Origin of the sequence: Cedecea sp. P7760, from assembly GCF_013386425.1 — a bacterium.
Classification (GTDB): Bacteria; Pseudomonadota; Gammaproteobacteria; order Enterobacterales; family Enterobacteriaceae; genus Cedecea; species Cedecea selenatireducens.
In genome coordinates, this window is sequence record NZ_JACARU010000058.1 from 1 (window position 1) to 54,849 (window position 54,849).

Genomic DNA, 54,849 nt, shown 5'->3' on the forward strand with positions numbered 1-54,849 from the left:
ATCTCTACTTAGCCTTGACATAAAATGTAGGGGCTCAATGCTAATGTCTATTTGTAGCTCATTAGGAATGTCCAGGCTATAGTTTTCAGACCTGTATGTCTAGTCAACGACTCGCTTTTTCCTGATGAGGAGTTTTCTATGGCCATACATGACGCCGGGATGTTCACCGTGAAAGAAATTAACCGCCTCAAAATCCTTCAGGACGTCATCGATCGCAACCTGCGTCCTGGCCAGGCTGCGGAGATGCTCGGTATCACACCAAGGCATTGCAGCCGTCTGCTCAAACGTTATCGTCAGTCCGGACCGCTGGGCATGAACAACCAGAGTCGCGGTCGCACCGGAAACCGCCTGTTGCCCGCATCACTGACTCAGCTGGCGCTGAATATCATCCGGGAACGCTACCCCGATTTTGGACCGACGCTGGCACGGGAAAAGCTCGAGGAAGTTCATGGCCTGGCCCTGGGCAAGGAAACCATCAGACGCCTCATGATAAAAACCGGGCTCTGGCTTCCCCGTAAGCAACGCACGCCAAAAATTCAGCAGCCACGCTATCGCCGGGCTTGCTGCGGCGAACTGATACAGATTGATGGTTGCGACCATCACTGGTTCGAGAACCGTGCGCCTGCCTGTACTGCCCTAGTCTACGTTGATGATGCGACGAGCCGCCTGATGCAGCTTCGCTTTGTTAAATCGGAATCGACTTTCACCTATTTTGAAGCCACACGGGGCTAAGAAGTAGAGTTCTATCTAGTCTATCGAAAAATCTATTGTTATGTGTAAGTATGCGAGAGAGTATGTTTGGGAATGTTGAAGAAACATTCACTCATGAAATGAAAAAACTAGAGGCAAGGATAGAGAAAGGCATTAGCCGACGAACCGCAAAATTAACGGGGTCAGGACATGAAGTTTAACTCATTGATAATTTTAATTTTAACTACCTTCCCATGCTTCGCTGTCACGGAGTCGGAATTTATGAAAATGGATAAATGGCGGCTGTTTGATAAATCAACAGATGGGAGTGAAATATATATAAAAGGAGGCGTTATTGATGGGGGTATTACTTCTATCTGGTATAAATTCACATCAAAATCGTTAAATGTATGCAGTAATGGGAATGTGCTCATGACAATAGATGAAAAATTAATATGTGATTCCCAAAAGAAAACAAAAACTCAATCAGAAATAGCACGGGTATTTTACAAATGTAAGGAAAGAAAAATGAAGTTTTCAGACCGCACACTGTTTAATTATTTCGGTGAGGCTATTTATAGTAACGGTTCAGAAGGGAGATGGAAAACAATAATTCCTGATACGTTTGCGGAAGATTTATATTATAAGGTTTGCAAGAATTAAGGATGTGCATAATGACGTTATGCTAAAGAGGCCGTCGTGAGAGAGATTTTCGCAGCGGCCTCTCCAATATATGGACATTTCTAAAGAGTTGCTGATTAGACATTACCACTGAGCTTTGGTATTATAAATCGATGGGTTAAAATTGTTCTATTTAGCGTTAATCACTAGAGCGCGGTTTACCATTTCCTTGATGATCTTCCTGTCGGGCAACCTGCACTATCATAATCTAGGATATAGAATGGGCTTACACCGAACGTAACTATAGCAAGAATCGTACATGCGGCACGTCGTGGAATTGTCGATTGGTGCATGCTAATTTTTGAATTGTTCAAACGGTGAACACTACAGAAGATTCCATTTTTTACTTCATAATCAAGAGCAATATTTAGGTATTTTTCAAACAAAAAATCATCAAGATTACTATCTAATATTACAAGCATTTTAAGTGCGTATTGATAATCAGAGACAGATATTGCCACCATTATTTCCTCTCAGAAACTATGAAGTAGAAAGAATAAATAACCAAAGATAATAGTGGACGATACTAATACTACACAATTCAAAATGTACCAGATCAAGGTTTGGAACTTAAGTCGCCGGATCATTTCAGGTCCGTCATGGCTTGTAAATGAGCCTCTACCTTCACTGTTCAACTTATCAGCATTTTTAAATTGCTGATAAGTTGAACCAGCACGAAAAGTAAGCCATGCCATACCTAACATTATGAATCCAAATAAATAAAATGCTTTTTCTAAGTAAAAGTCTACCGCTGATACAACACCCAGATTATCCATTTAGTTACTCTCAATATTAGTGATTTTATAGTTGGCTAACTGTCTGAAAGCCCTAATCATGGTCATTACAATCCAACCAGTTAACAGGTTCACCAAGATACCGTGTCAATGCTGCTTTAGCGTATTGTGGCTTAGTGTAAAATCGAGGGAACCAGCCATCGTAATTTTGCGTCCCATTGCGCCGGTATTCAGGTTCGACAGATAGTCGACACCCCTGACCGTGAGGCGAAATGATAAAGGTGACCCCGTCAATCGAATCAGAACTCAACCGGATACTTATCATGGCTCATCCTCATCTATACTAAGTCACTCATGGCTATGCACCGAAATATTACGTGATGTAAACTCATAATTCTAGATCTTCAGGCCACAAAAAGTAGTTTTCTCCTTTTTTATAACGATTGGGCTTGGCTTCTGCCCCTGCCGCTATGCCTGCATCGGTCAATATGTATTTTCCTTCTACGTCCATGAGATACCCAACGTCGATTAATCTTTTATATAGAGATAACAAATCAGTTTTAAGATTTTTTGCTAGATTTGTCGAAGTGAGTTTTGAACTCGTATTTAAATCAGTAAAAAATCCATTTTGATTTTTTGATGGTTCTTCATGAAAGGTTGAGGAGAAGTCGGATGACTCTTTATTGGTTTCTTCACTTTCTTTTGATTCAATTTTTTCTTTTTCTGTTGTTTGGGGGTGGATATTATCCGTGCTGATTCTGATTAATCGCTGAGCTTCATTTAAAGATGAGGTGTATGCATCCTTCTCCTGCTCTTTAATAATTAAGACTCCTATTTCATGATTATTAATCTGACTAAAATCATAAAGGTTAAGACTGGAAACAATGCATTGATTTTCATTGGCATATAATTTTGCATGTAGGTTTTGACAAAAACTAAGGCGTACAAAAGGCAGGTTTGTTAACCATTCATATTGTTTAGAGTTTAGTTCCGATTTTCCATAAACAATTCTGATGTCAACTTTTAGTCTATTTTTATCTTCGATCAGCTCTTTAATGCGATTACTAAGCTTAAGGTATGGGCTAATGAGAATTAACCTTTCCTCAGCTTCAGTGATGGTTTTTTCAAGTTGATAATTCAAACCAGTGGTGTTGAGTACTTGTACCATGTATACCTCATTTTAATTTTTAATGATGCCTTGATAACGGCAAGGTTTTTTAGAACTATGCAACCTTCTTTTCAAAACCCAGCATCCGAGGATTCTGAAGAACAAAGTCTCTGACGCCCGATATACATGCTTTGATGATTATATCAAAGTGCGGCTGCGCCTCCGATACCAAATTTCCCGTATTATCCAGTAGCAGTATGACCCCTAGCGATTTTACAAGCTGGTACTCAACTGTCGACCGCTCTACGGCGATCTGAAGCATGTAAATAGTTTCTCCGGATACATTTCCGTCTATTCCCGTCACCGTTGCTGTGCAAGCAGCCTGCTGAACTGGGGAATGAGGTGAATAATAGTCATACCAGTAATCGGTCTTCACCGTTTCTTTCCTCGGTTGCAGGTTTTTTACGGGCCATTTCACCCAGACGGAAGACAAATTTTCAGAAACAAGTGAATACCGTAATGCCTTAAGAGGGTCATCAAATTCACCCCGGGACCATGTCGCATCATATTCAGTTTGAAAGGTCAATGGATCTATTACTGCAATAAAATCGAACTGGTCTTTATTAATTTTAGAGGCTCGCTCATTCATAAAGAAAAGGCCAAGCCTGAAACCTTTATCACTTCTCCAGCTGGCACCGGCTGGCTGATAATACGAATTGATAAATGGGCGGAGTTGCTGGCCTGTATGCAGAAAGATAAATGAAGGTGCCAGGGTTTTATTCCCATTCTTGACCGGATTAACATAGAGACGTTCGCCTGCGCTGAGCAACTCTATAATCGCCTTTGAAATAACAACAGCAGCTGAAGGTATGCAGGCGTTGCCGCCCTCCTCCATCGAATGCACCAAATCCCCATCCGGGCCCGTAGTAACGAGTCGCAGACACGTTGGGCAGCGGTGAGTCTGCCCGGTGCAAACAGGCCACGTAAGACGTCCATCATCATCAAGCGCAATTTTCAGTAAAGGATGTTGGATTGTCATCGCTGTCACTCCCTGCTTTTCGTTTTTTGAGGCTTTGTGTTTTGCTGGCGCCACTCCCAGGGTGCAACGGGATTAGGATCGACCCAGAGGCCTTTAACGGCTTTCTGAGCTGAAGCTTCGAATTTTAGATAGTTTGGAACAATGGCATTTCCATCAAACCGGTATACCCATGCATAGCCGCTGTCTACCATCGAAGCGTTTATGTCATAGCCATCAAGCCAAATGGTCCCCAACATCCTGCCGTAAATATCGGGTCCGTGGTCTATAACCGTAATATTCTGTGAAGCAATCGCGGAACTCAGCGCTTGCTTGGCCTTTTGTCCGAAGGCCTGCTTACTTTCGGGGGCATCAATACCGTACAAGCGGATTTTGAAGCTTGTATTCTGGTCATCGAGCGCTGTAATGGTGTCACCATCGATGATTTTAACTACTTTTGCTTCAAATGACGGTTGGCCAGCCAGTGAAACAGCCGGGAAAAGGACGATTAATGTCGGCAAAAGTAACTTTTTCAACAGACTCATACGTTCTCCCTGAATTAGTCGGTTTGTAGTAACTAATATGTCGCGTAATTTAACGGGCTTAGTGTATCAATTAGAGAACCATCAATTATTCGTTAACGTGGAAATTTGAATAAATAAAAAATGGATTTAAGGAGGTGAAAATAAGAGGCTTAAGCGAAAAATTGAATTTTCTCCACGTGTTAGTCTTAGGCTCTAAATTATCAATATTTCCTGGAGCCAGGATGAACAACGAGAGAACTGAGCCTGCAATAAAGGCGTTGCCTAATGATGAGTCACCGGCCTCTATCCATAAATTACTGGTTCAAGTAGCCAGCGTATATGACGTTAAGGATCTGGTTGAGAGACTTAATGACGCAACCGGCAGCGATTGGTCGAGAGCATCGCTTATTCGCCAGGTCAAAGGTGCAGTTAATGAATGCCGACTCACTCAGGAAGAATATCGTTATCTTCGTTCGATGCTGCCCTCACGGCCAGCGGACTATGACCAGAAATTTTTCCGCTTTATTGACTTGTTTGCTGGGATCGGTGGCCTTCGCAAAGGTTTTGACGCGATCGGTGGGAAATGTGTGTTCACCAGCGAATGGAATCAGTTTTCCCGTCGAACATACAGTGCAAACTGGTACTGCGAAGAGTCGGACCACCAATTCAACTCAGATATCCGTGACATTACACTCAGCAATCTACCCGAAGTGTCGGAGGACCAGGCCTATGCTTCTATTGATGCTTCCATCCCTGACCATGATGTTTTGCTCGCCGGTTTCCCATGCCAGCCATTCAGTATTGCCGGTGTCAGCAAAAAGAACTCTTTGGGCAGAAAGCACGGATTTGAATGCGACACTCAGGGAACGCTTTTTTTTGATGTTGCCAGGATCATCCGAGCCAAACAGCCTGCCATATTCGTTCTTGAGAACGTAAAAAATCTGAAAAGCCACGATAAGGGTAATACGTTCCGCGTCATCATGAATGCACTTGATGAACTCGGCTACGATGTTGCAGACTGCGATGCTCACGGCCCAAAAGATCCCAAAATTATTGACGGTAAGAACTTTCGTCCACAGCACCGGGAACGTATCGTGCTGGTCGGCTTTCGGCGAGATCTAAAGCTTAAGGATGGGTTTTCGTTAAGTGAAGTATCGGCTTTTTATCCTGCACGACGACCGACCCTTGGGGAACTGCTGGACGCTGAGGTTGATAGCCGATATATCCTTTCTCCAAAGCTCTGGGAATACCTTTATAACTACGCTAAAAAGCACCAGGCAAAAGGCAATGGATTTGGATATGGACTGGTAAATTCGTCTGATAAATCTGCGGTTTGTAGGACGCTTAGCGCACGGTATTATCGTGATGGGTCTGAAATTTTGCTAGACCGAGGATGGGATTTTAGCATAGGCGAAGAGGACTTTAATGACCCTGAAAATATTGCTAGGCGCCCACGTCGTTTGACCCCGCGAGAATGTGCCCGCCTTATGGGGTTTGAGCAACCTGGAAAAGTTACTTTTCGCATACCTGTCTCTGATACTCAGGCATACCGTCAGTTCGGCAATTCCGTCATCGTTGACGTGTTTGCAGCCGTCGCCTGTTTACTGCGTAGTCGTATTGAGCGAGCTGTTGAAGCTCGGATCAGGGGCGAATTTGAAGCGGCATCTTAATGATTGATCTGTGTGATCTTCGCGCTAACGCAATGGTTTATTTCCAAAGTATTTTAACTTAGACGTTGAAAAACCAGGGCAGGAACAAAAGCCAGCTTCAATCAACGCCTTCCACAGGAGGTAACGATGACATATTTCGACTCAGCCGAAGATCTGACTATTTCAAAACAGAGAGCTCTTCAAGAGCTTTCAAAACATGGTGTTGCCGCCAGCGACATCAAAGATTTTTTTTCCGAGTTGGGTGAGAAGGAAGAGTACAACGCGCAGGATGTATTGAAATGGCTGGGCTATTAGTTTTTTTTAAATTTCAGGAGGTCCCATGGGCCAGAAGTTTGCAGTAATTATTGCTTACGATGACGAACCAAACGCGAAACGTTACTCGGCTGAATTTCAGACTAAGGACGAGTATGTTAAGGGATGGCAGTCGGCCCTGAAGAAGGCGCACCACACGTCTGGGCAGAAAACTGTGATCAGCTGCGGATGTCGCGGCAAAGGAACAAAGCGGCTCTACGTCCGAGCACTACCAAACAGTGATACCTTCATCCTGATTAAGGCTGCAAATACCGGCACTGAGCATGATACATCGTGCGTGTTTTTTGACCTCGATGCCAGGCATACGGGGTTAAAGGGATATGCCAGTAATGTTGTGCGCATCAACAATGAAGGGACCATGTCAATCCGCCTCGGCATAGGCATGACGGAGAAAGATCCGCCGGAAAAGTCAGAGGTTCCTCCCCTGCCCCAAATTCAGCGACCTGAAGGCGGACAAGCTTCAATGACCTTGTCCGGACTTCTGAGTCTTTTGTGGACTGAAGCCGGTCTCAATGTCTGGTATCCGAATATGGCTGGGAAGCGTAATGATTCACTGGTTCGCTACAGACTGATGGAAGCCGCGAAACTGATAAAGTCGGGTAGAGCCTGTATTGGCGACCATCTATTTATTGGTTTGGCGGACCCCAAAAGCAAAGTGGCCAGTGAGCAGGTTCAGCTGCTTTCGTCGGCGGAACTGAGCGACAAGCGATTATTACTGTTGTCAATACTGCCGCGTTATGACGCAGAAAAGCATGAGAAACCGCTGAAGTTTCTACCAATGCGTAACTTTGGCGGTTTGCCTCTTACCTTCTTTAACTCTGAAGGGCACTGGGATAGCGTGAAACGGCGATTCCCACTGGAATATGCTGCCTGGAAAAATGGGGGCAAAGTTGTTGTTTTTGCTCTTACCTCTCCCGTATCGGTGACCAGTCGAGGGCTCTCTGCACGAGCTCATCAGATAGTGCTTATGCTGGTGAGTGATAACTGGATACCTCTGGACTCCTCCTATGAAGCGATTGTGTCCCGTAAACTGGATGCTGAACACCGGCACTATGCGAAGCCTATGCGGTATGACGCCAGTGCGAGCGATGTTTTCCCCGATTTTTATTTACTGGATACACGAAGTGATAAGCCGTTCCCGTTGGAAGTTTTCGGGATGGCGACACCTGCCTATCTTGCGCGAAAGGAACTTAAGAAGGCGTATTACAACAAGGAATATGGAGCCTATGGATGGTGGCACTGGGATGCTACGGAGAAGACGGATGACCAGGAACTCCCACAATTCCCGGAAGCTAAACGATACAATTCACCCGAATAACAACCTTAAAATGGGGTTAAAAATGGCGTACATCCTTTCGATGAGCGAGCAGGTTAAACTGAAAGCGTTTTTGGCGGCAGTGCTCGATGACTACAAGCTGGGAGCTATTTCGCAACAGCAAGCTGTTGGCGGGATCACTAGCCTGGTTGATGCTCTTGAGATCAGTGATTCGGGAAAAATCAGCCAAATGCTGACGGAAGGACGTAAACTTCTCCGGACGGGATAAAGAGCCTGCGGACGCCAGGAATTTAAGGCTAATGCAAATTCCTGGCGGGAGCAGTTATGTCGTCTTTTTGTTTCGCGGTTTTGATGCCCCAAGGGTTTTAGGTTTGATGGCAACTACGCCGGTCATTGCTTCGGTAAGCTGCTTGATTGTTCCTCGTAATGACTCTGCAATGGTTTTTTCCGCATTGAGTGTCGCTTCCATTGATATCATCTGATTCCTGAGCTGCTGAAGCTCTTCTGTATGAGCTGTTTGCACCTTTTGGGAAACCAGGTTCTCATCAGTTAAGCGTTGTGCTTCAGCTCGGAGTTGCTCATTCTCCCCTTTAGCTGTTGAGAGCTCCGACCGCACGGCCGTCAGGGCCGTGTCCTTTTCGGCTAAAGATGAGCTCAATTCAGAGGTATGGGATTGTGCTGAAGAAAGGTCCTGTTCAAGCTGACTGACACTGGACTTTAAATCAGACACGGTCCGTTGTAAGTTTTCATTCTGGCTGTTGAGGGCGGTCAGCTCTACCTGCTGCGCTTTATTTTCATCATTCAGCTGCTTCTGATACTCCTGCTGGGAGGCCAGTTCCTGTTTGCGCTCACTCAGTTGCTGGTTTAGTGTCCCTACTGTCTGCTGTAAAAGCTGGATCTCATTTTGGGCATGCTGTAATTCACTTTGAGTTCCCGCCAGAGTTTCTTCTGCTTCCTGAAGTGAATCTCCTAATTTACTGGAGAGTTCACGCTGCTGCTCCAGCTGGTTAATCAGGTTAACTTTTTCGTTATTCAGGACTGTAGCCTGTTCTTTCGACTGTGACAGTTCTTCCAGAATTTCAGCATTCCGCTGCCGTAACTGAGTAATTTCTGCCTTCGCAATTTTCACGCTATCACTCTGGATAGCCGTATAGCTTAAGCGGAAGTACCAGGTGATAAACGCAGTAAAATCACTGAATGCATCTTTAATCTGGTCAGGGATTTCAATCGCGCGTGCTTCCTCGGGCACCTCGTCCACGTATTGCTTGTAGGCCGCCAGCATCTCCTGAGCCCGGGCAAAAGACCCCCCCATTTTATCCCGCAGCCAGTGGGCTTTGAAAAACTGGTCGAGGTTTTCGGTGCTGATGCTCTTATCGAGGCAGATTTGTTCAATCTCGGTGAAATATTTAACCTTAGCTATTGACGAGTAAGGGGAATTCTTCAGTAACTCGGGGCTTAGAGGGGGCGTTTTTGGAGTATCTTCACTTAAACTGGACGCTGTCTGTCCATCCCCGTTCATCAAATTTACATTGTCAGTCATCATTCTTATCCTTTGGCCGGGATCTGGTTGGCAAAATAAATGCTAATCAGGTCATTCAGTGCGTTATGCAGGCTTTCACACTCAACTGAGATATGGACGTTACCATTTTCGAACAATCGGCACTTCCAGCCCTGCGGGTCGGTAATGTCACCCGTAAAATCGGTTTTCCGTAAGACAGCAAGCCGATCGTACATGTTCATTCCACTGCCGACAGGCGGTGTTGCTGCATTGGAGCAGATGCAAACGATATTCTCAAAGTCGTTTAAATAGAAGAGATTATCCTGAGAAAAGCCATTATATCTCAGCATGTTCGAGTCGGGAAAAATGCCGCGTAGTACCAGTTTTTTTGGCATCACAAATTGCTGGGCATTAGTTTTATACCGGCGATCAAGCTGGCATAGCAGATCAACAAACCCTTCAGCAAGCGTAATGCTGCGCATGGCAACTGCCTGGCGCAATGTACTGCGGATTACGGTTAATGACGCAATTGGCGGTGCGTTCCGGAGAGACTCACGGAACTCCGCCCGCTGGTTGTGATTCCAGAATCGGTCAATACCCGTTTCTTCAAAAAGATTGTTCCATGTCTTACGGTCTATTTGCTGTCGCCCTTCCTCGATGCTTGCGGCTAGGGACGCAGGAAGGCCAAAAGCATTAGGGGCCATAATTTTGCTGTTAAACAGTGAAAACCCGCAAATTGCTGAGGCTTCGGCAATCAGCGTCATGCCGTCCAGAAATTTTTGCATAGCGGCATCACGACTACTGGCGAGTTGTTCGGTACGGGTACTCAACTTCAGTTCCGGCTGCGAATTCATGCTCATTTCACGATCCTTTTCCCACTGTTTTTGCTGAGAGATTTTCACTGGCCTATCCACCTCTCTCGTTAAAAAAATTCTCGTAGCGTCATATATAGTAAAGCCTTTACTAGTGACTAGTGATGAAAAAGATTAGCACACAGATGTCGGGCGACCAACAACCCGCAACCCGTTAAGTGGCGATCGCATCCCCTGAATGCACAACCATTACGTTATATGACTGATTAATAAGGTTTTTAGCCGCAATTACACTATGGGGGGGCTATTTGAACGATGGGATTTACCGATAATTAAATCCCATAGTACATAAAGTGAGCTAAAAAAGGCCGGTAAACGTGACGCCGTCACCTCGCGAGGGTTTCTTGTGGTAACTAGTTATTAGTAAAGGCATGACTAAATGTATAATGGGATAGTTGTTCGGGCCTCTTCTTTGGTCGTTATCACGGATGAGGGGCTGTTACGACAGATAGGCAGTGATTGCACACATTGGGCTAAGGGCAACAAAATGACGGCGTCGCGAATTACACACCTAATAACGTCCTGTACCAAAGGTAAGCACTTCCAGTGCGGCTCCCGTGCGGAACTGAGCATCCGGGCCGGAGAGACACCTGAAGAGGCTATGGCCAGTTGGGCAGCGACCATAAGACGGTCGCAAAGTGCATCACCGGTACCCGCTCTATCGCTCTATACTGGGAATCACTGGTCAACGGCAAAAGAGATTTTACGGACGACGGAAAACCTGGAGTTGTGGGTGATCTCTGCCGGGTTGGGTTTTTTGAATAGTCGGGACCTCGTCGACGCATATGAAGCCACCTTTCATGATTTACCGTTCAGTCACCGCCAGTGGTGGCGAGAATTAACAAATACATTCGGCAATGAAAGGACGGTGAAATCTATTGAGACATTGATGGAAGCAAGGCCTTTCGATGATTACGTCATCGCTGCCTCCCCCGTTTATATCTCGGCGGCGGAACATGATATCCTGGCAGGGGCAAGCAAATTAAATAATCACATTGCTCAGTTGACGATTGTAACGTCTGGGGCATATTCTGGAAGTCTGGAACCATATTTAATTCGTAGTGAATCCCGTATGATGCACCAACTATCTAGCAACATGGTTTGTCTTAACATCAAACTCGCACAATATATTATTGGAAGTCGTCGCATTAGTTTTAAATCATAAGACGAGCACAAGTAAAAATTAGTATCTTACGCACACGAAATCTTACGCACTTAGCTGGCTCAAAATAATAAAAGAGTGTACTATCGTGTAGTATTCGTTTAATTTAAAAACTCTAAGTGAGGCCATATGTCCGAAGCACTCAAATCATTAAACAACATTCGTACTCTTCGTGCGCAGGGCCGTGAACTGCCATTAGAGGTACTTGAAGAACTGCTGGAAAAATTGAGCGTTGTCGTAGACGAACGCCGTCAGGAAGAAACTTCCAAACAAGCTGAACTGGAAGCGCGTCAGGAAAAACTCGATTCCCTGCGTAAATTAATGCTTGAAGATGGAATTGATCCTGAAGAACTTCTGAGCTCTTTCTCTGCTAAATCCAGCGCACCAAAAAAAGCTCGTGATCCGCGTCCGGCGAAATATTCCTTTACCGATGAAAATGGTGAAACGAAAACCTGGACTGGTCAAGGGCGCACCCCTAAAGCGCTGGCTGAACAGCTCGCGGCCGGTAAGTCCCTGGATGATTTCCTCATCTAAGTAAAAGAACATCACAGATAGGTCACTTTAAAAGCCACTTTTTAGTGGCTTTTCTTTTGGTACAACAAAATATTTCGGGAAATTATACTTTCGAACTCCCTTCCTGAATTATTTCAATACTGTTCCTTTTAAGCGCCTCTGTCAGCGCAACAACAGCCCAATCCGGGCAACTTCTTGAACTTGGCTTGTCAGGGTCATTTACCCATGACCTTACCGTTCTGACTGAGCAGGGGCGGCGTGTGTATTCACAAATCAGGTATGCGGCTCTTGCTTGAGTCAACCCGTTTTCGTCCAGCATCGCCAGAAATGCAGCCCTGTTATCTGACACTGTTCAATCCGTCCCTTTTGAAGGTGATACTAACCTGCCCCTCTGCCGGAACCTCCATTAGTTCACGAATTTTTTTATTAATAGTAATTTCGGCTGTACTCACAAATGCAGGAATTCCTTTAATTAAAAGATTGAGTGTACAGGCAATGACCGTAACGAAAACACATATATTTGCAACTGAATGAATGGCCTCAGCAATTGTCTCTGAGGACGCATTACGAAGTTCAGTAACAAACTGGGTTGTCTCGCCTGGGTGAGTAAAAAAATAGAGCATAGAAAATGCAATAATAACTGCAATGCTCTGAGCGAAATAAACCCATAGCTTTATAATGAATTTCCAGATAAAGCCCACGTAACTGAATACAGCAGAGATGCGTATGCGCCAATCTTTTTTAACTGACTTAACGATTTCTTCATATTGTGATATTGGCATTGAGCCGACTTCAATATTATTTACGCTGATTACTGCAACGCCATCCTGCATGTTCATTTCTCCGGTTGATTAACGGATAGGCACATGTGCCTATTGAGGGCAAGGTTTTATGCTTCTTTCCGGGCATTCGGCAAAACACCAAGTTACAGTCTGAGATTTGTTACTTATCTTCCTTATAGAAGTCAGGGCCTAAAGCTTCAAGATAAACTTTTGGTGTTTGGGTTGGTTTGCCGTAAGCCCAGCCAAGAAGTGAAAAGTCTTTTATGTACTTATGCTTTTTGGATACAGATGTACCTCCAGCATAAGTAATGTTAACACCTGAGTATTTAACCGTCCCATCGAACTCAATTGCCCAGTTATTTGAAAGGGTGATGCCATCAAGTCGGAGCATTTGGTTACGGGTAAGATGACTTTTGATGATTGATTCGGAAGTCCGTTGATACCATTCTGCAAACTTAGGAGAACCATCGTCACCTTTTTTATACGTAGATAAAGTTTTATCTAGGCTAGCTTTGGCGTTACGATTATATCGTTCTTTAATCTTTTCGATGTTCGATTTAGACACAGTGCAAGTATAATTCACTCCTTTCTGAATTCCGTCCCAGTCGAAAGATTTCCACTCCCCCTTTTCACAGTCCTGACGAGAGGACATAACCACTGATAGTGGTCGTTCATCTCTGAACTCGCTATAGACTTGAGATTTAACCTTATCAATGTATTCATCAGCGAAAGCAAGATCGGCACCAAGAATCATAGTAACCAAACTCAGGAACTTAATAGCGTTTTTCATTTTTTTTTCCTTATAAACTGTATCAGGAGCTATTATATTATGCAGTAACTCAAAAAGCGGGCAAGCGGTGTGTTCATTGAGCGATGAGCTATTCTATGTGAAATAGCGAATCACTAAAATGATGACTGCCCCTAACAATGCCACGAACGCGAGCAATTTTAAAATATGTGCTGAAAGCGTATCAGTAAACATCACCCCAACGCCGGTGATAATAAACGCAATTGCAGCCAACCACATACTCGCGGTGGAAACTATGGGGTTCGTAACCCCAAGAATATCACCGAGACTAGTGCCAAATGCGAACATAAAAGCAACCAGTACTGGCCTAATCCACTTTTCGTTACGAGCATAATAAGAGTTATTGATAACTGCCATCATTTTTACCTCTAAGCTATGTGAATTTCTTAGTTCTTGTGAATGTACGAAGGCTAACATATTGTCCATCCCTCAGATTGAGGGGCTACAGCGTTTCTGTGTCCGAAACCGAGCGATTACGTACATCATGTAGGCTGCGTGTACGAAAGTAAGCAAAACGATTAACGGACAACCGGATCGTTCCGTACATCCCTTACGGTCAGGGGGCTTCGCTCAATGGAACGAAATCACCCGTTAAGCTCAAAACGCTTAACGTAGGATAATTTCCGAATTCCAAACTGACCCCTAAAGAGATGAAAGCGATGTACATCATAACATCAGCCAAGTCGGTGACTAATAGGTTGCATGACCTCATCATCAGTGTGAGATGTGCCCCACAGTCGTCTTACCCGTATCAACCTCCCTTGGTAGTTTGATCGGTCATATTGAAAGTCTGTTTGCGCTCTGTTGTAGGGGAAAAACAATCACGCTTTTTGCTTTCGCGCATCAAATGCACAACGCCTTTGCTGGCGCGCCCCAGATCAAACACAACGACCTGTCCAACCTCTATGCCCTGCCCAACCAGCTCCGGATCAATCATCATGACCTGGCCTAAATGCTCTGACTTTTGCTCAGTTCTAAACATAGTAACCCTCTCTTATTAAAAGCTAACGTTTATGGTGTAACTGAACTGGCGACTGCCATGAGTCAACAGCGTCAGATACATCATGAAGTTGCATGTCCTCATCCAACTAGTGCTTGTTAACTACAAAACATCGTGCCCGACATTAACAATGTGCAGCCATCAGTATCACGTATTTGACAATTGTGCCCTGGCAAGGCCGCCCGCGAATTTCGAGTAAACAGGAAGAAAATAAAAAGAAAACAAAGAGTTATAGCCTGATGTATACGCGCCGATCGGGAATCAGGCGAAGCCTGACCGCACGGAAGGGTCTGGCAGGGGGCATTAGGGATGAGGACATGCAATTGTGTTATCACGTCCGCACCAGCTGTCGTGGAAATCATCCCCGGCCGGTTAACCCGGTTTCGGATGTTCACCAGTTTTCCGGGTAGCAAGGCCAGCTCATCCAGACATCGAGCACCTCGGTATCACTGACCGCCGCAGCGTAAATCCCGGCACCCGGGAAGAAATAGACAGGCAGGCTGGCGGCGGGTGACGTGCTGTCATCCGTCAGGGAGCCGACAACCTCATGCGGCCCCCGGAGTAAATCACCCAGGTAGTCATCCGGCCTGATGCCGTTGCGGGATGCAGCCATCTCCACAAACTCCGCCAGCGGATGGCGGGTCGGATAACCCCTGAACACTTCATACGATGGCGAAACACATTCGCCGCTGGTGGACCGCCCCCAGTACCCGGCCAGTTGTTCCGGACCGAGTCCACAGGCATGTTGGGTGACCTGTGCTTTAAACTGTTCGAACGTATTCATTCCTGAAGTCCCTGTAGGGTATATTTGGCAAACCTCCCTGCCAGCGTCACTACCGGCAGGACACCGCATTGTCAGACGCGACCACCGGCTATGAACCGGCAAGACGTCAGTCGCCCGCCAGCCCGGGTGAGGTGGAATACAGTTTACCAGTTCCGGCCGACTGACTTTGCCGCCAGGAGACGCTAATTACACTATTATTGAATCTTTGCATCTTCGATGACCAATATCGCCCCGACGCTGAACGCTACTGGAATGCATCTCTTGCCACGATTGAAAGGATCAAACACACCTACCGCGCAAAAATCCGGAACTCCTGATCCAGTCTTTCGGCCATAACAGCCCAACGCTAATGTATGTCCATTAGCGTTGGGCTGTTATGATGGCTGTGCCAGTTTATATTACCGGACTGATCATGATAGGTACTCTGAGACCATGTAAGAAATGAACAACCCATTACTGCTTAAGGCGAGCAAGTAGATTTTGTTTACGTTTCCATGCCCGCCAGGCCCGTAACTCACCAGCCCCCTTCAGAGCAATGAGAAATTTGTTGGTCCTTCAGTTGTTGCCACCTTACTGTCTTCGCAGGCCGTCAGGCAGACACTTTTAAGTCGGTGGTTGTAGAGGCCAATACGGGCGATTTCCTGGAGATAATCCCGTTCCTCCATCGTTAGCGACTGCCCTTCCTGTGATTTTGTGATCATGTCCTGCCAGTTCAGCAATTTCTCGTAATTCACATGCTCACTGGTGTCGAGACAATGCAGACGGAAGTAACGTATATACAGCGGAAATTCATCAGTCTGGGCTATATTGGATGCTCTGACGGTGAGCCGACACAAACAAACGATGGTGTCCTGCTGCATTCTTATCAGCGTATTCATGCTCTGGGGTAAGATGTCCGGCAGCTTCATGTAGCAGTCGGAAAGACGCTGGAGAAGTGGTCCTGCTTCCGCAGGCTCACGGCCCTGATAAACCTTCAGGGGTTCAGTCCCCAGTTCCTGCATCATGGGATGATACAACCACTCTCGTGACTCCGTCTCATCAATGATAATTTTCTCGATACGTTCGCTGTAGGTTCCATCTCGCCTGCCAAGTTGTACCTGACTGATTTCGTATTCTATATCCGGCAGATCGATACGTAATGCTGCTACCATTTCCGAGGGATGGAGATGGTCGAACGTCAGCTTCCCGGCCACGCTGCGATCGGTATCAAGAAACACGGCGACACAGAGGTCGTTAACCTTCACAAACAGATCTGCCGTGGCGCCGAACATGCTTCCGCTGCCGCTTACCTCATCAAGTGGCACCTTCCCGCCTTCATAACCGGCCAGAAGATGCGGGAAACCGAGAAGATGTCTTTCCCGGACAACTTCAATAATTTTTCCCCGAATCGCCTCCATCAAGCCGTCACAATCACCGAAGAGGTCCGTGGTGTGGCTATAGTGCCAGAGTTTGACCTCACCCTGCCTGGCGATCAAATCCGTACGACACCCGGGGCAGATACAGTTGCATGCACTCCCTCTGCTTACTTCCGTGATGTCCAGATACCGCCCAGTTTCGCGATGGAGTCCGAAAGGAATCCCATAGGTATAGCTCTTTCGCATGTTATTTCCCCCGCAGCATACAGACATTCACTATATCGGACGAAAGCAGTATGACATTTCGATAAGAGGTCTTTTTTCATGAGTTTTTAAGTTGCTTTTATTACTGTGGCAGGGGCAAATGGATAAAGCGATGGCAATTCTATGCTGGTAAAAAGTTACTTTTCCGGTTGCCCGTCCCTCCACCAGCAGTGAGACTTATTAATACGGACGGAACCGGAATTAGTGAGCATTCCAACAGTGGGCTCACTTTCAGGACGAAAGCTGATTTAATATAAATACTGGACCCTACATTCAATGCAGTTTGTGTTGATCAATATAACCCATCATAAATTGCATAAGTTCCGGGTCACTCCGGGCAGAAAAAAGTACAGTCACTACGTTTTTCATCGCACTTGTCGCATTGCTGGCGTCAATAGCATTCTTGTCATTTATAATTGCATTATTCCCAATTTTATTAATCTGATTAATTACTTCATCCTCACTGATGCTTGTACTCCGGATTGAATCAAAAATCGGGTAGGCCTGCGCCGCATATTCAGTGAAGCGGACAGCATCAAGGCTCGATGCCAACGCCGCCTTTTCCTGTCGGGAATATACCGCCAAAGCGGTCTGACTCAGCAACTCCGAAGGCGTCTCGCAGGCCGCAGTACTGGTGTTCCCCTGGATCATGCCCATTCTGAAAAAATTCGAGACAACCTTGTTTATTTCATCATTCATTATCTGGCTGAAACCAACTTTTGGGTCTGAGGTAGTGAAATTTGCCCTGTAGTTCTCAAGCGCCAGAGAGGCAACCTCTGCGTTGCCCGTCTGAGTTGCGTTACAGGCGTAACGGTAACCTTCATCCAGTTTTTGACTGAACTCGTTTAGGCTCGCCGCGTTTAAATAAAAGGAGATGAATGGAAGAGTTAAAATTAATAAAGGTTTAATTTCCATGCGTTTTACCACAACAGAGCAAGTAAAGCATTTTAAGTGAAGTTATTACTTTTCTGATTAAACTAATTCCCAGAGGTGGTAATAAATAATTTAATAAATTTATATGTTCAACAGACGATTTCATAAACCTCTTTTTGTTAAACGTCGGCTGTATAATGGTTCCCGGGATTTTCATTTTACTGACGAACCAGGGTCCATACACTGGCGGGGACTTTATCGTAGAGTTTTTTCATTGTCAGTTCAGCTTTTCGATGGTCATATGCCCCGGAAATTTCTAGTGAAACTATACCAACATTCTTTTCACAGAGTCGTTCAAATACTTTTTCCAGTGTGTCAAATGAAGAGCACTTACGAAATTTCATCAAATACGCCTGTTTAGTTTCGGACATGGTCAACCTTAAGTTATTTTCAGCAAAAGTACAGTATCCCAATCTTATGTGGATTTGTTCCGGGAATCTAATTTTTTTTGCAACTATTTGACGTATAACTCCGGCTCGTTGCTGAACTGGCGGGCCCCCTTTTTTTGTTGCCCGGAACCTGTTCATAAGCAGGTACCGCAATGCTAAAATGGCTGTAAATAAAAACAGTGTATTCAGGTGGACACAATGAATAGCCAGCCAGTAACCAGACGGTTTGCAGACAACGATCTCCATCAACAATTGTCTACGGTTAAAGTTAATGACAAGCAACTGATGCGCCTCATCCGCTATTTTTCTCACCTGAAATACCATACGGCTAAGACGTATCTCCATTGGCTGCGTTCCTGGAATGAGTGGTATCAGGCAAATGCAGGAAAGGAGGTGAACGAAGATTGGCCCGCCAGCTCTCTCCCGGTGACTGAAACTCCACTGCTGGCCTATTTAGACCATCTTCAGAAGTCACTGTCACGAAGCAGTATTAAAGGGTGCCTGCATGCCCTGAACAGTATCCAAAGGAAAGCACTCGATCAGCCTGGGATCATCACATCTGAAGTGGGTTATATTCTTGCGGCCCTCGAACAGGCTGAAGCCCGAAAGCAGAAAGTTACCCGCCAGGCTACGCCATTCATGGTGACGGATCTAAAGGCATTGATTAAAGCACACAGTACGACGCAGTCGGTGCGCAAACTCCGCGACCTTTGCCTAATTTGGACAGGGTTTGAAACACTGCTTCGCTCAGCGGAGATCAGGCGAATTCGGATGGAAGACCTTGTGCTGGATGAAAAGACCGGCAGCTTTACCTTGACGGTATACCGGACAAAATCCACTGTCAGTACCCTGCTCACCTATCATCTGACCCCTAACCTCACAGCCACACTGAGAAGGCTGATGGGTATGGTCGGAAGGGATCAATACAGCCATCCGAAGGACTATCTCTTTCAGGCCGTTAACTTTCAGGATAACGGATATATGCCACCTGAATGGGGTTTACGAAGCCAGGGTAACGAAATCAATGCGCTGCTGAGAAACCATAACATGCCCTATCTGCCTACCCGAACCCCGCTCGGGGGAAATGGCGAACCCATTCCCGTCGAGGATGAGGGTATGCTTAGTAAGAACACGCTACTCCGGGCCTTTGAAGCGCTTTGGGAAGAGCTTCATCCGCAGGAAACGGGCACCCGATGCTGGACCGGTCACAGCGTCCGCGTAGGCGGTGCCATCGAACTTGCTCATGCCGGGTATACGCTCTTGCAGATCATGGAGATGGGTAACTGGAGCAACGCGGAGATGGTTTCACGCTATATCCGTAACATTGAAGCTGGTAAAAAAGCGATGACGCAATTCATGCGCGGAGCGCTGGATGAGTAGCGCCCATGCGGGCGCTGCTGAGGGTTATTTCTTACGGAAAGGATTAAACCGGTTCAGATCCTGAAGGGCGTCTTTCGGCGGCAGCATACCTGTGCGTTTCATTTTATAAACGCCGTTAAGCTTCATAGTTTGCACACCCAAGTTTAACAGTGCCACCAGCTTAAGCGTATACAGAAACGTGAATGCCGGGGCCATCTGGATAAAAATAAACAACAAACCGGCACACATCACCCTCAGCCACGCCGCATATTCCATGCTCAGCGGTCGCTTAAAATAATGGATTTCCAGTAATCCCACCGCCTTGTTACTGATCCACACCGCTGCCAGTGAGAGTAACAACACGATGCACACCATAATGCCCAGTTCCATGATCCTCACTCCCCGTCGTTTTTATATTTTGTGTTTCTGATTTGCCTGCTTTGGTTTTGTTTTTCGCCTTCTTTTTGGGTTTGATATGGTGGAACAGGAAACAATCCACCAGCACCCAGCCATTGGCATACCGGGCCAACAGCAATTTCTGCCCCGGATAATGAGCATGAAAAAGCATTTTCACATCGGCGGTATTCATGATCTGTTGCTTACGCTTCAGCTCCTCCTCAGGCATCTCATATTCCTGAATAAATGGTGATGACAACCGCTGGCGAAGCATACGAATAGCGCTGGCATTTTCATCGTGTTTAGCCAGACGGCCAAAACGCACAAGCGCCTTATGAGACACCTGGACAGGTCCCAGATGGGAATCAACCAGTTCATACTGCCAGAAATATCGCAGATCCACTTTCACCCAGCTGATACTGTCTTCCTGTGCAGCTTTCATTATGGTTCCCGACATCGGGACCATTGTCAGTTTGGTCAGACGCATGTGAATATAATCAGCCAGGGTCCTGAGGGACTCCGGTACATTATTGTTCAACAGAAGCTGCTGAAGCCCCGGGGTCGACGTCTGCCAGCTCAGGTTGCGGCCGTCAGGTAAAAATTCAAAGTTTTGATCCGCTGGCGCCGATTTCGCATTGTTTTCCTTCCTCATGAGAAAGTAATGGCCACACAGTAACTCGGACCGTACCTGATCCTCTCCCGGGTCATGTCGGGCTTTACTGAGATCCACCGTCAATACAACACGGTTAATAGCGTCCTCGTGGTATTTTTTCACCCAGACACAGACACGATAAAGTCTCTCATCGAGCTTCTGGCTGGTAGTGGAGATCCATTGCATGCTTTTCTCCTCAGACCTTACTCATAATGAAAATGCCAAGATCCGCACCGGGTACAAGCTCCGTGTAGCTATGGTTGATCCTTCGTGCATTTGACGGTGCGTCATCCGACGCAGGCACCCAGTTCTGAAGACCTTTAAATGCTGGCTTTTGTCCAACAGCGAAAATGGGCAGTGAGGCTTTCACCACCTTGTAATCCGTCTCGGCGTATTTGCTACTTCCACGCTCCGTGCCTTCAGGACGGTATGAGAACAGATGCGCGATCGGAACCGGGAAGGTATTGGTCCGACAAAGACGTAACGCATCCCCGTCTTGTAGGACCTTTCTTTCAAGTAATGCCTTCGCCCTATCGATGTTCGCAACCACTGTCAGGTCAGTGGTCGCTGGCGATTTGACCGCTGCCGTACGACGCTTATCCAGCATCGCGATGAGCTCACTGGCGTTGGTTTTTACCTGGTTCCGGTTTAGTCGCCAGCAAAAAGTAACTTTTTTAAGCCGTGCCTCCACAAACATAATTTTGCGAGTAGACGCCACTGTCACAAGGCCGGGAAGTTTACGGTGAACTTCCTCAAAGCGGATGTGTTTCTCATCATTTACCCTTTTCATAGCTGAGGCAAAGTCAGTTTTGGCGTCGTTGATATCGCGAATAATTCTGCTCAGCAGTTCGGCACCCTCAGGAACAATAATCAGCCCCGGATATTTGGTCGTTACTTTCGTTGAATTCCTGCTGAGTACATCGATGTCATCGATACAAAAATCCTGAAATACACGGATAATGTCATCTACAGAGGCATCAGAAATAGTACTCACCTCAATTGGGGTAACCTCTTTCAGCCGCTCTTCGTGGCGCGTGACGGCCCCCACAGTCATCAGTTCCGCCATCACCGGCTGATGGTTATTCAGAAAGGCTCTGAGCTGTTCAATTCGCTCCAGAATCCGATCACGGTAGAAAGGTAAATTTTCACTGGACATTCATCACTCCGGTTTCAATAAAACAGCGCAACACCGTTACATCCTCAACCACTTCTGAAGATGCGATACGCAGCCGGTAGCTGTACTTTTCCAACACCTTCCGCAGTTCATCGGAATTGCCTGTTGTATAAAGGGGCAGAGGTTCAGCCTGCTGGCCGTCATGCCTGAAACAACGATTAAGGTCGGACAAAAGGCCAAAACTGACAGGCCTGTGTTGCAGATTGATACGCTGCCAGTCCAGCGGTACACCGAACTTCACCCACCAGCCCAGTCCAATAAGTTCATTTCGTATACTCTGCACATTACCCAAATCCGATACTGTAACATCCGGGATAACGCCATTACCTTCCACCAGCAAATGCATCACGCTCTTAAAATCAGGCTGACGACACTTTCTGGCTTGCTTCAGAATGGTTCGGATCGAACGCAAACACTGACGAGAATGCAAATTACGACGTTCAGCCGAACTAAGCCATCTGTTGATGAGTTCATTCGAATACGCCACCGGGCATTCCCCGAGGCCTGACCTTCCGTTTTCACGGACATACAACAGACAGGAGGTAGCTGCACTCACTACAGCGTCATATTTTTCATTCATGTTTACCCCCGTTAATATCAGAAATCTGGTTATCCGGAGTCAGGAACAAAGGCTGATAATGCAAGCGCCACGGATAATGTACCGTTAGGCCATCCGTGCCAATACGGTTCAGCCTGTAGCGGCCGTTCATTCGATCAACAGACCAAATGCCGGGAACTACAGGACGGCTCCACCGACAAACCGGTAAACCTCCGAGCTGAAGGGTATTCACCAGCCCTTTATCAATCTCGGTCACGCGTACCTTCAACAAGAAGCATAACCAGGGAGAGCACCAGATAAACAGCCAGACGGGCGCTAGGACAAACTTGTTTAGCAAATGCCCTGTCATCAACATCGCAGATAACAGCATAAAACTGATGATCAACCAAAAAACCATCCATCCTAACCAGGCTCGTGTCTCACAAAGTTTCCATTCCAACAGGTAAAGTCGCTTTTTCATCCAGAGCCCCCGGAACTCAGTGAATGACTGAGGTGTGCTGCATCAAAATAGGTGTGCGTGGCAAGATCTCGTTTCGCCACAGCTCTTGCGCTGACGTCCATCCATGGAGAATTCCGTTGCCACAGTGTGAATTGAACGCCATTACCTCATCATTTAGCTGATAGACAAGCCTGTCTGGCATCTCAAGGTACTCAGGCAGAGAAAGCAGTACGCCGTGGATCATTTCGCCAGTCAGCCTGGATAACGTCTCTTCTTCGTCGAGATTTACTGTTGGCATTGCAGATAGTGGGATAGAGAAACAGCAGAGATCCATACCCACAGCGTCATAACCAACATCAAAACCATCATCATTAAGCACAAATCGAAAGATAGCCTCAGGTGCCTGACCCAACTCGGGCATCGGTGCTTCAGGCACCTCTGTGCCGGTAAAATATTTTTCGGTCCAGTTGCTAAAGGGACTGGTAAACATCCAACAGAGCAGCGACAACGCAATGTCCGTTTTGAGTACTCGTTTCGTGCCAGACGCTCCAAAAGGATGAAGATTGCTTTTCATGATTTACCTGTAGATTGCTTTATTTACAGCTATTTAAACACATTCCGGATTTTCCCCAATAGGTTGCAAAACGCTAAAATTCGCAGATGCTGGTCCCCTTCTGTTTTAGTCGATGCTCAAGATAGATGCTGGCCAGATCGAGAGGATGATTTTCTTCGAGGCATGCCCGAACGAGATCTTCAGTTGATACAGATTCCAGTCCCCGGGTTTCAAGAATTTCTTTCGCCGTCGTCAGCGCCCGGGAGGCACTTCGACTTAACTGAATTTTCACCTGAGAACTGCTTTCACACAGGGTGTCAGCTGGTACGGTCTGTGAATCGGTATTGTACATAGGGGTATCACTCCATATCAGGGATCGAATGAAAATTGACTGCAAGAGACGTCTCTGGTTCACCGTTTTCCACAGTGCTTAGCCAGGTTCGGGCAGGAAGTTGTTGCTCACAGAGAAGCAGGTAACCTTCGCCCATAAGATGCTTTTGTCCCAATGCATGCAGTAGATCCCCTGAATATGGACCCAGAGCAGTTTGGGTATAAAACAACGCGCCTGCGGGTATTTTTTTAGACAACATGCTCATTAATACGATCTTCTCGTCCTCATTTTCGGGTAAAACGAGGATTATCCTGAACCCCTTGTTAACGTGTGATTGCAGACCTGCAACCAGCGACCGAAACCTGAGCGCATAAATGACCATCCTGAATCGGGTCATTAACAGTGTTGTAGCAGCAAAAATAACGACGACTGAGCCGAATTTTGACCGGTAAAACCACCAGTTCAGGCCACCGGCCACAATCAAAACAACCAGAAGCACAATGCTTCCGTAAAAAAATGCAGCCGGGAAACGGGTTCTTTTTCCTTCGAGGAGCGCCGACGCCATTATTACGCCCGTGATGCAGTACACAACCCAGTCATAGAACGATTCAGTCATCATTAGGTGCTTGTGTCTCGTATTGTTATAAAATCGGACGCCTGCCTTTATAAAGCCCTCAGCAATCGTGTCCCATACAGCCATAGACTTCGCTAAAATTGTCGCAACTGTCTGTTGTCACAAAGAGTTCCCCACGGCCTAAACGACGCTGTAGATCGGCCTTTACTTCAGCTGCCGGTTTGAGAAAAAGATACTCCAGCTGTGAGTCACTTCCCGAAGAAAGCAGCAACTCAATACTGAAATCAACATGCCGATAAGAGAACTGGCTTTGGTCGTGGGAAAAGACCGAGTTCACAGGGATATTGCTCAGACTTATGGTGGCAGGCATAGTCACTCCTTTGTTTTAAACAGTATACAAATCTCTATCGTTCCATTTTTCGGATAAGAGACCTATTTTCGCGAAACTAAAACAAAGTAAGTAAATTTTATTTATGCAGTCTCCAGCATGTAGACTGATTGCGGCCGGAAACGGAAACACGTGTCAAAAAATTGAAACTAACCGGAGCAGGAAAGGAAGCAGCAGAAAGAGTGTCATTTTGGATTGGAGTTGATGCGGAAGGTAACGGATGGTTTATGAAGAGCTGTGACCGGAGAGCAATGCAGTTAATCATATCGGTCAATGAGTACGTTGAAATATAGCGGATTAAAGAACAGATTTGAGGAATAAAAAAAGGGTAATGACTCCAACTTATTGATAGTGTTTTATGTTCAGATAATGCCCGATGACTTTGTCATGCAGCTCCACCGATTTTGAGAGCGACAGCGACTTCCGTCCCAGCCGTGCCAGGTGCTGCCTCAGATTCAGGTTATGCCGCTCAATTCGCTGCGTATATCGCTTGCTGATTACGTGCAGCTTTCCCTTCAGGCGGGATTCATACAGCGGCCAGCCATCCGTCATCCATATCACCACGTCAAAGGGTGACAGCAGGCTCATAAGACGCCCCAGCGTCGCCATAGTGCGTTCACCGAATACGTGCGCAACAACCGTCTTCCGGAGCCTGTCATACGCGTAAAACAGCCAGTGCTGGCGCGATTTAGCCCCGACATAGCCCCACTGTTCGTCCATTTCCGCGCAGACGATGACGTCACTGCCCGGCTGTATGCGCGAGGTTACCGACTGCGGCCTGAGTTTTTTAAATGGCGGAAAATCGTGTTGAGGCCAACGCCCATAATGCGGGCGGTTGCCCGGCATCCAACGCCATTCATGGCCATATCAATGATTTTCTGGTGCGTACCGGGTTGAGAAGCGGTGTAAGTGAACTGCAGTTGCCATGTTTTACGGCAGTGAGAGCAGAGATAGCGCTGATGTCCGGCAGTGCTTTTGCCGTTACGCACCACCCCGTCAGTAGCTGAACAGGAGGGACAGCTGATAGAAACAGAAGCCACTGGAGCACCTCAAAAACACCATCATACACTAAATCAGTAAGTTGGCAGCATCACCAAAAAAAGGCACGGATAACCGTGCCTTCTTGGGAGTATAAAAAACTGAAGATATAAAACTATCTTCAGCACTCATGCCGCAACGGAGACTTTAACCTCTGTAGCGGGGATGAGTTTACGTAATGTGGAGAATACTTCATAAATTAGATCCTGACGGTCATGGATTTTAACCCGGCCACCAGTCAATTCAGATACATTCACCCCTTGGTAAAGTTCATTAACGACTTCACCATCTTGATCAAGGACTCGAACATGAGCAACCATATGAAAGTAAGATTTTGCAGCATAACTTTCATAAATATCAATAATCGATTCATTATTACGACGTAAAACTACTTTGCCGGACGGCAGCGTTGTTTCATCCATATAACAATCGGTTAATTGATCGTCGAAATCGTCCTCTTGAAGTGAAATATGCAGACTCAGTTCGTCGGTAATTCGACGTGAATATGAATACTCACTAAATGTATAAGCGGCCATGCTTATATCACTGAAAGTGCGATAAGCATCATGAAGACCGGATGTTATTTCATCTGATACATAGTTGATAAGCCCAATAAAATGCGTATTCCAGAATTGTTCCAGTGCAAAACGGGCGATTAAAACCTGTCCATCAACTTCCATCAGTTTTTTGTATTCTTCACGATCATAGCCACCAGGTTGTGTGCTATCCGCAGAAAGACTTAGGATATCACAACAGACATCATCGTATTCAAAGCGGCTAGTCGCGTAGTGTTTACCAGAGATATCCAGATACTGACCGGAAACTTGGTCGAAGACCTCAAGGAAGTAAACCAGGCGCTTCTTGAGGGTATTAGCATCCAGTCCATCCAGTTGAGTAGCATTAAGCGTTTCCGCATAATGGTCCACAGACTGTCTTAATTCACTGGCTGATATACTGCAAGAAAAAGAAACCTCGTCGCCCTGGCAGTGAGAGACATTGATATGAATCTCTGTCTCATCAAAATCAATGCCAATGTCTGCCAGTACTGCACGAACGTAGTTTTGATTATCAGTATAATTAGTCATTTTCACTTCCTCAGGAAAATTGAAAGGAAGTGCCCCATAGGGGAGCAACTTCCCCAGTGGGTGGATAAAAATATGTTTTTCTAAATCATTCTATCCTGCCAGTTAAACAGGAAAGTGAACGCAATCATTTAGTCGAACAAAGTTACTTTTTACGATGAGGTGAGAATGAGGACCGGTTAAACACCGTCCCGAAACTCTTCAATCGCTTCATGGATCAACGCTGCTCTGTCACAGATTTGTACTCGGCCACAAGGTCCCACAGAAGAGAAGGTTCCGTGCGAGGATTCACACTTAACACTCCCATCACTGCCAGTGAAACGAACGTTCATCATAACCGGCACATCGTGTCCGGAACTTACGCAGGTATAAAGACGAATGAGTTTTTCATCATCGCAATACGCCCCCGTCGTGCCTTCAGACTCATTGAAACCAATGTAAAGATCAGGCATGCAAGCCGGGTATTCATCAGTGTTCAGCTCAAGATGCAACATCAGTTCATGATTTACACGACGGTGATATTGATATTGACCTAAACTATGAAATGAATTTTTAACAGACTTGATAACCTGAAGAGAATTAAATAGACACTCTGTTATTTTTTTCTCAAACTCATAGATAAAGTCGCCAAAATCAGAATGGAAAAATTGCTTCAGTGCATACCGGGCAATAAGAACTTTCCCGTCAACACTCATTCTATTCTGATAAATTTCCTTTCTGAGACCTTTCTGAAATTCATCATATTCAGGCAACGATTCTGAGGCCGCCAATATTGATGTTGCTATATCGAAAAATTTCATAGTGCTATGCGCATTATGATAACCACGAATTGTTATTTTCTGAAACCCAGACTTTTCATATACTTTAAAAAGGTATTTGATTTTATTCCGGAGAACTTCGGTTTCAGAATACGGCGCTTTATGTTTTATCAACTCTTCGATATATGAATCAAGATAGAATAACAAATCATCAGTCGCCACTTCTGCTTTGAATGAGAGTTGTTCAAAGAAATTAGACTTATCAAACAGTTTAATATCCTGTTGAATTACTGTCAGACCAAGTTGTTTTTTAAGCATGGCGCTAACAAAATTTATATCATCGTTTTCATTAAACATATCTACTTCCTCTTGAAAGAATAAAGGAAGCATCCCCTAAAGGGATTGAGCTTCCCTTAGGGTTATTTATTAATTACATGTAAAGCAGATCATCCGAATGCTCTGGAGCATACGAATTGATTTGCTTAAGCGAGTTATTTATAGCCTTTCTGTACAGCGATGAAGAATGCGATTGAACCATTTTGTACTCAGTGACGAGAAGAGGTGAAGTAAAGCAACCTAGATTCGCGTCGAGAGTTAAAGGGCCATCGTTGCAAGATTCAATAACAGCGTAAATGCGCCGCTTCATCACCCTACCCGACAGGTAACGATTAACATGGTTCAGGAACTTGTCAGCCCCAGAAATACTACTCACATCCCAGTTGGCAGAAATTATCTGGTCTGCAACTGAAACGGGTACCGGTTCAACTACTATCTGAGTATTGATTTGATGGTCAACACTGAAGAACCTGGTTAACACTTGTGGAACTGAACTTTCCGCAACCTTTTCTGTAACTGCGAAAATAAGCGGAAGAACCTGAGATAAGCGTGACCGTAACTGGCCATGAAGATGGCTGATGAAATTGTGACCGTTTTCAACCATACCAAGGATTAAATCCTTGTCTGCATTGCTGGAACGATAATAGACATAGTCCAGTTTTTCACGGTTCACACCTTCATTCAGCCAGTCTGGCTCAACATCAACAAGACGCAGGTGAGCTGCTGACACTGAAACCTCAAACTGCAAGGTTTCAAGAGTGACCGGCCCAGCCTTCAACAACGCAGCTCCTGAGCAATATTGTGCAACAGGATGGTTATCCACGTCAGGGCCCCATAAAGGCTCCCAGTCGCGCAGATAACGCATTAAATGCGGTTTTAAAGTCCGGACTGGAATATCAACCTTCACAACAAGACTCTGAATGACTCCGGTTTCCAGATTGACACTTTGGATCGCAGCACCTTCAAAACCCATCTTCACCAGCATCGCTTCAATTAATTTATAAATAGCTTTCATTTTATTGCCCTCGGTTAAGAGGGAATTCTCCCCAAGGGAAGAGTTCCCTCAGGGATTAGATAAGTTGAAAATAATTTTTAATACCCGTAACGAATAGCGTGTTGTCTTTCTTGAAGGTAGGCTTCGTATTCATCTTTTCCGGATGCGAAGCACTCTTTAACAAAGACACCGCAAAACATTTTAAGATCATCTCTGGCATGCATTTCTTTATCTGACATGACTTTAGCATAATCAGACGTGTCGATATCCGCTAAGCGCCAACCGTACTTCATGTAAACACGATTACTGTGGGCAAAGCCTTTAAGATAGCGGCGTGCATTTTTGATGATCTGACGACTACCAGACATGTCGGATGACAAAAAGTCAGGTGCGATCATCGTTTCCAGAATATCAACTGGCAACCCCTTACAAAATATTTGAACATTATAACTATTGTAACAGTCATGATATTTAAAGTCCTTTATAAGACGGTCAGGTTGGTCAGTTGTTATCTTATTTAAAACATCAAGTGCTAAACGAATACCTTCCTTCATAGTTTCATGTAATTCTACATTCACAAATGAAAAGAAGGGACTCAGTCCTTCTTTGTACGTGAGATAGTCTTCACCAAAACGTCCATGTCGAGTTAAATGCAGCAATCGTTGCTTGTTATATTCACTATCAGTCACGTCGTAACTACCACCGCGCTGTAGAGTGAATCCTTCCTTGACAGTAACCGGGAATCTAATATGGTCAATAAAGAAAGACCGATTCTGCTTATTTTTCACTACATCTAACTGACGTTTAACACAATCCGTAATGTTCTGGTCTTCGAACCCAGGGAACGGGATATCTAAAAATATTGAACTGTATGCGTTAGCATACGAATGAAGAAAATCAAATGAAACATCGGCGTCACAGCGTATACCAGTAAATTTACCGTCACAACCAGTTAAGCAGATAACATTGCTGACCTTCACAGCGTGATTGCGTGACATCAGAAATGCATTAATGATTTTCTCGATAATTTTCATGTAATCCTCTCGTTATAAAAAGGGATTACGCCCATCAGGGGAGTAATCCCCAGATGGGTAGTGTTAATCAGAAATCAGAAAGACCTAAATCTTTATTTCGCCCTGATATCGTGGAAGATATAAGACGATTTACTCGTTTCTGTATACTGTATTCAGACGTCTCACTTATAAAAAGTGGTAATGACTTACCAAGAGACTGTCCATTTCGATAATAGTGACAGACTATATAACCATGTCTCCACCCTGTACTGATATAAGACTTAACACATTTGATAAAACCCGAAGCTGCCGCTTCTGTTCGTAAAGAGGTAAATGATTTCAGATACCGGTCCATTGAACATAGTGCAATAGCTTTAAGAGTTACCTCCAGCATTTCATTCCCGTACTTCACTCTCTTAATTAACTGATCTTCATTACGGTGCAAGAATGCATTCCGCAGTCCGGCAATCAGTATTAAAACTTCTCTGAGTAAAGTACAGAGTCTATTACGCACATATCTCATGAAGTCATCAAAATATAAAAGCCAGAAACAAGCAGCCTGGCTAATCAAGAGATCATGGGAACAAGCTAGCATCTTAGCCAGCTCGATATCTTCGGAACGAAGAGAAAAGTTACTTTCCTCAAACCGTTGTTGCTTTGAATTACACGTATAGAGTTCTATCCATACAGAGATAAATTCAAGCGATTCCATGTCTTCGCAGAGCAATTCAGCACTGCTGATACACTGCTGAAGTTCAAGGCCGATATCATACGATACCGGACAATCTTTCAGAGTCTCGACATAGTCAGGGACGAACCGCGATAAATGCGTTGTTTTCAGGTACAGGCTGAGATGCACTTGTGTCAAAGGATTTACAAGAGACTGTACAGGCATCTCAGTAATGGAAACCGGTACAACACCATCCTTTATCAGAACTGCATTGACAAGATCTGTAGCTAATTTCATAAGGCCTCCAGGTTAAATGCTGAGGGCCCCCCCGATGGGATTGGCCATCAGGGATGTAGTTAAAATATGTGATATGTTTATGCGCAAAGAGCTATGACATTGTCGATATAACTGACAAGAGATGGTCGCTCATCCTTTACTGCAAAATGACGAAGTCCATCCAGATTATATGCCGGTAGAAAATCGGCATAACCACGGGTACGAAGATCATCAACCACAAGTTTTAAATAATCAAATCTTCCAAGAGAACCTCTCAATGGGGGCCTTCCCGGTTTGGACAAAACTTCTAAAGCTTGTTGCCACGTGATATCTTCCGCTTTTCCTGTAGCAAGATTAAAATGCACATAAATGAATGCTTTATAATCTCCACGACAGGTAAGATAGTAATTCGGAAAAAAATATTTATCACAGCGTAACAAACATGTACCTGAAGGGCGAATTACATACAACAGGTTTTTGTCCTTATCTATTATGCTGTGTTTTAAAATCGTAAGGTCAACTTCACTATCATGAAGATAATAGCATGATGATGGTTGCTCAACGATACGAGATGAAATCACAGCAGCAAACTTATTAAATAAGTCTTGATTTTCAGTTTTCATAACAATGCTCTCTTATATTAAACGATGAGCATCACCCTAACGGTAATACTCCCGTCAGGGGTTTTGAGTTATATGGATATACCACGTCATACAACCGACCGTAGCCAGATGTACCGCACATTTATTTAACTGAGCAAGCATCTCAGCCGTAAAAAAAACCTGAATAACAGGTGATTTTCACGAAGGAAATCTAATTATCTGTTTAGTATTTATGAAATTAAACACTAAAGAGATACCCCCCCCCGACCTAAAAAGGCGGGGGAGTTATCGGGTTTAAAGCTGAGCAAGACATTCAGGAGCCCATTTTACTGGGAAGCCATCAGGTCCTGTTAATTTCAATACTTCGTTCCAGTCGATTCCTTTCGTCCCTTCAGGAATATCGAAATCTGGTTCAAAGACTTTAATTGTCAGCTCTGAAGTGGGATATCGCTTTGCAAAAAACTCTTCCATTCGGGCCTGAAGTCGTATTGCTGACTCCATACCCGGGCAAGCGCCTCTTGAATTCACAACATCCTTATCCGCCCAGACGTAAAACTGTATTTCTTTCACATCCGGAGGAGGCAGTAGACTATCCGGCACTTCAACGTTTTCAAGACACCAGGCAGAGCTCGCAGCCCAACACGGTGTTGAAGTCGCTTCAGTTACTGACAGCGCGTTTTCTATGCCTTCAGCCACACCTAACGTCCAGGTACGGGTACCTGAGTTGTAGTGTGGGTCGTACAGCTGAATTGAGCCGCCGGTCATATCGGCAGGCGGTTTCATCATCAGTTTCGGATTCTCTACCCGAGCCTTATCACCATTTTTCTCTACGAACGTTCTATGGATTGTCAGAGGACGTCCCCGTGTATCACGATAAATTGCGATCATTCCCGGGTAAGTTGACGGTTTCTCTAGTGACTTATCCATATAGTAAAGTCGGTTGTTCAGACCAAGATCCTTAGGCAGATTACTCAGAATTCGTTTAAGACCACGATTTCGGAGATACATGCCCACAGGACTCCCTGGCTTGATTTCACCTGTATAGTGATATAACACTTCAAGTTTACGCAGCCGTTTTTCAACTTCATCGCTATCAAGCGTTTCGGTTGCACGAACTGTTGATTTATAACGCCGTTCACTTTCGAGATCCGCATCAGTTAACGGAGCGTACAGATCCATACCAAAGAAATCAGTCAAGATCTTCTTACAAGTCTGGGTTTTGCTCAACTTGTAATACTCTGCCAGCACATCAATACCGTCACAAAATGCATTCACAGGGAAATCATTGTGAATAGCACAACCGGTATAGAGGTCTTTTTTTCGGAAACGGAACTTTGATTTCCCGTCCCCGGTGAAGGGGCAAGGAACCTGGCTAGGTGCTTTATCACAAGCATCTTTAAATGCCGGTATTCTATCGAATACATAGCGCCAGCCAGAGGCTTCCGCAACACGAGCGTGAACCATTTTAATAAAGTGCTCAGATACTTCATGTGGTGTACGCTTAACAGCCGGTGATGCATAAGTCATTTTGTTCTCTCTTATCTGGCATTGTGGGTTTCTCAATGCCCTCTGCGATGCAGAAAACAGGGAGAAACCCACAACGCAGAATCTAAGAATAAGGGCCATAATGGCCCTTAACAATTACGCTTCAGACTTGAAGCCATTATTTTCAAGACGCTGGATAAAACCATCAACCATTGATGTTGCCATTTTTACATTACCCTCCGGTATAGATACATCCCGGAGAATTACTTCTTTTGGCAATTCACTTTTGACAACTTCACCCATGCGACCAAAAATACGGACACGATGCATCATCCCGACTTTTTCATACTCGACACGGTAAGTCTTTATCTGAGTCATATATTGCTCCTTAATCCTTCAGGGAGCAAAACGACCCAACCGGGCGTCATTTTGCCCCGATTGGGTAGAGTTAATTAGATAGAATTTGATGTACTAATTTACTGACCACATTCGGCAGTAAAGAAATATCATCAACATTTACGAAGGTGCCCTCATCAAAACCAATTAACTCATCAGTTTTAATGCCTACACCAGCGATTTCAATACCGTTACTTTCAGCTACCGTAAGAACATCACTAATGGTGTAATCAGACTCTGTCGGATAACCATCAGTAATAAGGAAAACAATTTTCCTGTCAAACTGGCTTTCAAGTAACAATTCTACAGCAGCCATTAAGGCGGAACCCGTTGGGGTATTATTCCCTTTACAGCCGAGTGAAAATTTTGAAAGCGTCTCTTCCGCGTTTTCATCAAACGTTTTGATAACTTCAAAGTCTTTGTCGACAAACGGATAAATCACATTAGCAACGTGCATTTTTGAATTAGCTTCAATCGCCAAAGTTAATGCAAGGTCAGTCTTAATTGCGTGGATATAACGGTGATCCAGAATCATAGAACCTGAAATATCACGAACAATAACCAAGCCGACGTGGCCCCGGTTTTTAGATTCGCTTTGCGACCGGAATACATCCCTCACACCCATCGGAGACTGGATCAATCGATTAATGTCGAATGACAAGCCTCTATCACGGGTTTTAAATTGACCACGCATTTTTACCTGCTGTAAAACAGATAAGTCTGCCCCAAGAGTCTGACTGATATTTAATGCTTCATTGTAGACATTCAGATCAATAAGCAAATCTGGAAGATCCCACTCATTTGCACCAAATTCAGCTTTAACCTCATCCGACACACTGGCAGCAATTACGGAGATTTCATTTGCAAGAGCCTCATGAAAATCTTCACTTTCCTCATCGCTGTTAAGAAAATCATCCAGCAATTTGGCAAGGATACTCCACTGCTCAGGAGAAAAGTTACTTTCCCCATCGGAAGGATTTCCATTGGAACTGTCGATTTGGGAAGGAGTTCCGTCAGCATCATACGAGTCAGGGTTAGCCGATTCATCGGTTTCGGGCTCTCCATCAGGTTCACCGTTACCGCTCTCAGCACTTTCTTCATCCCCTTTAGATTGCTCTGACGGCTCATTATCTTCCATAGGTGCTTTACCATTACCAGCATCATCGTCTTGCTCTTCGGAATCTCCATCCCCTTCACCCTGGTTGTCACCATTGGTTTCGGAATCAGGTTCATTCTCAGAGCCAGATGAATTGTCTGTGTCGTTTTGCGGGTCTTTATTCTGATCCTCTTCTTGCTGTTTCTCTTTGGCTTCATCCCGTAAACGCTCTAAAAGAGCCAAGGTTTTACGCGCCAGAGAATCGCAATTTTGCGTACTTTTGCAACTTAGAGCCTGATGAATAATCTCATCAACTTCTAAAATTACAGGCTCAAGGATTTTCTTTGCATAATCGAAAAATGGATCAAGCGTTTCTTTATGCCCTTCTTGCTGGAGAACGTTAACCCGCAATGTATTAAGCAGGAACATTTCAATAAACTGAACAGGGTTTTGAGGGCTTGAAGAAACATCAACCGTCATTCGCCCAGCTTCAACCATCAAGGCATAACTTACCGCGAGGCGCTTTTTTGCCTCCTGATAGTCAATACCCGTTTTCTCTTCCATCTGGACATCATCAAAGAGATTAATAAGTCCATGTAGACGGTAAGCCCGGGCATATGCGATTTTCTTTTGTTTAAGGGTTTGAAATTCAGCGTTCAGCTTATCATCTATACTGATGAAGCCATCTGCATTAATCAGTTCCCCAACAAAAGCTTCACGGTATACTTCATGTTCTGTATAGCGACCGTGTCCAGCTTCATGACATATAAACCCTTCAATTAGCTTGACGAATTTCTCATCGCTATAATCACCATTAGGTAATACACAAACGTTCTTTTCGCTGTTGAAATAAGGTGTATGTACCTTATTGTCTATTACAACATTAAGACCACTTATACCGCTTATCACGCTGGCTATATTCGTCAGGCGTTGAATATGGCGGGGTGAAGATTTCAAATCAAATTTCATTTGAGTACCTTTAATTAATAAAGGGTACTCACCCAGATGGTGAAGTACCCATCTGGGGTTATTTTTACAAGACTAAATCACCAGCCGTTCAGTTCGAGTTCGCTGTTAAAAGCACTATTACTACCACAGGCCTGAAGGGAAACATCTTCTTCAGGGACAACAGCAGACAAAGGTGCAGTTACTGCGTTTTTCTCAACTTCTTCAAGCGGATCTTCTCTGAACACATTTGCTGAAGAAAAAACATCATCCTCAAAAGCATTCTGAGAGTTAGCCGTATTATCCTGTGAATCAATATTGAATGACCGGGTAATGGAATCCAGCCAATCTGTTACTTTCTGCTCACCAGAAATAATACGTTTCAGCATTGACGCATCACTCATGAAATAGAACCATTGCTTTAACACCGCAACATCACGGGGAGAAGAAATGGCGCCTTTGGGTAAATTATTCATGACGTGCTTGATAGCTTCTGCAAGAACAACCGCCTCTTTATGAATGAACATAAAGCTAATGATTTTATCTTGCATCTGTTTTAATCGGTCAATCGTGCTGGAACGCAAATTATCATTTTTACTGATTTTTGCATAAACCTTCATAGCTTCATCGGCCAAATCGATTATCAGTTGTTCCTGATAAAAGTCCTGTGTTTCATCCCCCTCCACACTAATCGGTGAAAACGGAATGAAATGCGCCAGATTAAACCGGAATGATTTAATAAAATCATCTTTCGTTAATTTCAACTGGTCGATTAAATCTGACATCAACGGACTGCGATCTTTCTCAGCCTGAATATGAGTGTCATAGTTATCAACCACATTCTGGATACCGGCTTGAAATTCACGTTCAATTTCTTGTGCCTCTTCCAGAAACTCCTCCATTCTTTCGACAGGCAAAATCCACATATTGCTATAGCGGATACACAACCGTGAACAGAGTGTTGAAATTCGACTAGTGATAGTGCTTTTGAAACTCAGTGCCTTTATGTCTATCCAGCGAACTTCACTTTTAGACACGCTCTTCTGGTCCGTTATATCATCGCCGCCATAGGACAGTTCGATTTTATCGGTACGCCGAGAGCCCTGACAACCACTGATTTCGATTTTTGTTATAACAGCACCTTCCAACAAATCAGGATGTGCTTTTACAAAGTTATCACAGATTTGCTTAGCGGAAACTTTATTAAGTTTAGAAGTATTGAAAGTCATAGGTTTTCTCCAGATTAAAAAAATGGGAAAACCTCCCTGTCGGGAAAGATTTCCCGATAGGGTTAAGATTATTACTTCTCAAGTGTTGTTAAAAGAATTCCAGGAAATTCACTCTCGACAGACGTCGATTGAATACTTCCTTGATACATGTATCCTTTTGATTCAAGGCCCTTAATCATGGCTTCCATATCTTTGTCACAATCTTGATAACAAATAAATGAATAGTCATTATTGTGCTGCTTAAGACCTATATATTGATTTCCTTCCTGTGCAATCGCGAAAGTTTCATCCCCGTCTGCACTCAAAAAACCGTAAAACGAAAGATGAGCAAAGTCTGTCACAAGGCATTCAGCCTTCTGATAACTCGTCCCATCTATAACTACTTTTTTGCAGTGTAATACTCCATTGTACGGTTCTTATCGTCACCGAGTTTTAAATCGATGGCTTCCAGCACCATACCACTGGCATGTGCAGGCAGAGCCGACGCAAAAGCAATTTTAAACGTATCCAGTAAGGACATGGTCTTTAACGTCATCGACGTTCCAACCCATGCCACAAGCTGACGAATATCCATTACACTGTCTTCAGTTCCTATGTTGTTTACTGCAACGGCTACCGAAACGAATTTTTCAATTACCAGCATAGGCAGGCTATTGTAGCGTTTAAGCAAAACGTTGGTTAATGCAACCTCTGAAGGCCTTTCCATCTCCACAATCAGGAAGCGTTTAATAAACGCTGCATCCTGCCGCTGTGATGAAACGAACTTACGAGATCCCCCACTCATGTTTGTGTTTGCTGTACCCATAAACCGCGTAAACTTATTGGCATTAACCACTTCGCCACCGTTGGCGGCTAGTGACCAGGGCTTACGCTCTATAGGCATATGCAGCTTCGCGGCGGTATCAGGGTCAATCTTGTCCACTTCATCCAGAAGAATGAGGTGGCCTTCCTGAAACGCCGTTACAAGCTCGCTGGGCACAAAACTGGTGTTTCCGTTAATGAGACTACGCTCACCTTCAAGTTCATCAGCACGAATATTACTGTTGATTTGCTTTATGGTTAGCGGCCAATTCAGCATATGGCTAATGTACATTGCCATTTCAGTCTTACCAGAACCAGACTCCCCTTTCAGGCATACACTTAAATCTATATCGTTACTTACGAGCAATTGTACTACTTGCTCAAGTATACGAGCATTCGGTATATAATCCTTATTCAGGTTTGCACGATGTGGAGATAAACGTTTAAATACTGGAACTATCATATCCTCGGACATTTCAGGAATACCAAACAAATCTTTGGCCTTAACCAGGTAATATTGTTCCTTATTCGCATATGCTTTTGTAGATATAACATTTGCGGGTAACAGATTACCAATATTTTCTTCCAGTAATGAATTTTCGGTTTCTAATATAGTTGCGGCGTTAGTCATTTTTAAAACTCCGGTAAAATGCAAACACCGCCCGCTGGCAGATGTTTGCCAGTGGCATATTAGTTGAAGGTCATCTTACACGCTGTAACCATCTGTTTTCTGATAGCATCAACGTTGTAACCAAGATGAGTCCCTACAATTTCGAATACTTCAGATTCAATCCATTCGAACTGGCGCTCAAATGTAGGGTTTACGATAACCCAACCTGATGTATCCCTTAATGTTAACTTGTTATTTACGACAAGTTTTTCAAACAAATTAATTGTTGATTTAAATGCTTTAGAATAGACATCCATTATATCCCGATCAGTCCATTTTACTGCCAGTTTATTTTCTGCCAATAAATAGTCACGGTCGAAAAAGATATCCCATCCCATATCTTCCTTACAATCATGCAAAATAATCTCTTTATCCTGATGATATTGAGATAATTTAACATTTTCACTTTCAAAACTGTGCGTGTATTCATACAAGCTTTTTTTAAGCTCTGACCTAAACTCAATAGCATCTATACCATGAGTGGCACATGTAAGCTCAAATGACTGCGACATATACCAACGTGTTTCTGCTTCAAGAAGCGGATTCACTTTGATATTTCCGAATTCATCAGTTGTATAGAGTGATTTTGTAAAGACAAGATATTTAACGTTTTCCAACGACTCTTCCATTGCGACGACGTATAACTGATATACATCTTCAGGAGCCCAGTCGATAACCAGACCACCTAATTCTGCATTGTATTCTTCTAAAGTGAAGAGATAATCAGTTTCAGAAGCAAAACTAATTCCATGCAGAATTTGATTGTTGAGTAATTTGGAACAATGACCTAGCAATGCAACATCATCCGACACATGAGGCACCAGTTCCGGGCCAGAATGTTTTTCTTCTGATTGCATGCTTTGCTTTTGGGCTATTGCATTATTTATATATTCAAGCGGAGACTCAACTATGGGTATTATTTCATTTTCCTCTTCTTCAAAATCGAATATAGAGAAAAAATCCATTTGTTTACCAATAAATGATGTCGAGCTAATTTTTTGTTTCATGGGGCCTCCAAAGGGAGATCTCCCATGAAGGGATTTCTCCCCTTTAGGGTGGTTTAAATGTCAGATCTGTCTAAAGCTACTTTGCCCAAAACCCTTGGGGGGTTTAGGTATGTGAGCTAACTTACTTGTTGCAACGACTCTCATGTAGTCAAGAGGGTGCTCTCTCCCTTCCAACGTGACAATATCCACAACAAGATAACCGGAGACCATTAACTCATCACCTTGATTTATACCAGTGAAACAGCCTGAATACATTTCTGGTGACACTTTGATTTGAATAGAAAATTCTCTCTCAGCGATTTCACCATTAATTTCAGTCTTCATTCTGTTTTTGAGCTTTATTAATAACCCAACGTTACCGTCAGTCATTTCTTTCTCCATTGCACTGATAACTATCCCGGACACTTTAACTTCATTAACATATTCAAGATGTGACATTTCTTCTCTCCTCATTTTAATCAAAGAGAAGCCCTGTCAGGGTTCCCCCTTAACAGGATTAAATAAATTTATTTACAATGAACATCAATGACATCATGCCAAGAACAGCAAAACAAAACGTCTGACCAAAAGGTCTTGGTTCTTTAGCTGTTTTAGCGCTATTGACTTGAGTCAAAAGTTCATCAATTGTTAACTGCCGTTTTTCTGCCTTCATTTTGTCATCTAAATATTGCGCTTCTCGTTTTGTGAGAAATTCAATTTTAGATTTGATAGCATGGTCCCAGCCTTTGGAATCGAAAACGCTCAATTCACTAAAGGTATGTAGCATGAGTTCATCAGGAAAACCTAATTCTTTCATTAAGGGACGGACGGCTGCATACAATGCATCTACAGTTTCATAATGTGCCTTTGTCACTTCATTAAAGCGATTACGCAATGCTAATTTATCGCGCTTCACAATAATTTCAGAAACCCAGGCAATCAACTGATCATTTTTTAACTCTCTGGATTTATCGAGTGAATAATCTAGGTCATCCACATCAAGGAATGTGTTCAACCCATACTTTTCAAACTCTTCATTTAAAAACTTATCCAGTTCAGCTAAAGTTTTAAACATGGGAATTGCAGGTGCTTCTTTGAGTAGCTTATAAGCCTTCTCAAAGTCAATTGGATTGACATGAATTTGCTGCATTTCTACATGATAATAAGTTGAAAAAGCTGAAAGCTTTTGGGCCAGCATAGAAACCGATTTTAAAGAGTTTAGTTCAATTATAGTTGGTCCGTCTTCATTCAAAATAACAATAAGGTCATTATCATGCCCTGAGTAAATAATCAGAGATTCCAATAACTTCTTGTTAACTGCCTTGTCCATATCCGGAATCAGATCGGCGAAGGCCAGAAGAAGGGCTTTACTGCGTGCTTTGCTTTTAGACATTTGGGGTCACCTATATATAGTAAGAAGGAAGGAATAATGGAATATTCCAACACAAAGGCAAAGCCTGTCATTCATCTCCCGTAAGCTATGAACCGCCTGATTTATACTTTCTGGCATTAGAAGTACGCAACGAAAATAGCTCAATCAAGAGCTAAATTAGTTACGATTTGGTAAATTCGGTTTGCCTTTTTACGGGCATAGGAAAGGCACCAGCGACAAAGGTGACATTTTGCCGGTGGTGCCTTGCAGCTTAAGTAAGCTGGCCGCTTTTCACGGCTGAATCCGCGCTTAATGCGCAAAGTAACTTTTGTCAGTTACTTGAAATGTGGGAGCGATAATACAAAGCTCAATATTCTTATACAACATAGAGTCATTATTGTAAATACTGATTGGAAAATTCTTCTGTTAAATTTGATTCTATTCTCATATTCGCTGCCTCTTTCAATTTTTCTTCGGCGCATTCGCTTAAAAAGAAGGACGGATCACCGTACCACATTACATGCAGCTGTTGTTCTGCTCGTGTAAATCCTACAAATAGAAGTCTTCTCTCTTCTTCAATCGCTTCCTGCCCCACTGATCTCTTGCTTGGGATCTGGTCAGCATTGCAACTCATAATAATGACTTTTTTCCATTCTAGCCCCTTCGAACCATGCAATGTCGATAAAACTACTTTATCCGGCGTATATTCCTCATCCTTCTTTTTAGGCCCCAAACACATCGCCGCAGCTCGATTTATCATGTTTTGCCAGCCATTTTTCTCAGCCCATTGCTTACAGGTATCTAACGCAATTCGTGTCAGTGAAGGTGAACCTTTCTGAGTCCTCATTTTTATTGATGACAATTCCATCCATTTAATCAGATTTGCGAAGCGCTTTTCGATTTCAACTTTATCCCGAGTCTCCTGTGTAAACCGGGTGAAGTTTGAGTGAAGTGTTCTTGTTTCCAGGGAACTTGCATCTGGGATGCTCAGTTCACCAAAAGTTACTTTTCTCCCTTTCATGCTAAATGCTGTTTGATCCAAAACTTCTTCATTTTCACCGAAAAGCGCCAGCACCCTCTTCATTAATCGAACATCGTTGGACTGCCGAAAGAAAGCCATCAGATGCAGTACGTCGCTCGTCTCTTTCTCATCCCAAAAGGACTTGCCTCCATAACGAAGAACCGGCTGCTCTATGAGGCTTTCAAGCTGATCAAGATGTGCATTACCTCTGCTAAGGATTGCCCAGCCATTTGGGTCTTGGTTAATTAGATTGAGGATGCCTTGAATCTGTTCATCCATATCAACATATGAGCGGAAATTAACTTTTCCACCACCACTTTTAGCTGAACGCAGATCCTTAACGTATCTGTAAACATTTTTTTCAATCAATGCCCCTGCAACCTTAAGAATTTCTGGTTCACACCTGAAACAGGTATTTAGATAAAATATGTTTGGCCTGAATTGTTTTTCAAATTGCTGGAATATTTTTACCCCGCCGGAGGCCCTGAAAGAATAGATTGCCTGATCATCATCCCCTACGATGCTCGTGTTAACACCACCCCTTGTATGTAGTGCGATCCAGGCATACTGAATCGAGTCGGTGTCTTGCACCTCATCTACAACTAAATGCGTCAAATTTAGTGGCTGCATTTTTCCTGAGTGCATCTGGCCCACGACAAAACGTGAGAGTGCATTTAAGTCAGCTACGTGGTCTTTCTGACATATTGCCTGGTATGTGTTGAACAAGTGGATTTGTTGACGCGTATGGCGAACTGAAATGATGTCTGTATCCATTTCCCTTCCAATCGCATCAATAGCAAATTCAGCTTCCGGGTAACGGAAAGGCGCGCCTGACTCCTTTAACGCACGATGAATTACAGAACGCTGTGCCGAGCTAATCAGCATCTTGCCCTTCCAGTTGACCATGTCCAGTTGCATCCGGATAAAGCCGTGGAAAGTATTTACCAGCACCCTATCCTGGTCTTTTTTACTTAACCGACTTTTCAGCTTTTCAGCCAATGAATTTGTTGCAGCGCGAGTAAATGTGACCATTCCAACCTTGGCATATGGGAACTGCCTGAGGATTGAGATCACAGCCTCGATCATCGTAAATGACTTCCCAGACCCTGGTGCTGCAATAACCATATTATTTGCGTTTGCATTTTCAATGATGACCCTTTGCTCATCTGTTGGTTTACCCATAAAAGCCTCTGAATATTTAGTCCCACTGATTATACGATTTAATTTAGAGGGATTTTTCTTTACAAGACTGGTTTTTGTTCGCTTCACATTTTTTCATTTTTTCTGCATTTTGGTTGTTTGAGAAACTGACGAGTATGAAATAATGCTTCTAGACAAAAAAATCATTCAAAGAAGGGTCTCAAATGAAAACTAAACGTTTTGTATCTCTGGTTTCTGCTTTTGTTGCCAGTGCATCGCTGGTTGGTTGTGCCCGGGATGCTGGTAAAACCCCGAATTCTGCACAGCACAGCGACACTCATGGGCTCTACTGGCATGCTAATTCTAAAGACTCGGTAGCCAAAAATGCTTACTCTTTGGCCGGTTTTGACGTTACTTTTAATGAAGAAACAGTCCAGCCGGGTGGCGATGCAGATAACTTGCTTTCCAAACTGCTAATTAGTGGCTCTATGGGCTATGTTACAGGAGGGCTCAGTGGATTAAGTATTATGAGTTTGGGATCAATGTACAGCTCCTCTGACGCTGAATATATCCAGGTTAACCAATACGTCGTCTTTGTCCCGAACCCTAAAAAACTTCCTTATAACGATGAAAGCTTAGTACGTGCCGGTGCTGCATATGTTTATAATCACACCAAAGAGTCACAGGTGGCACTCGGGTTCAATCCTTCGAAGCAAAGTGCGGCTCTGGCTTCATGCAAGATTGATATGGCAGTGATGAATAAATGGAGTACCTGCGACCTCCCTTCAAAGCCAGCTGCCGACGTAATGCCGACTAAGTCCATGTACAGCTTCCAGGTTATTCGCCCAGCGTCTGGATCTGAAATCCCTCAACTTAATCTACCTGCCGGTGATTATTCAGTAGTTCGTTACGTATTCATTCCATTTAAAGGCAATGAATCTAGTACTAACTTCTCAGGTATTATTTTCCGTTCTGACAGTCCAAAATTCACTACCCCAGGTGGCGTTGCTGCATCTATTAACGGTAAAGATTATTATCTTTTCGCAGGAGAATATGGTCAGAAGGGTTTCCCTGAAAAAACTCTTAAAGCAAAATAAAAATAAAGGGGCTTTACAGCCCCTACATTTAGTATTTTGGTAATTCCTTCCCAGTAATTGGGTCTACATAAGTTGACCCAACTTCACAAATCGCGGGCCGTGGTAGATAGCTACAGTCCACATTCTCCTCTTTAATTGCCTGATTATTTTCCTGTCTAGCTTTTATCATATTATCCTCACCACCCATTGATTCTTTCGTTCTTTGGGATGGAAGTTGGTAATTTTCATTTTTAAATGGCAAATTTTCTGTTATCGATGACTCGGAGAATGTAGCGTACTGATCAGGAACTTCTCCGACCTGGACGGCATCGTTAATCCATTCAGTTAAATCGATCTTATCAAAATCTAATCTCTGTATTTGACTAATTGATAATCCAACGCAACTCGAAGCAACCGGATCTATTCCAAGTTGAGGATACGCCTGCTGCATAATCACGCGAGATAACATTGAATTGTAGCAGCACATGTCTGTTGCTTTTTTAACACACTTCTTTGTAAATCCCATATTGAGATATTTAACACAGCGTTCAGTATCCAGTGTGAAACAGGATTTCTGATTTTTATGAATAGACGCTTCCATTTCTTTTTGATCACAGGCCACAAGCATTTCAAGCAACATTTTTGTTATTTGATATGCGGTATAAATCCAGCCAATGACATTTAATGCAAGCATAAAGTTTTGAATTGCTGCTGAAAAGACTACTTCGCCACCCGTTGTCGCTACATTTTTAAAAACGAAGTCCCTTACTGTATCGGGAAGCAAGTCATATGCTTTTTCCATGGCCATCTTCTTAAGGGTACCAAGCCCGAAAGAGCTCATTGTCTCCTTAGCAAGTTGACCACTTCCACCAGCAGTGGATGAACCTACTGTTCGCCCAAGGTTACCGGCCACATTTTCGTAGACGCTGGTTAGCGAACTGGTGACATTGTTCCACATCTGACCAACAGTTTTACCTGCCGATGCTGTCCATTCACCAACCGAGTTAGCCATTGAAGCCCAGGTTCCACTCTCCCCACCGGTCCAGCTTACCAGCTGAGCATTCACTCGTGTCCAGTTCGTGTTTCGGATCATCGACCCAGCCAGCATAATCGCCTCTAGTGAGCCAGCGGTACCCTGTGGCTGTTCGCAGCAATCTGTTTTGGCCAGCCCGTTCACAAAACCAACGGACCTGCCGCACCATTCTGCTTTCCCCTCAAAGACGGAGCAGGAATTAGGGTCGTTGGGATCTTCGCATTTTGCCTCACCCTGCATGTACTGAACCATGTTTGAGTACGCGGCCACTTTCCCAAAATCATTGTTTTCCTCTTTTGGGCCGGTTTCGCATGTTCCACCAGAACATGGGATCATACCTACACAGGCGTTAGTCTGTGACTCTACCTCTCTGACGACGTCCTTACCTCTGTCACACGTATATTTCTGCTCATACATGTAGCATGTATTTGTGCCTTCATCGAACCAACCTTCTGCACAAGTCTGTGTATCGAGCACACACGCAGCATCATTTTTATATGTGCCGCAAGCGTCAGGCATATTTTTAATGTCGTCGTAGTTGTAGCAGAGGTCTTTTCCTGCGGCGTCTTTCATGATGTTTCCCTTCGCATCATATGAGCACAGCTTTTCCTTCGCCAGGGGATCACAGAAGTAACCTTCAAGGTTTGTTTTCCAGGTTAAGAACCCGGTATCGCCTTTATAAAGCGGTGTGGCCATTTTAAGCACAGTTTCCGGGAGCCGCTTTGTACCGACATCCATGTTCACAAACCGGTCAAACCGACAGAATGAATTCGGCGTTTGTACTGCATCAAAACAACCTGCGGGTTCCTGTATATGTTTATCCTCCAGCTTCATATTTTCAAAAGTCAGCTCAACTTCAAAATAGCCTTCCCCACCGCCACCTACCCAAACGCGTGACGCCATTGTCACTTCACGGTCCACCTCCTGATATACAGAGTTTCTTACCTGGTCGGTAATATCGTAGACTTTGTCAAGCTTCCATGATTTTTTCAGCTCCCATGGCCCTTGTGGTGATGGATAATTGCTACTTCTATATTCTCCATCTATGTGAGCAAAAATCTGCGTTCCATCAAGCGTGACCCTCATATGATCATCCCACTCTGCATTAATTATTTTCGCAGTTGCAAGCTTTGCATCAGGATGAAATTTTAAGGTTAATGAGTTGTCATATACTCCATCGTTCCAATAGTTGTCGTCTCTTCTGCCGAACCAGACCCTCACACAATTATCCCCGCACATAGACATATCACCATTACCACCTGAGATATAAACAGGTACGGAAAAATCACGAGTTATTGTGCAACTATTAAAGTTATCTTTCTTGGGTGAGTTGCAGTAAAACTCTTTATAATCTGGATAGTGTGTAGTAATAGTTTGTTTTTTTGTTTCCGTATTGCAACTCTGTAGCCAGTTGCCTGTACCGGCTACAGCATTACCAATTTCATTTCGGCCAGCATTGAACATGGGGTCGTTAGGTTTAATATTAGATGCTGGGTTGTCTTTATTTGCATTCACCAGTGTACGGTAGGCAACCCCATCGTAACTCTGCGCTTCAAACAGCTGACTTTTTCGATTTTTGATGTCATTGATGAATCCATCCTCATCTCCATACCGGCCACCGGAATTAAACTGAATATCACTGTGCTTCTGCTCTGAGCTGAATAGCTCTCCTGTACTGGTTTTGGTTCCTGCCGTTGTATTCGTGTTGTTACTTATACCAATGTTACCGCTACTGTCTCTGGAAAGTAACTTTGCCCCCTCTTTCGTATAATTAGAGTTGATCGTACCGCCCGTCATGCTCGGTAACTGTACGGTCTTACCGATCGACTTGCCGTCAGATGCAGCATTACTCATAACACTTTCGTTTGAGTTCAGCGCCCCGTACTTCCCAACGTCTAAGTTTATTGAATCTGCTTTACCTACATATTTATCTGATATTTTTCCGCTCAGGTTTTCCCCGGAATCAGCATTCTTGTACTTCTCTACAATATCCTGAGCACTTGTTGTTGCATTTCGATTTGCGTTGGGGTTCGCAAGGTCAAAATTGTTTTCCAACTGATCAAATATCGCATCAGCTGCGTATATTTTTGGTGTCATAACCATGTTAATGAGCGAAACGTAAAATGCCCAACTCATAGTATTTGCGAGCATAGACGCAATAATTGTTGAAGCAATTAATTTCCTAGTTTTCATATTAAAAGCCTCCTGCAATTAAGCGCCGGGATTAAAACGCACGCAACAGTCATTATATCTCCATAGCATATAGACATAATTATCTATGCCTATTTTCTTTCGTCCACCTTTCAGCGTTGACCAATCATGTACGGAGTCACCAAGCCTATGGCAGCAATCAGGCCCTTTAGCTTCTGGCGTTGGGTAAAGCATTGAAAGTCTATATTGTGAACGAGGAGTGAAGTATTCCCATGTTTTCTCACACATTGCATCTGCTCCCATTGTTCTCATTAGCATTCCTTGCCGATGTAACTTAGTTAGTAGTCGTTGTGTAATAAGGGAACTGGTTCTGACGGCATCATCATTCGCATAGACGTGCCCTGTAAGCGGGTACAAGTTACCATCACAACCGGCACAAAAATAGGCAGCCAAATTATCCTTTCCGGCAGTCACTGCCACGCAGTCAGCAGCACATACCATTGAGGCAATAGGGTTTGCAAATACCACAGCTTCGGGGTTCAGCACGAGCGTCAACAGATCACTTTCCCACATTGGATCAACTTCGCTGATATACGTCAGACTGGCATCAATATAAGGTTCTGCTGTACATTCACCGATTATCAGCAATTTCAACATTGTCATGATCGGGAATTCCCAGAGATGTACGTCGTAGAATCCGGCTTCTGTAGCAGTCATAGGCTGGTTAGTATTGCTCTTGCCAATATCGAACTGTGATTTTTGCAACATGGTTCCCTCCAAAAATGGGCTGCACCATGGGCTTTTCACTACTTCTACGATTTTAACTGGCTGGAAAAAACTTAACTGCCATCCGATTTCTGGTATCCCATTTTGGTCTGTGCAATAGCAGCCGGGGCGTGAGGGTGCGGCACCTTCAGGTGCCGCACCAATTCCCATGATCCGCATCGGGAAGATGCAACTCCAGCAGATATTTTTGATTAGTCCCTGCCACACACCAGCTGACTGGCACATTGCTCCCGGGACGCCGGTATCTGCGGCCATGGTCATTGCAGGCAGGGAAAATGACAGCATGACAGCAACCAAAATTTCCAAAAGTAACTTTTTTAGCTTCTTCACCGGCACGCTCACTATTTAGTAATGAATGTTGTCACGCTTTCCATATACGTAACCACTTTGTTGAAATACTCTCTCATCAGGTCCGGGTAATTCAGAGTCAGCCATGTGGCCAGCAGCGCCCCTAAAATAAATCCGATCTTCATATCAGTTCTCCTCTGCCGAGATTTTTTCTCCAACACCACGTATTTCAGCTTCACTGAATTGCGTTATCCGGAATTTATCTTTTTCAGTTGAAATCAACACTGGAGTGTTTTTAATCTGGAAGCGGGAAATAATTTGCTCATTGACTTTGAATACTTTCCCGTTAAATTTCTCGCGCAGATCATTCAGATGGTCCCAACCATTTTCCTGTTTAATTCGCGTAAACATCGGCATAACCTGTCCGCTGCCAAGAAGTTGGCGATATTGCTTCTCAGCCCAATCAAGCTGCCCCGGATTCAATGGGTCAAAAATTATCATGGTGAGGTTCTGCGGGAACCTGCTCAGCGGGTTAATCAGCTCGCCCGCAGAAGCAATGACGCGGCCCTGCTTATCTTTCACGTCCTGAGTGACCCTGATAGTCGGGTCAATTAACCATTCCTTGTGCTCCTGAGCCGGAGGCAGATTAACCATGAATTGGTTCTTCCATGTGTCTGCAACAGCTCGCTTCTTGGCGCCCTCCCAGTCATACTTTTGTGCTCGCTCTTCGAGCTCTTTAATAATGCTTTTCTCTTCGACCGGATAGGTCGTACCAGCATTAGGTAAAATATCCTGATCGGGATTTCTGGCCAGTTCTCGCTGGAAGAAATCAACGTTAAACGAACCGACCATTTTAGCGAATCGGGATTCCTCACGGGAGATAATTGTCGGGACCTGCGTGACCTGGTACTGGTCAAACGCATCAGGGTCAATCGTAATCAGTGGAGAGTCAAACTTCCCCTTCACCACCAACTGATTGATTGCAGCCTGAGTCTCCGGAAGACGCGTCGTGCCTTTCTTCAGACCATTAAAAACCACTCTCGCCTTATTTTGTGACGCGGTACGGAGTAGATCTTCTAGGACGTAATCAGGCAGGCTAAATGACGCAAAGATAGTGATACCGTTTTCTGTCGAAAGCACCTCTTCCCGTCTGCTATCTATTTTTCGTTCGAAGTCAGCGGCGGTGATCCCTGAGGTACCAAACATTTTTTCGATATTCGTCGACTGGCTGCGCATTACTTCTGGTTTATTTTCGACAGACTTCAGTGCTGAGTCGTTCAGCTGAATATTTCCCTGAATTTCATCACGTCTGCGAATAATGTCATTAACTGCTTCAGAATTATTATTCTGAGCGCGTATAGCCTGAGTATGATCGATAACCGCCTGCACACTGTCAGCATTCATACCCGGTACATAGCCCCGATTCGTTGGCTGACTGATGTCCCTGTTTTGCTTCAAAGCTTCAGCCTGGCGGACGTACTTCTGGACATCCGGAGAATCCAGAGAGCCTGACGAGAGCGGGCCTTCTGCTGTTTCCGGCGGCGTTGACTGAGCGCCCAATACTTGAGCTTGCCTAGCAATGTCGTCAGCAACCTGTTGATACTGGGGGCTAGCCGTAGCGGTGGACATCAAGGCGTAAAACGCCAGGCAGGTGGCCAGAGGCTTAATCGTTGTTTTTAATTCAATAGATCGCATATGTTTTCCCAATAACTGAAGTCAACTTAACCGGCCCCCAAAATCGTGAGTCCCATGAGTGATCCGTTTGGCCAATTAAAAAAACTTCTCCTTTCGGAATAGTTAATTCTCTTTCAATAGACTCAGCAGGTATGTTGTATTTCATTGAAATACGTCTGGCATTAGCTTTATAAAACTTGCTCCCGTTATAAACGCCATCCATTGTGACTCTTAGGCGATCTCCGCCTACCCCCGCCACAATTTTAATAACCTTCTCATTTTCACGTATAAATCGGACTGATTTTGGCATATGAAATGCAATGATGTTTCCTGCCTTGACAGATTTATCCTTCAAGTCAATCATGTAAAAATCAGCAGGTAAACAACCATTTAATAGCCCATGTCCAAATGTAAATCGAGTAAAGAAGATGGCCAGTACCAGTATCAGAATTGCCAAATTGATCGGCACGTACCAATCAAAACTCAGTAACCCACGCTTCTTAGGTATGTATTCGCTCATAACCTGCTTCTCTCAGATACCGGAACCAAAGGACTAATTTTTACATTACCTTAATACCTATTATCCATGTTTTGGACCGTCATTATTTCTACAAAGCCAGTTATTTCTGATAATTTACGCCCCTCTTTTTCTTTCATTATTGCCATTGATTGGTGATTCATGAGACTTGTATCACCGTTCATGCAAAGTAACTTTTCCGACGAAATCAATTCAAAAGACCAAAGACAAAAAGCCGGGACATTACTGTCCCGGCTTCTATTTCAGTACATAAATTTGTCTTACTGCGATGTACCAGTTGTTTCTACAGCCTTTGATTTTTCCTCATCTGGGCCATATACGACCGTGCGCTGTGTTGCTGAATCTCCACTATCATCATATGCGACTACACGGATATCTTGCTTCCCACGATTAAGATTTTTCGATAGTGTCGCAGTGCTGCCAAAAACATTCCTTAGTTCATCATTGATATACCATTCATAACGAACCAGTTTGCCATCAGTATCGACACATTTATTTGTGAAACTCCAGCTCATATTGGATTCTGTATGGCTTAGCACACATTGCGGAGCGGCGTTTTTTACAACATCAAAATCTACTGATGCTGTACCACGCTGTCCCATTTTACTGACAACATCCAGCGTGATTTCATATTTTTTCTCAGTAAGACCGGGAATTCCCTGAGCCCAATAGTTTTTACTACCCTGGACAACCTCTCCATTTACTTTATACGTCACCGTATCAATACTGTCAGCAGAGTGCGCCAGTTTAATATTAGATCTTAGTGTGACATCAAGAGGAGCCCTCATGAACTTATTAGAGAATTTTGGGGTCATTTCAACAGTCATCGGAGTTTGCTCATCGACGACGAAGGTATTTTCAATACGCTGTTCGTTATTACGGTTATCGCGGAAAACGATCATCAACGTATATTTACCCGGCTTCGCAATTGCAAACTCTTTCGTATCTCCTTCATCTTTTGAAATGGAGATATTTTCCTTATCGTAGATCCACTCCCGTGAATAAGTTACTCCCGGATAGTCACCGTCTTTTATTCCGGTCAGGGCGACGTGTAAGGTCGACGGGGCCATAGTGTATTTTAGCTTCGTACTGACTTTCATTTCAGGGAACTTATACACCCAGGACTTAATCGATACTTTCCGCGTGGAAATGGTACTTTCCTTGCTGTCAGCGAGCCATGCACTGTATGTAAATGCCGCATAGCCTTGCTTATCCAGCATCTCCTCTGTCAGCGTCATCGACAACTTAGGCCCTCTGATTTTCTGTCCGTCAGGGGCAGTCCATTCTTCAATGACGTCATTTCCGTTCTGGTACCGACTGTTCGGGTTGGAGTATTTACCATCTAAAGTAACTTTACTTCCCACCTCTACCTTTGAAATGCTGCTCACTGAAACGGAAAGGCGCTTGGGTTTAGCGACCGTTAACCGCGCAGACGTCTCTTTCCAGGAGGACTCTTCAGCCAGGTCGTCTGAATCCAGATAGCGCATCCGGGCGTAGATAGTTGGCGGAAGCTTATCAGCGGCAGTCACGGTATAGGTAGTGTCACCCGCGACCCAATTAATTTTATCTTCCGACCACATTACTTCAGCCGTACCCTGCGGAATCGGCTCATCATTATCCAGCAACGAGACTGGTAAATCATCGCCTTCAAGAATTTCCGCAACATCAATACTTAGCTTAGGCTGTTTGTACGTTACAACTGTCAGCACGTCGCTATAAGACACTTTTGACGTAAACTTGTTGGTCATCTTGGCCCTGTAGAGCCACTTACCGACGTCAGTTTTTCTGATTGAAATACTTCTCTTCCCAGTCATGTCCGAAAGCATCGTCCATGTCTGCCCATTGTCTGACGACTCCTGCCACTCGGTAGGAGCAAGCGCATCAGAGTTAGCTGTGCTGGCCGATTTGAAGTTCACAAGCGTACTGAGCGGGATACGGCCGATAATCAGGCTCTTTGAGAGATTACCCTCCAGCTCTTCACCCTTATACACACGTATGCCGACCGCACTTGTTTCCCGGGTCAATTCAAAATCATCGAAAGGCGAACGGACTTTAGCTATCCCGACAAGACGCATGTTCCCAAGGTCCATATTCTCGATTTTGATTTTTGTTTCGACTACCCCGGCATCATTCACCGGCAATGCCTCGGTTAATGGGGTACGTTCATACGTCGTTTTAAAACGGCCTGTTTCTGGATCTTTACCATAGATACTTTTCTGAGCGTAAATGGTTACATCCCAGTCACCCATTGTCGTCCGGCTAAATGAGCTTTTGCGAGTTGAATTGTTATAGCGCCCAACTGACACCTTCAACGGTAATTCCATTGTAGTAGCCGTCTTTTTGTCTTCGACTTCCATCGTAGCCCGAATGCTGAAGTCGGGGACCGTATACACGTTAAGTGTATCGGCGGTCCGCATTGTCGGGTCCTTCGAGTACTCTACAGCAATGTCGAATACATTTTTCGTCCACAGTGGGGCTGCGGCTACTTTCAGACGCTGAACGAATGTAGTTGCATCGTTGTTTGATGAACGGTTTTTAAACGTCGTTTTTGTGTTCTCACCCCCGTTTTGCGAAACATAGACTGTCACATCAGCAGGTACCACTTTTGCCAAGAGGCGAGCAGCTTCCCCACCTGTCGTGTACGCTAGTGCAGTGTTAGGGTTGATCCCAGTTACCAACTTATTTTTCTTGTAAGTAAGGATTGGGTTATATGGCAGTTGAGTTGTCAATACGCGGCGGTATTTGGCCGACACAGCTTTAGAGCCTCTACCGTTTATCATATAGACTTGGTAATCGAGCAGGTTTTCGCCAGTTTTATTGAAGAACCCCGTAAGTCCTGGCGTCCTGCCTTTAAAGTAAAATTCAAGCCCGTCCGGTACATTGTTCCACTGAGGGTAACAGGCAGTGATATCAGATTTGCCGCCATACCACTCAAGATAAGCCTGCGCGTTCTCTTCCGTAGTAAAGAGAGTGCATTTATCACCGGCTGTCTGACTCATCAGATCGGTATATTGCCGAACGCGAGAATACAAGGTGACGTCTTTTTCTAAGTTTTTAAGCGCAAACCCTGTCGGTTGATACGTGAAAGTGGTATTGAATGTCACAATCTTGCCATACAGGTTTTCCGCCACGACTGTGATTTCGTGGTCAGCATTCACATCTAGATCATCCCCCACCGGCAGATAATAAATGCCTTTGTAGTTCGTTGGGGTGAGTTCAACAACTTTGTTATCGATAGTAACGGCTTTAATATCCGCAACCCCGGCCTGCCCCTGGAATGCGGCAACAATAATTTCATTTAAGAAATAAACAGGTGCTCGTTTTGCCAGCGCTGCCCCATCCTTAAGTACCATGAGTGTGGGGTTATCAGAAAGCATCAGTTTGCTTTCGGGCTCATTGTACGTAGACGTATTCTTGCTAGTATTCTCTATAGTGAACGTGGCGGCATAAGAGCCATTCGTCAGGTCTGTTAAGTCAAAGATATACAGATACTCATCGCCGACCTTCTGGGGTCCGCTCACGGGCTGGAGGGTACGCCGTATCGGTGTTACCCAGGATTGCTTAAAGTCGATAACCGTACCGTCATCCAAAGTTACTTTTGTTGTCGGCTTGAAAACCCCGTCCGGCACCATCGTCAGCGTCATAGCTGTTGGTAGCCACCACTCGCCTTCAGTCTCTTCCTGGGGCACTTTGACGGCTACAGCTACCGTTTTAGCGCCGGTATAGATTTGCTGACCGCCAATACTGATAGTTTTAGCTTCATCAGTGAAATTCCAGAGAGTATGGTCAACAACAGGAGGACGGTAGTCCCAGGTCAGCGTAAGCTTTTGCGCTTCAGGAGGGGCAAAGTAATTATTTTTCGAATTAGCGGTGACAGTTATTTCCCGTGAACCTATCAATAAATCCGAATCACTTACTTTAATACTTCCTACATCGATCGTGCAACTGGTCCCACCAATAGGGACTTCACAGGCAGAACCCGATCCGATAGAAATATATTGCACAAAATTGCGGGGTTCTACTGAGACGGCAAAACTCCTGATCACTTCATCCTTAATATAAGATTTAAGTGTGTAACCCTCTTGAACCAGCCCATTCATAGACGACTTTAGGCCGGTGATCGTCGGTTTAACCGGTACGAGAGCATTAACTGTATACTCCCCTTTCACTACTTCTACTTTTTGCCTTTCTGTACCGGAAAAATAGGAAATTTTGTAAGGGAGTTTTAGGTCTCCTGAGCTGTTTGGAATCCCGGTTAACGTGAACCCGTTAGCAGTAAATCCAGAGCTATTTGGAAGCCACTCAAAGAAGCAGACAAGATTATCCACCGTTGATGTCGCACGATCATCAACCGTCACATTACATGCGGTTCCAGAGCCTGAGGCAGTAATTATATTATTGTTTACGAATGCAACAAAATCGCCCGGGCCGGGATTAAACGTGACGGCAGGCATATCAGCCTGGAGTTTTCCGGAAATCATAATTGCCTCGGCATGTACCGACTTAATCGAGGCAATTAAAGAAAACAACAGGGTTAAACATAAACCTGATTTTCTCATGACGAACACCTGTTTTTTTACGCAGAATTAAAATTACTC

General features: G+C 44.4%; 56 protein-coding genes and 1 pseudogene. 10 read left to right on the forward strand and 47 right to left on the reverse strand.

The features are described from left to right. Positions 1–138 precede the first annotated feature (138 nt). Positions 139–726: pseudogene (locus tag HX778_RS18880) on the forward strand (helix-turn-helix domain-containing protein); the annotation flags it as partial. Positions 727–972: 246 nt separating this feature from the next. After that, positions 973–1,353: a surface-adhesin E family protein gene (locus HX778_RS18885; RefSeq protein ID WP_139386881.1), complete on the forward strand. Its 381-nt coding sequence runs from the start codon at positions 973–975 to the stop codon at positions 1,351–1,353. A gap of 176 nt (positions 1,354–1,529) precedes the next feature. Here HX778_RS18885 and HX778_RS18890 read toward each other — a convergent pair whose 3' ends face one another. From HX778_RS18890 to HX778_RS18910, 5 genes are all read right to left on the reverse strand, one after another. After that, entirely contained in the window at positions 1,530–1,835 is a 306-nt protein-coding gene (locus HX778_RS18890; RefSeq protein ID WP_139386880.1) for a hypothetical protein, read from the reverse strand. Positions 1,836–1,844: 9 nt separating this feature from the next. Further along, entirely contained in the window at positions 1,845–2,147 is a 303-nt protein-coding gene (locus HX778_RS18895) for a hypothetical protein (protein ID WP_058806049.1), read from the reverse strand. Positions 2,148–2,493: 346 nt separating this feature from the next. Continuing rightward, positions 2,494–3,273, reverse strand: a complete 780-nt coding sequence (locus HX778_RS18900; protein ID WP_058806050.1) for a phospholipase D family protein — start codon at positions 3,271–3,273, stop codon at positions 2,494–2,496. A gap of 55 nt (positions 3,274–3,328) precedes the next feature. Continuing rightward, positions 3,329–4,252, reverse strand: coding sequence for a hypothetical protein (locus tag HX778_RS18905; RefSeq protein WP_063054252.1), 924 nt, complete (start codon positions 4,250–4,252; stop codon positions 3,329–3,331). Positions 4,253–4,257: 5 nt separating this feature from the next. Next, entirely contained in the window at positions 4,258–4,773 is a 516-nt protein-coding gene (locus tag HX778_RS18910) for a thermonuclease family protein (RefSeq protein WP_058806052.1), read from the reverse strand. A gap of 221 nt (positions 4,774–4,994) precedes the next feature. Between HX778_RS18910 and HX778_RS18915 the strand changes: the two genes are divergently transcribed. The 4 genes from HX778_RS18915 to HX778_RS18930 all read left to right on the forward strand — a co-directional run bounded on the left by HX778_RS18915 (position 4,995) and on the right by HX778_RS18930 (position 8,278). After that, a complete protein-coding gene (locus tag HX778_RS18915) occupies positions 4,995–6,422 on the forward strand; it encodes a DNA cytosine methyltransferase (protein ID WP_058806053.1) in 1,428 nt (475 codons plus the stop codon). A 126-nt stretch (positions 6,423–6,548) separates the two neighbouring features. Next, the gene (locus HX778_RS18920; RefSeq protein WP_058806054.1) at positions 6,549–6,716 is read left to right on the forward strand and encodes a hypothetical protein; all 168 of its coding nucleotides are present in this window, start codon (positions 6,549–6,551) and stop codon (positions 6,714–6,716) included. A 25-nt stretch (positions 6,717–6,741) separates the two neighbouring features. Then, positions 6,742–8,052 (forward strand): DUF1173 family protein, encoded by a 1,311-nt coding sequence (locus tag HX778_RS18925; protein ID WP_063054253.1) that lies wholly within the window; start codon positions 6,742–6,744, stop codon positions 8,050–8,052. 22 nt (positions 8,053–8,074) lie between these two features. Continuing rightward, positions 8,075–8,278 (forward strand): hypothetical protein, encoded by a 204-nt coding sequence (locus HX778_RS18930; RefSeq protein WP_058806056.1) that lies wholly within the window; start codon positions 8,075–8,077, stop codon positions 8,276–8,278. A 54-nt stretch (positions 8,279–8,332) separates the two neighbouring features. Here the strand turns inward: HX778_RS18930 and HX778_RS18935 are convergent, their stop codons facing one another. Beyond that, positions 8,333–9,553, reverse strand: coding sequence for a hypothetical protein (locus tag HX778_RS18935; RefSeq protein WP_058806057.1), 1,221 nt, complete (start codon positions 9,551–9,553; stop codon positions 8,333–8,335). A 2-nt stretch (positions 9,554–9,555) separates the two neighbouring features. Continuing rightward, entirely contained in the window at positions 9,556–10,410 is an 855-nt protein-coding gene (locus HX778_RS18940) for a DUF4942 domain-containing protein (RefSeq protein WP_223231739.1), read from the reverse strand. 457 nt (positions 10,411–10,867) lie between these two features. Here HX778_RS18940 and HX778_RS18945 point away from each other — a divergent pair, with 457 nt between their 5' ends. After that, the gene (locus HX778_RS18945; RefSeq protein ID WP_094850959.1) at positions 10,868–11,545 is read left to right on the forward strand and encodes a DUF6884 domain-containing protein; all 678 of its coding nucleotides are present in this window, start codon (positions 10,868–10,870) and stop codon (positions 11,543–11,545) included. A gap of 126 nt (positions 11,546–11,671) precedes the next feature. Beyond that, complete coding sequence (locus HX778_RS18950; RefSeq protein WP_063054208.1) at positions 11,672–12,076, forward strand: H-NS family nucleoid-associated regulatory protein; 405 nt, start codon at positions 11,672–11,674, stop codon at positions 12,074–12,076. A 317-nt stretch (positions 12,077–12,393) separates the two neighbouring features. Here HX778_RS18950 and HX778_RS18955 read toward each other — a convergent pair whose 3' ends face one another. From HX778_RS18955 to HX778_RS18990, 8 genes are all read right to left on the reverse strand, one after another. Beyond that, a complete protein-coding gene (locus HX778_RS18955) occupies positions 12,394–12,894 on the reverse strand; it encodes a hypothetical protein (protein WP_218167200.1) in 501 nt (166 codons plus the stop codon). A 103-nt stretch (positions 12,895–12,997) separates the two neighbouring features. After that, positions 12,998–13,627, reverse strand: a complete 630-nt coding sequence (locus tag HX778_RS18960; protein ID WP_176982770.1) for a hypothetical protein — start codon at positions 13,625–13,627, stop codon at positions 12,998–13,000. 93 nt (positions 13,628–13,720) lie between these two features. Next, positions 13,721–14,062, reverse strand: coding sequence for a hypothetical protein (locus tag HX778_RS18965; RefSeq protein ID WP_142295686.1), 342 nt, complete (start codon positions 14,060–14,062; stop codon positions 13,721–13,723). Between the two features lie 334 nt (positions 14,063–14,396). Further along, complete coding sequence (locus HX778_RS18970) at positions 14,397–14,627, reverse strand: hypothetical protein (protein ID WP_176982771.1); 231 nt, start codon at positions 14,625–14,627, stop codon at positions 14,397–14,399. A gap of 409 nt (positions 14,628–15,036) precedes the next feature. After that, positions 15,037–15,429, reverse strand: coding sequence for a hypothetical protein (locus HX778_RS18975; RefSeq protein WP_022652193.1), 393 nt, complete (start codon positions 15,427–15,429; stop codon positions 15,037–15,039). Between the two features lie 527 nt (positions 15,430–15,956). Further along, positions 15,957–17,030, reverse strand: a complete 1,074-nt coding sequence (locus HX778_RS18980; protein ID WP_176982772.1) for a hypothetical protein — start codon at positions 17,028–17,030, stop codon at positions 15,957–15,959. Between the two features lie 291 nt (positions 17,031–17,321). After that, positions 17,322–17,963, reverse strand: a complete 642-nt coding sequence (locus tag HX778_RS18985; protein ID WP_176982769.1) for a hypothetical protein — start codon at positions 17,961–17,963, stop codon at positions 17,322–17,324. Positions 17,964–18,139: 176 nt separating this feature from the next. Beyond that, positions 18,140–18,352 carry an Hha/YmoA family nucleoid-associated regulatory protein gene (locus tag HX778_RS18990; RefSeq protein WP_022652191.1) on the reverse strand — a complete coding sequence of 71 codons (213 nt, stop codon included), beginning with the start codon at positions 18,350–18,352 and terminating at the stop codon, positions 18,140–18,142. Positions 18,353–18,568: 216 nt separating this feature from the next. Here HX778_RS18990 and HX778_RS18995 point away from each other — a divergent pair, with 216 nt between their 5' ends. Beyond that, positions 18,569–19,750, forward strand: coding sequence for a tyrosine-type recombinase/integrase (locus HX778_RS18995; protein ID WP_015063151.1), 1,182 nt, complete (start codon positions 18,569–18,571; stop codon positions 19,748–19,750). A gap of 24 nt (positions 19,751–19,774) precedes the next feature. Here the strand turns inward: HX778_RS18995 and HX778_RS19000 are convergent, their stop codons facing one another. From HX778_RS19000 to trhI, 26 genes are all read right to left on the reverse strand, one after another. Further along, positions 19,775–20,119 carry a hypothetical protein gene (locus HX778_RS19000; protein WP_015063150.1) on the reverse strand — a complete coding sequence of 115 codons (345 nt, stop codon included), beginning with the start codon at positions 20,117–20,119 and terminating at the stop codon, positions 19,775–19,777. Further along, entirely contained in the window at positions 20,055–20,963 is a 909-nt protein-coding gene (locus HX778_RS19005) for a hypothetical protein (protein WP_058806031.1), read from the reverse strand. The genes HX778_RS19000 and HX778_RS19005 overlap by 65 nt, the downstream gene beginning before the upstream one ends. A 10-nt stretch (positions 20,964–20,973) precedes the next feature. Continuing rightward, positions 20,974–21,933 carry a DNA replication terminus site-binding protein gene (locus HX778_RS19010; protein WP_015063148.1) on the reverse strand — a complete coding sequence of 320 codons (960 nt, stop codon included), beginning with the start codon at positions 21,931–21,933 and terminating at the stop codon, positions 20,974–20,976. Beyond that, positions 21,923–22,531, reverse strand: a complete 609-nt coding sequence (locus tag HX778_RS25185) for a hypothetical protein (RefSeq protein WP_015063147.1) — start codon at positions 22,529–22,531, stop codon at positions 21,923–21,925. Before HX778_RS25185 ends, HX778_RS19010 begins: the two co-directional genes overlap by 11 nt. Further along, positions 22,524–22,970 carry a hypothetical protein gene (locus tag HX778_RS19025; protein WP_015063146.1) on the reverse strand — a complete coding sequence of 149 codons (447 nt, stop codon included), beginning with the start codon at positions 22,968–22,970 and terminating at the stop codon, positions 22,524–22,526. Before HX778_RS19025 ends, HX778_RS25185 begins: the two co-directional genes overlap by 8 nt. Before the next feature lie 16 nt (positions 22,971–22,986). Next, positions 22,987–23,523 (reverse strand): hypothetical protein, encoded by a 537-nt coding sequence (locus HX778_RS19030; protein WP_015063145.1) that lies wholly within the window; start codon positions 23,521–23,523, stop codon positions 22,987–22,989. 73 nt (positions 23,524–23,596) lie between these two features. Beyond that, complete coding sequence (locus HX778_RS19035; protein ID WP_015063144.1) at positions 23,597–23,854, reverse strand: hypothetical protein; 258 nt, start codon at positions 23,852–23,854, stop codon at positions 23,597–23,599. A 7-nt stretch (positions 23,855–23,861) separates the two neighbouring features. After that, positions 23,862–24,398, reverse strand: a complete 537-nt coding sequence (locus HX778_RS19040; RefSeq protein ID WP_223203164.1) for a hypothetical protein — start codon at positions 24,396–24,398, stop codon at positions 23,862–23,864. 109 nt (positions 24,399–24,507) lie between these two features. Continuing rightward, positions 24,508–24,777 carry a hypothetical protein gene (locus tag HX778_RS19045; protein WP_015063142.1) on the reverse strand — a complete coding sequence of 90 codons (270 nt, stop codon included), beginning with the start codon at positions 24,775–24,777 and terminating at the stop codon, positions 24,508–24,510. 360 nt (positions 24,778–25,137) lie between these two features. Further along, positions 25,138–25,835, reverse strand: a protein-coding gene (locus tag HX778_RS19050) for an IS1-like element IS1B family transposase (protein WP_370527403.1) whose coding sequence is annotated in 2 segments (ribosomal slippage) — positions 25,138–25,586 and positions 25,586–25,835 — 699 coding nt in all. Because the reading frame shifts where the segments join, the coding sequence is not laid out codon by codon here. A gap of 126 nt (positions 25,836–25,961) precedes the next feature. Continuing rightward, a complete protein-coding gene (locus tag HX778_RS19055; protein WP_022652178.1) occupies positions 25,962–26,918 on the reverse strand; it encodes a hypothetical protein in 957 nt (318 codons plus the stop codon). A gap of 176 nt (positions 26,919–27,094) precedes the next feature. Continuing rightward, the gene (locus tag HX778_RS19060) at positions 27,095–28,030 is read right to left on the reverse strand and encodes a hypothetical protein (protein WP_022652177.1); all 936 of its coding nucleotides are present in this window, start codon (positions 28,028–28,030) and stop codon (positions 27,095–27,097) included. A 73-nt stretch (positions 28,031–28,103) separates the two neighbouring features. After that, the gene (locus HX778_RS19065; RefSeq protein ID WP_022652176.1) at positions 28,104–29,024 is read right to left on the reverse strand and encodes a hypothetical protein; all 921 of its coding nucleotides are present in this window, start codon (positions 29,022–29,024) and stop codon (positions 28,104–28,106) included. Between the two features lie 77 nt (positions 29,025–29,101). Further along, entirely contained in the window at positions 29,102–30,037 is a 936-nt protein-coding gene (locus HX778_RS19070; RefSeq protein WP_015063138.1) for a hypothetical protein, read from the reverse strand. A gap of 67 nt (positions 30,038–30,104) precedes the next feature. Beyond that, a complete protein-coding gene (locus tag HX778_RS19075) occupies positions 30,105–30,983 on the reverse strand; it encodes a hypothetical protein (RefSeq protein ID WP_015063137.1) in 879 nt (292 codons plus the stop codon). A gap of 77 nt (positions 30,984–31,060) precedes the next feature. Continuing rightward, on the reverse strand, positions 31,061–31,585 hold the full coding sequence (locus tag HX778_RS19080) for a hypothetical protein (protein ID WP_022652175.1): 525 nt from the start codon (positions 31,583–31,585) through the stop codon (positions 31,061–31,063). Positions 31,586–31,858: 273 nt separating this feature from the next. Beyond that, positions 31,859–33,091 (reverse strand): toprim domain-containing protein, encoded by a 1,233-nt coding sequence (locus HX778_RS19085; protein ID WP_032610499.1) that lies wholly within the window; start codon positions 33,089–33,091, stop codon positions 31,859–31,861. Positions 33,092–33,205: 114 nt separating this feature from the next. Continuing rightward, complete coding sequence (locus HX778_RS19090; protein WP_015063134.1) at positions 33,206–33,427, reverse strand: hypothetical protein; 222 nt, start codon at positions 33,425–33,427, stop codon at positions 33,206–33,208. A 70-nt stretch (positions 33,428–33,497) separates the two neighbouring features. Continuing rightward, positions 33,498–35,510, reverse strand: coding sequence for a nitric oxide reductase activation protein NorD (locus tag HX778_RS19095; protein WP_015063133.1), 2,013 nt, complete (start codon positions 35,508–35,510; stop codon positions 33,498–33,500). 77 nt (positions 35,511–35,587) lie between these two features. Further along, on the reverse strand, positions 35,588–36,715 hold the full coding sequence (locus tag HX778_RS19100; protein ID WP_176982773.1) for a DUF3150 domain-containing protein: 1,128 nt from the start codon (positions 36,713–36,715) through the stop codon (positions 35,588–35,590). Between the two features lie 71 nt (positions 36,716–36,786). Continuing rightward, on the reverse strand, positions 36,787–37,056 hold the full coding sequence (locus HX778_RS19105) for a hypothetical protein (protein WP_176982774.1): 270 nt from the start codon (positions 37,054–37,056) through the stop codon (positions 36,787–36,789). Between the two features lie 38 nt (positions 37,057–37,094). Further along, entirely contained in the window at positions 37,095–38,147 is a 1,053-nt protein-coding gene (locus HX778_RS19110; protein ID WP_022652173.1) for an AAA family ATPase, read from the reverse strand. Between the two features lie 59 nt (positions 38,148–38,206). Next, positions 38,207–39,193, reverse strand: a complete 987-nt coding sequence (locus tag HX778_RS19115) for a hypothetical protein (protein WP_022652172.1) — start codon at positions 39,191–39,193, stop codon at positions 38,207–38,209. Positions 39,194–39,253: 60 nt separating this feature from the next. Beyond that, the gene (locus HX778_RS19120) at positions 39,254–39,631 is read right to left on the reverse strand and encodes a hypothetical protein (RefSeq protein WP_022652171.1); all 378 of its coding nucleotides are present in this window, start codon (positions 39,629–39,631) and stop codon (positions 39,254–39,256) included. A 58-nt stretch (positions 39,632–39,689) separates the two neighbouring features. Continuing rightward, the gene (locus HX778_RS19125) at positions 39,690–40,565 is read right to left on the reverse strand and encodes a hypothetical protein (RefSeq protein WP_015063128.1); all 876 of its coding nucleotides are present in this window, start codon (positions 40,563–40,565) and stop codon (positions 39,690–39,692) included. Between the two features lie 373 nt (positions 40,566–40,938). Further along, a complete protein-coding gene (trhI, locus tag HX778_RS19130; protein ID WP_015063127.1) occupies positions 40,939–42,747 on the reverse strand; it encodes an IncHI-type conjugal transfer helicase TrhI in 1,809 nt (602 codons plus the stop codon). Between the two features lie 182 nt (positions 42,748–42,929). Here trhI and HX778_RS19135 point away from each other — a divergent pair, with 182 nt between their 5' ends. Next, positions 42,930–43,802, forward strand: a complete 873-nt coding sequence (locus tag HX778_RS19135) for a hypothetical protein (protein WP_015063126.1) — start codon at positions 42,930–42,932, stop codon at positions 43,800–43,802. 28 nt (positions 43,803–43,830) lie between these two features. Here the strand turns inward: HX778_RS19135 and trhN are convergent, their stop codons facing one another. The 6 genes from trhN to rsp all read right to left on the reverse strand — a co-directional run bounded on the left by trhN (position 43,831) and on the right by rsp (position 54,810). After that, on the reverse strand, positions 43,831–47,007 hold the full coding sequence (gene trhN, locus HX778_RS19140) for an IncHI-type conjugal transfer protein TrhN (protein ID WP_015063125.1): 3,177 nt from the start codon (positions 47,005–47,007) through the stop codon (positions 43,831–43,833). Positions 47,008–47,025: 18 nt separating this feature from the next. Continuing rightward, a complete protein-coding gene (gene trhU / locus HX778_RS19145) occupies positions 47,026–48,081 on the reverse strand; it encodes an IncHI-type conjugal transfer protein TrhU (RefSeq protein WP_022652170.1) in 1,056 nt (351 codons plus the stop codon). Positions 48,082–48,092: 11 nt separating this feature from the next. Continuing rightward, a complete protein-coding gene (locus HX778_RS25190; RefSeq protein WP_022652169.1) occupies positions 48,093–48,224 on the reverse strand; it encodes a hypothetical protein in 132 nt (43 codons plus the stop codon). A gap of 1 nt (position 48,225) precedes the next feature. After that, positions 48,226–49,734, reverse strand: a complete 1,509-nt coding sequence (gene trhW / locus HX778_RS19150) for an IncHI-type conjugal transfer protein TrhW (RefSeq protein ID WP_015063123.1) — start codon at positions 49,732–49,734, stop codon at positions 48,226–48,228. Further along, a complete protein-coding gene (gene trhF / locus HX778_RS19155) occupies positions 49,721–50,233 on the reverse strand; it encodes an IncHI-type conjugal transfer protein TrhF (RefSeq protein ID WP_015063122.1) in 513 nt (170 codons plus the stop codon). The genes trhW and trhF overlap by 14 nt, the downstream gene beginning before the upstream one ends. Positions 50,234–50,511: 278 nt before the next feature. Next, positions 50,512–54,810, reverse strand: a complete 4,299-nt coding sequence (rsp, locus tag HX778_RS19160) for an IncHI-type conjugal transfer protein RSP (RefSeq protein ID WP_176982775.1) — start codon at positions 54,808–54,810, stop codon at positions 50,512–50,514. Positions 54,811–54,849: the final 39 nt, after the last annotated feature.

Bases quoted from the DNA above. Each gene is read 5' to 3' on its own strand.
- HX778_RS19060 (WP_022652177.1), bottom strand. From the start codon at position 28,030: ATGTTTAATGAAAACGATGATATAAATTTTGTTAGCGCCATGCTTAAA.
- trhN (WP_015063125.1), bottom strand. From the start codon at position 47,007: ATGAAAACTAGGAAATTAATTGCTTCAACAATTATTGCGTCTATGCTC.
- HX778_RS19040 (WP_223203164.1), bottom strand. From the start codon at position 24,398: ATGGCGTCGGCGCTCCTCGAAGGAAAAAGAACCCGTTTCCCGGCTGCA.
- HX778_RS19045 (WP_015063142.1), bottom strand. From the start codon at position 24,777: ATGCCTGCCACCATAAGTCTGAGCAATATCCCTGTGAACTCGGTCTTT.
- HX778_RS19090 (WP_015063134.1), bottom strand. From the start codon at position 33,427: ATGACTCAGATAAAGACTTACCGTGTCGAGTATGAAAAAGTCGGGATG.
- HX778_RS19125 (WP_015063128.1), bottom strand. From the start codon at position 40,565: ATGTCTAAAAGCAAAGCACGCAGTAAAGCCCTTCTTCTGGCCTTCGCC.
- HX778_RS18965 (WP_142295686.1), bottom strand. From the start codon at position 14,062: ATGTTAGCCTTCGTACATTCACAAGAACTAAGAAATTCACATAGCTTA.
- HX778_RS19120 (WP_022652171.1), bottom strand. From the start codon at position 39,631: ATGTCACATCTTGAATATGTTAATGAAGTTAAAGTGTCCGGGATAGTT.
- HX778_RS18910 (WP_058806052.1), bottom strand. From the start codon at position 4,773: ATGAGTCTGTTGAAAAAGTTACTTTTGCCGACATTAATCGTCCTTTTC.
- HX778_RS19135 (WP_015063126.1), top strand. From the start codon at position 42,930: ATGAAAACTAAACGTTTTGTATCTCTGGTTTCTGCTTTTGTTGCCAGT.
- HX778_RS18925 (WP_063054253.1), top strand. From the start codon at position 6,742: ATGGGCCAGAAGTTTGCAGTAATTATTGCTTACGATGACGAACCAAAC.
- HX778_RS18985 (WP_176982769.1), bottom strand. From the start codon at position 17,963: ATGGAAATTAAACCTTTATTAATTTTAACTCTTCCATTCATCTCCTTT.
- HX778_RS18885 (WP_139386881.1), top strand. From the start codon at position 973: ATGAAAATGGATAAATGGCGGCTGTTTGATAAATCAACAGATGGGAGT.
- HX778_RS18990 (WP_022652191.1), bottom strand. From the start codon at position 18,352: ATGTCCGAAACTAAACAGGCGTATTTGATGAAATTTCGTAAGTGCTCT.
- HX778_RS18955 (WP_218167200.1), bottom strand. From the start codon at position 12,894: ATGAACATGCAGGATGGCGTTGCAGTAATCAGCGTAAATAATATTGAA.
- trhI (WP_015063127.1), bottom strand. From the start codon at position 42,747: ATGGGTAAACCAACAGATGAGCAAAGGGTCATCATTGAAAATGCAAAC.
- HX778_RS19085 (WP_032610499.1), bottom strand. From the start codon at position 33,091: ATGACTTATGCATCACCGGCTGTTAAGCGTACACCACATGAAGTATCT.
- HX778_RS18920 (WP_058806054.1), top strand. From the start codon at position 6,549: ATGACATATTTCGACTCAGCCGAAGATCTGACTATTTCAAAACAGAGA.
- HX778_RS18950 (WP_063054208.1), top strand. From the start codon at position 11,672: ATGTCCGAAGCACTCAAATCATTAAACAACATTCGTACTCTTCGTGCG.
- HX778_RS19095 (WP_015063133.1), bottom strand. From the start codon at position 35,510: ATGAAATTTGATTTGAAATCTTCACCCCGCCATATTCAACGCCTGACG.
- HX778_RS19010 (WP_015063148.1), bottom strand. From the start codon at position 21,933: ATGTCCAGTGAAAATTTACCTTTCTACCGTGATCGGATTCTGGAGCGA.
- HX778_RS19110 (WP_022652173.1), bottom strand. From the start codon at position 38,147: ATGACTAACGCCGCAACTATATTAGAAACCGAAAATTCATTACTGGAA.
- trhF (WP_015063122.1), bottom strand. From the start codon at position 50,233: ATGAGCGAATACATACCTAAGAAGCGTGGGTTACTGAGTTTTGATTGG.
- HX778_RS18905 (WP_063054252.1), bottom strand. From the start codon at position 4,252: ATGACAATCCAACATCCTTTACTGAAAATTGCGCTTGATGATGATGGA.
- HX778_RS19000 (WP_015063150.1), bottom strand. From the start codon at position 20,119: ATGGAACTGGGCATTATGGTGTGCATCGTGTTGTTACTCTCACTGGCA.
- HX778_RS18890 (WP_139386880.1), bottom strand. From the start codon at position 1,835: ATGGTGGCAATATCTGTCTCTGATTATCAATACGCACTTAAAATGCTT.
- HX778_RS18945 (WP_094850959.1), top strand. From the start codon at position 10,868: ATGACGGCGTCGCGAATTACACACCTAATAACGTCCTGTACCAAAGGT.
- HX778_RS18895 (WP_058806049.1), bottom strand. From the start codon at position 2,147: ATGGATAATCTGGGTGTTGTATCAGCGGTAGACTTTTACTTAGAAAAA.
- HX778_RS25185 (WP_015063147.1), bottom strand. From the start codon at position 22,531: ATGAATGAAAAATATGACGCTGTAGTGAGTGCAGCTACCTCCTGTCTG.
- HX778_RS19035 (WP_015063144.1), bottom strand. From the start codon at position 23,854: ATGTACAATACCGATTCACAGACCGTACCAGCTGACACCCTGTGTGAA.
- HX778_RS19075 (WP_015063137.1), bottom strand. From the start codon at position 30,983: ATGAAATTAGCTACAGATCTTGTCAATGCAGTTCTGATAAAGGATGGT.
- HX778_RS25190 (WP_022652169.1), bottom strand. From the start codon at position 48,224: ATGAAGATCGGATTTATTTTAGGGGCGCTGCTGGCCACATGGCTGACT.
- HX778_RS18900 (WP_058806050.1), bottom strand. From the start codon at position 3,273: ATGGTACAAGTACTCAACACCACTGGTTTGAATTATCAACTTGAAAAA.
- HX778_RS18935 (WP_058806057.1), bottom strand. From the start codon at position 9,553: ATGATGACTGACAATGTAAATTTGATGAACGGGGATGGACAGACAGCG.
- HX778_RS19055 (WP_022652178.1), bottom strand. From the start codon at position 26,918: ATGACTAATTATACTGATAATCAAAACTACGTTCGTGCAGTACTGGCA.
- HX778_RS19070 (WP_015063138.1), bottom strand. From the start codon at position 30,037: ATGAAAATTATCGAGAAAATCATTAATGCATTTCTGATGTCACGCAAT.
- HX778_RS18980 (WP_176982772.1), bottom strand. From the start codon at position 17,030: ATGCGAAAGAGCTATACCTATGGGATTCCTTTCGGACTCCATCGCGAA.
- HX778_RS18970 (WP_176982771.1), bottom strand. From the start codon at position 14,627: ATGTTTAGAACTGAGCAAAAGTCAGAGCATTTAGGCCAGGTCATGATG.
- HX778_RS19025 (WP_015063146.1), bottom strand. From the start codon at position 22,970: ATGAAAAAGCGACTTTACCTGTTGGAATGGAAACTTTGTGAGACACGA.
- HX778_RS19065 (WP_022652176.1), bottom strand. From the start codon at position 29,024: ATGAAAGCTATTTATAAATTAATTGAAGCGATGCTGGTGAAGATGGGT.
- HX778_RS18995 (WP_015063151.1), top strand. From the start codon at position 18,569: ATGAATAGCCAGCCAGTAACCAGACGGTTTGCAGACAACGATCTCCAT.
- HX778_RS18960 (WP_176982770.1), bottom strand. From the start codon at position 13,627: ATGAAAAACGCTATTAAGTTCCTGAGTTTGGTTACTATGATTCTTGGT.
- rsp (WP_176982775.1), bottom strand. From the start codon at position 54,810: ATGAGAAAATCAGGTTTATGTTTAACCCTGTTGTTTTCTTTAATTGCC.
- HX778_RS18975 (WP_022652193.1), bottom strand. From the start codon at position 15,429: ATGAATACGTTCGAACAGTTTAAAGCACAGGTCACCCAACATGCCTGT.
- HX778_RS19005 (WP_058806031.1), bottom strand. From the start codon at position 20,963: ATGCAATGGATCTCCACTACCAGCCAGAAGCTCGATGAGAGACTTTAT.
- HX778_RS19115 (WP_022652172.1), bottom strand. From the start codon at position 39,193: ATGAAACAAAAAATTAGCTCGACATCATTTATTGGTAAACAAATGGAT.
- HX778_RS19100 (WP_176982773.1), bottom strand. From the start codon at position 36,715: ATGACTTTCAATACTTCTAAACTTAATAAAGTTTCCGCTAAGCAAATC.
- trhW (WP_015063123.1), bottom strand. From the start codon at position 49,734: ATGCGATCTATTGAATTAAAAACAACGATTAAGCCTCTGGCCACCTGC.
- HX778_RS18915 (WP_058806053.1), top strand. From the start codon at position 4,995: ATGAACAACGAGAGAACTGAGCCTGCAATAAAGGCGTTGCCTAATGAT.
- HX778_RS19080 (WP_022652175.1), bottom strand. From the start codon at position 31,585: ATGAAAACTGAAAATCAAGACTTATTTAATAAGTTTGCTGCTGTGATT.
- HX778_RS18930 (WP_058806056.1), top strand. From the start codon at position 8,075: ATGGCGTACATCCTTTCGATGAGCGAGCAGGTTAAACTGAAAGCGTTT.
- HX778_RS19030 (WP_015063145.1), bottom strand. From the start codon at position 23,523: ATGAAAAGCAATCTTCATCCTTTTGGAGCGTCTGGCACGAAACGAGTA.